Source organism: Luteimonas sp. A534 (assembly GCF_054072805.1).
In genome coordinates this window covers 111,858-168,630 of record NZ_JBSVRR010000006.1, presented here as the reverse complement: position 1 = coordinate 168,630, position 56,773 = coordinate 111,858, and the positions used below count along the sequence as shown (strand labels likewise).

Here is a 56,773-nt window from a genome sequence, read left to right as displayed (position 1 = left end):
TGTGCGCCGATCGCAGCTATAGCTGCTCCCACAAGGACGGCGGCAGCTGCTCCCACAAGAACGGCGGCAAGGCCCCAGGTTCAGGCCCGCAGCGCGGCTTCCAGCAGCGCACGCAGCACCGGTTCCAGCGCGGCAGCCTTCTCCGGCAGCCAATCGAACGTCGCTTCGTTCATGTAGGCACGCTGCGCGATCTCGAGCTGCACGGCCTCCACACCCTGTTCGGGCCGGCCGTAATGGCGCGTGATATGGCCGCCCTTGAAGCGGCCGTTGGCGACCCAGTCGTAGCCGTCCTGCTTCGCCAGCACCAGCGCCAGGCGCTGTGCCAGCTCCGGTGAGCAGCTGGCGCCTCCAGCGGTGCCGAGGTTGAGGTCCGGCAGGCGGCCCGGGAACAGCCAGGGCAGCTCGCCGCGGATCGAGTGCGCTTCCCACAGCACCACGCGGCCGTGCGCCTGCTTCAGGCGATCGATCTCCCCGCGCAGCGCCGCGTGGTAGGGCCGCCAGTACGCGTCGACGCGCTGCAGGACCTCCCCGGGCGCGGGTTCCTGGCCTTCAAGGTAGACCGCGCTGCCATTGAACTGCCGCACCGGGCACAGGCCGGTGGTGTTCTGCCCGGGATAGAGCGAGGTGTCGTCTTCGCCGCGGTTGAGGTCGACCACGTAGCGCGAATGCGTCGGCACCAGGATCGAGGCGCCGAGATCGCGCGCGAAGTCGTACAGCCGCGCCACGTGCCAGTCGGTGTCGGGCACGCCGCGCGCGCTGGCGGTCAGGCGCTGTGCGATCGCATCCGGGACATGGGTGCCGTCGTGCGGCAGGCTGACGAGCAGCGGCGCGCTGCCGCGGTGCAGGGTGAAGGTCTCCATCCCCCGATCCTAACCGCTCAGCGCAGCAGCACGATCTCTTCGGCGCTGGTGGGATGGATGGCGACGGTGGCGTGGAAGTCCGCAAGCGTCGCGCCCATCTTCACCGCCACCGCGAACCCCTGCAGGATCTCGTCGGCGGCCTCGCCCACCAGGTGCAGGCCGACCACGCGCTTCTCTTCGCCCACGCAGACGGCCTTGAACATGCTGTGCTGCTGCACGTCGGCCAGCGCGTGCAGCATCGGGCGGAAAGTGGTGCGGTGGCAGCTCACGGCATCGCCTCCGAAGCGCTCCCGCGCCTCCGCCTCGGTCAGCCCGACCTTGCCCAGCGGCGGATGCGAGAACACCACCGTGGGGACGTTGACATGGTCGACGCGGGCATCGGGGTCGCCACCGAACACGCGGTCCATCAACCGCCGGCCCTCGGCGATCGCCACGGGCGTCAGCGCCAGGCGACCGGTGACGTCGCCGACGGCGTAGATCCGCTCGGCGCTGGTGGACTGGAAGTCGTCGACCTCGACACGGGCATCCGCGGTGACGCGCACGCCGGCGGCATCAAGGCCGAGGCCATCGGTATTCGGGCGGCGCCCGGTGGCGAAGACCACGGCGTCGAAGGGCTCGCCCGCGTCGCCATCCTGTTCGCGCAGGCGCACGCCGTCGTCGCTGCCTGCGGCTTCGAGCGCCGCCAGCGAATAGCCGAAATGCAGCGCGATGCCGGACTGGTGCATGTTGCCCTGCAGGCGTTCGAGCACGTCGGGATCGAAGCCCTTGAGCAGGCCGTCCCCGCGCACGAACAGCTCCACCTGGCTGCCAAGTCCCTGCATCACCCCGGCCAGCTCGACGCCGATGTAGCCGCCGCCGATGATCGCCACCCGCTTTGGGGCCGCCGACAGGGCGAAGAAGCCGTCGGAGTCGATGCCCAGCCCGGCGCCGGGGATGTCGGGCCTGACCGGCCGGCCGCCGGTCGCCAGCAGGATGTGCTCCGCCTGCACCTGGGTGCCGTCATCGCACTCCACCAGGCCGTCGCCGGCCAGGCGGCCGCGCGTGGGCAGCAGCGCGATGCCGGCCTCGTCCAGGCGCTTGCGGTAGCTGGCGTGGATGTTGGCGATGTAGCCTTGGCGGCTTGCGACCAGCGTCTTCCAGTCCGGGCAGGCCGGCTGTACCGGAAACCCCAGCGCCGGCGCCAGCGCGATGCGCGCACCCAGGTCGGCGACCAGCCACATTGCTTTCTTCGGCACGCAGCCGACGTTGACGCAGGTGCCGCCGAGTTCGCCCGGTTCGAGCAGCACCACGCGCGCGCCATGGTTGGCGGCGCGGAAAGCCGCGGCCAGCCCTCCGGAGCCGCCACCCACCACGACCAGGTCGACGTGCAGGCGGCGCGCGGCGCTCACCGGAAGCGCGCCGGGGAGTACGGGGCGGGATCGATCCGCGGTTCGCGACCGCAGATCAGGTCGGAGACGAGTTGTCCGGTGCCGGGGCTCATGCTGACGCCGAGCATGCCGTGCCCTGTCGCTATCCAGGCGTGACGACGCCCCGGCACGCGGCCGATGATCGGCACGTCGTCGATGCTCAGCGGGCGCCAGCCGTACCACTCCTCGTGCTTCACCGCGCCCACGGGCTCGTGCAGGAAGCTGGCGGCGCCGCGCTCGAGCGCATCGAGCCGGCGGCGGTTGAGGCTGGTGCTGTAGCCGGAGAATTCCATCGTGCTGCCCAGCCGGTACCCGCTGCCCCACGCGGTGACGCAGACGCCGGGTTCGTGCAGCGACAGCGCGCGCCGCGGCACCAGCGCCGGCCGGTCGTAGGTGATCGAATAGCCCTTGCCCGGCTGCACCGGCAGCGCGCCCAGGCCCGCCGAACGCATCAGCGTGGGCGACCAGGCACCGGTGGCGAGGACCACGTCGCGCGCGCGCACCGTGCCGCGGCTGCCGTGCACCACCACGCCGTCCGCGTCCTCGTCGATGCGCTGCACTTCCCAACCGTCTTCGATCACGCCGCCTGACGCGCGCAGGGAACTGGCCAGGCCCTCGACATAGCGGTCGGGCCGCAGGCTGGCGTCGCCAGGGAAGCGGATCACGGCATGCAGGCCCGCCTTCAGGGCGGGATCCGAGCGCTCGTATTCGCCGCCGTCGATCACTTCGGCGGCGATGCCGACTTCGGCCAGGTGCGGGAGGTCGCGCGCGCCCGCATCGAACCCGGACGCGGTCTGGTAGAGGTAGTCCACGCCGTCAGATGCGTATTCCGCGTTCGGGGCATGGCGCGCCACCCAGTCGGGATAGGCGGCGATCGAATCGTTGAGGATGGCCGCGCGCGCGACCAGCGCCGTGCGCCAGTCGCGGGCATTGCAGCGGCGGGCAAAGCCGAACAGCCAGCGCCACAGGCCCGGGTCCAGCCGCGGCGCAACGTAGAACGGGGCGTCCGGCGTCAGCATCCAGCGCAGCGCCTGGCTGATCGCGCCGGGCGCGGCCAGCGGCGCGGCGTGGCTGGGCGTCAGCGTGCCGCAGTTGCCGTGCGAACTGCCGCTGCCGACGGTCTTCGCCTCCAGCACGCGCACGCTGCGCCCGGCTTCGACCAGGCACAGCGCCGTGCACAGCCCGATGACGCCGCCACCCACCACCACTACATCGACGCGTTCGTCCATGGCGAAAGTGTAGCGGCGCGCTGGCCGTCAGTCGGCCTTGGCGGCGTCTTCGCCCGCGTCGGCGGCGGGCTCGCCGTGGCCGGCGTCGCCGTGGTCGTGGCCGCCCTCGCCGTGCACGTGGCCGTGCTCGATCTCGACCTGCTGGGCCTCGCGCACGTCGACGATCTCGACGTCGAAGTGCAGGGCCTTCCCGGCCATCGGGTGGTTCAGGTCGACATCGACCACGCTCATGCCGATCTTCTCGATCGTGACCGCACGCGGACCGAAGTTGGTGTTCAGCACCACCTGGTCGCCAACGGACAGCTTCTGGCCGCCGAAGTGCTTCTTCGGCACGCGCTGGGTCAGACCGTCGCGGCGCTCGCCATAGGCCTCGGCGGCCGGCACGTCGGCGCTGAAGCTGTCGCCGGCGACGTGGCCTTCCATCGCCTTCTCCAGGCCCGGGATGATGTTGCCGTGGCCGTGCAGGATGGCCAGCGGCTGGCCGTTGTCCTTGGAGCTTTCCACCGGCTCGCCGCCCTGTTCGGACACGGTGTAGTGGAAGCGGACGACGCGGTCTTTCTCGATCTTCATGGGCTGTGGATCCGATGGCGCGGCACGCGGCCGCTTGTAAGGAAGGCGGGTGGTCGGCCAAGATGCCGGCCGATGGGCAAGACCACGCATTATCCAGACACGGGCCGCCGTGCGCCAATCGCGATCGCGGGGCTTGCGGCCATGCTGTTTGCAGCGGGTTGCGGCCGGGACGATGTCCGCCCCGCCCAGCCCCGGCCCGTTGTCGTCGGCGAGCGTGAGTGGCCGCAGGTCACGCCGGTCGACCCCGCGGCCGCGAACGCGGTGCTGATGCGCGCCATCAGCCTGGTCGGCACGCCCTATCGCTACGGTGGCAACACGCCCGAAGGCGGCTTCGATTGCTCCGGCCTGGTCAATTACGTCTACAGCGACATGCTCGACCTGAAGCTGCCGCGCACTTCCCGCGACCTCGCCGCCTACCAGGGGCCGCGGATCGAGCCGCAGAAGCTGGCGACGGCCGACCTGGTGTTCTTCGGCAGCGGTGGCAACGTGTCCCACGTCGGGATCTACGTCGGCGAGGGCCGCTTCGTCCACGCCCCCAGCACCGGTGGCACCGTGCGACTGGATCACCTGGACGGAAGCTACTGGCGGCGCAACTACAGCGGCGCGAAACGGATCCTGCGCTGAATCGGGGACACCGATCACGGCCGATTCACGTCGAACTTACGAAAAGTTAACAAATCAGGCAACCCGGTCGGTCACCATCCTGCGCTGCTGCTCTGACTTGTGAAGACTGCGTGACTTTTTCCGCACCCATCGAATCTCATCGCCGCCGCACCGCACCACGGGCGCATTCCATCCTTTTCACGATCCTGCTGTCGTTTGCCGCGGCGCCTGTACTGGCGGCCCCGCTGGCAGCGGATTCGGCCGACCAGATGCTGGGCGGCTCCACCAGCCTGGCCCTGGTGGGCAGCCTGCTGGCGCCCGACCGCGACATGCTGAGCGCGGCCGACGTCAACCAGCTGATCGAGGCCGGGGCCCCCGCGTCTGACGCCACCGAGCCCCCCAGCCGCATCCAGGCCCTGCTCCGCCGCGCCAAGGGCTTGCTTGGCACGCCCTACCGCTGGGGCGGCACCTCGCCGGACTCCGGCTTCGACTGCAGTGGCCTGGTGAACTACGTGTTCCGCACCGCCCTGGGCATCGAACTGCCGCGCGTGTCGCGCGAGATGGCGAGCAACGGCGAGAAGGTCGATCGCGCGGCGTTGATCGCAGGCGACCTGGTGTTCTTCGGCCGCCGCGGCAAGCGCGTCGACCACGTCGGCATCTACGTCGGCGACGGCCAGTTCGTGCACGCCCCGCGCACCGGCCGTGACGTCACCGTGTCGCGCCTGGACACCGGCTACTGGGCCGGCAGGTTCCTGCAGGCGCGCCGGGTCGAAGGCCTCGACAGCTGAGGCACGCCCTCGCACGCCGCTGCATCGAAGGCCGCCCCCGGGCGGCCTTTTTCGTGTCCGGCCCGGCCGCGCTGCAGCGCGGCGTGCACGACACGGGGACGGCAGGCGAAGCTCGACCAGATTCGATACCGGGACGGAAGGGATACCGATGCAGGCTTCTTTACTGACCAACCTGCTCCTGCCTCTGGCGCTGGGCGTGATCATGCTCGGGCTTGGCATGGGCCTCACGATCGAGGACTTCAGGCGCGTCGGGCGCTACCCGAAAGCCGTCCTCGTCGGCCTCGGCCTCCAGACCCTGCTGCTGCCCTGGGTGGCGTTCGGCCTGGCGCTGGGCCTGGGCCTGCGAGCGGAACTCGCGGTGGGACTGATGCTGCTGGCGGCCTCGCCGGGCGGTGCCACGGCCAACATCTACAGCCACCTCGCGCGCGGCGACGTCGCGCTCAATATCACGCTCACGGCGATCAACAGCCTGCTCTGCCTGCTGACCCTGCCGGTGATCCTCAACCTCTCGCTGGAATTCTTCATGGGCGCCGGGCAATACGTGCAGCCGCCGGTGTCGAAGGTGCTCGAGGTCGCGGTGATCATCCTGCTGCCGGTGGCCGCGGGCATGACGGTGCGGCATTTCGCGCCGGCGTTCGCGGCGGCCTCGACCAAGCCGCTGCGGCTGCTCTCGGTGCTGGTGCTGGCGCTGCTGGTGGCGGTGGCGGTGGCGCAGTCCTACGAGGTGCTGCTGGCCTCGATCGCCACGGTCGGGTTGGCCTGCCTGCTGTTCAACCTCGCCAGCCTGGGCACCGGCTACGCCGCGCCGCTGGCCCTGCGGCTGCCGCGGCCGCAGGCGATCGCCATCTCGATGGAGATCGGCATCCACAACGGCACCCTGGCGATCTTCATCGGCCTCAACGTACTCGGCAACCCGGCGATGTCGATTCCCGCGGCGGTCTACAGCCTGCTGATGTTCTTTACGGCGGGCGCGTTCGCGTACTGGCTCAACCGGCCCCGCGGAGTGCCGGTGCCCGCGTAAGCCCACCACGACTCCCTTCCCCCGCTTGCGGGGGAAGGTGCCCCGCGGAGCGAGGGAAGAGGGTCGGGTCTATTCGACGTTCTGGAACTCGCCCCACTCGGCCAGCTGCTCCGCAATCGCCCCACCATCGCCCACCACGATGATGCTCTGGCGCTCCGGTGCGAAGTACTTCGCCGCCATCGCCTGCACCTGGTCCGCGCCCACCGCGCGGACCTTGGGCACGAACTCGCCGAGGTATTCCGATGGCAGCCCGACCAGCCAGTTCGACGCCAGCGTGGCCGCCACCGAGGCCTGCATCTGGTTGCCGATCAGATAGCCGCCGGCCACGTAGCGCTTGGTGTCGTCGAGCTCGGTGGCGGGCACCGGTTCGCTGCCGATGCGCGCGTATTCCTTGAAGAACTCGGTCAGCGATGCGCCGGTGACTTCGTTGCGCACGTCGGCGGATCCGCTGACGAGGCCGCCCTCGGCCGAGGTCGCAAGGCCGGCGCGGGCACCGTAGGTGTAGCCCTTTTCTTCGCGCAGGTTCTGCATCACGCGGCTGGAGAAGCTGCCGCCCAGCACGGTGCCCGCCAGCTGCAGCGGGATCGCGTCGGGATCGGTGGCCGCGACCGCGGGGCTCGCCAGGCGCAGCGTCGACTGCACGCTGCCGTCGCGCTGCAGCAGCAGCCGCTGCGCCTTGGCATCGCGCGGCGCGGCCGGCGTGGCGGGGACATCGGCCACGCCGGAGGCATCCCAATCGCCAAAGGCCTGCTCCGCCAGGCGGAAGGCGTCGTCGGCGTCGATCCGGCCGGTCACCACCAACAGGCTGCGGTCGGGATGGAAGCGACGCTGGTGCTCGCTGCGCAGTGCCGCAGGCGTGACCGCCATGATCGAGGCTTCGGTCTGCTGGGTGCGTGCATACGGGTGGTCGCCGTAGACCGCCGACAGCAGCGCGCGATTGGCGCGGAAGCCCGGCTGCGCTTCGGCCGCCTTCAGTGCCTGCAGGGCGTTGGCCTGCGCGAGCTTGACCTCGCTGTCGGGGAAGGCCGGCGTGCGGACCACCTCGGCGAGCAGGGACAGCATCGGGCCGGCGTTGGCGGCCAGGGCATTGCCATAGACCAGCGCGCCGTCGCTGCTGACCGAGGCACCGACGCCGCCGCCCTGGGCTTGGGCGAACTCGGCGATCTCGCGCGAATCGCGCTGAGCGGTGCCTTCGGTCAGCAGCCCCGCCATCAGCGATGCGAAGCCGGGCGCATCGGGCGCATCGGCGACGTAGCCGGCATTGCGCACCGCGAGCACGTAATCCACGCGCGGGATGCCGTCGCGCGGCACCACCCAGACCTCGAGGCCGTTGGCCAGGGTCTTCTTTTCGATCCCGGGCACCGGCAGCGGCTTGTCGGCCGCGTAGGGCGGCAGGTCCTTGGGGAGGTCGGCCGACGGGCCGGCGACGGCGGCACCGCAGGCGAGCGCGGAAACGGCCAGGGCGAGCAGCGTGTGCTTGAAGTGGGTCATGGTCGTCTCCTTCAATCCGTGGTCGCGTCAGTGGTGGCGTCTGTGGCGGCAGCGGCCTGCAGCATGGCCTCCGGCTTGCGGTCGATGACGGTGCGGTTGTCGCGCGTCAGGTAGGTGCGCGCGGCGCGCTGCACGTCGGCCGAGGTCACGGCGTCGATCCAGCCGGGAATACGATTGACCACTTCGGCGTCGTCCCACATCAGCTGCAGCTTGGCCAGGGCGTCGGCGCGGGAGATGAAGGACTCCAGGCCGTTGTACCAGTCGGCGAGCATGCGGGTCTTGACGCGTGCGAGCGTGGCGTCGTCGACGCCTTCGGCGACGACCTGCGCGATCTCCTCGTCGATCGCGGCCAGCATGGCGTCGGCGTCGGTGGTCGGCTTGTACAGCGCGAACACGGTGAACAGCGTCGGGCCATCATATTCCCACTCGCTGGTCAGGCCGTAGAGCGAGTCGACGTTGAGCGCCAGCTCGCGTCCCTTTACCAGACCCTGGTACAGCCGCGAAGCGTCGCCGTTGGCGAGCAGCGCGCCGAGCACCGCCATCGGCGCCTGGTCGGCGCTGCCGCGGTCGGGCATCTTCCAGGCCACGGCGATGGCAGGCACCTGCGCCAGCTTGTCGCCCTGCTGCAGGCGCGTTTCCTTGGTGTTGAGGCCTTCGCTGAAGTCCGGCGCCGGCGGCGTGGGACGCGAGGCGATGTCGCCGAAGTACTTCTCGGCCAGCGCGAAGCCCTCTTCCGGAGAGATGTCGCCGGCCAGCGACAGGATCGCGTTGTTGGGGCCGTAGAAGTCGCGGTGGAACGCCTTGACGTCATCGAGGTCGGCGTTTTCCAGGTCCTCGAAGCTGCCGTAGCCGTCGTGGTTGTTCTCCCACTTCTGGAACGCGTGCTGGCCGATGTCGATCCACATGAAACCGCCGTAGGGCTGGTTCTGCACGTTGTTGCGGATCTCTTCCTTCACCACGTCCTGCTGGTTTTTCAGCGTGCTCTCACTGAAGTCCAGCATGCGCATGCGGTCGGCCTCGAGCCACAGGATGGGCTCGATCGCCGACGAGGGCGCGATCTCGATGTAGTTGGTGAAGTCGGCGCGGGTGGAGCCGTTGTTGCGGCCGCCGCCGCCGGTGATCACGCGGTCGAACACGCCCTCGGGCGCGTTGGCGGAGCCTTCGAACATCAGGTGCTCGAACAGGTGCGCGAAGCCGGTGCGGTCGCGCGGCTCGAGCCGCATGCCGATGCCGTAGACCACGCTCACGCCAACCACCGGCGCGCTGCGGTCTTCGGACACGACCACGGTCAGGCCGTTGTCGAGGACCTTCGTCGCCACCGGGATGTCCCAGCGGTCGGTGTCAGCGGCGAACGACGGCGCCGCGAACAGCAGCGCGCACAGCCCTGCCGTGTGCCAGTACAGCTTCATGAGGCCCTCTCCCGTGTGGACAACGCATCACCTTACCCCGGGCCGTTCCGCGCAGTGCCGGCCAGAAGTCATGTCCGGGAGCGGCCGAACACGCCAGGGATCATCGGCGATACTCGACGCCCCGCCGGAGCATCCAGACACATGTCCCCAAGCAGCCTGTCCGCCCCCACCGTCTCCGCTTTGGCGCTCGCCCTGGGGATCCTGCCCACGATGTGCGCCACGGCCGCCGAGCCACCGCTGCCGCAGCTGAAGGCCTATACCGTCCATGACAGCTGGCGGCAGCCGATCGCGCCGGTGAAGATCGCAGACAACACCTGGCACATCGGTACGGCCAACCTCAGCGCGCTCCTGGTGAAAACCACGGACGGCGCAGTGCTGATCGACGGCGGCATGCCGCAGGCGGCCGACATGCTGCTGCAGCACATGGCCGACCTGGGCGTGGCACCGGCCGACCTGAAGCTGATCCTCCTCAGCCAGGCCCACGCCGACCACGTCGGCCCGCTCGCCGAGCTGCGCCGGCGCACCGGTGCGCGCGTGGCCGCCAACGCGGAGTCCGCGGTGCTGCTGGCGCGCGGTGGCAGCGACGACATCCACTTCGGCGACGCCATCGTCTACCCGCCGGTGCAGGTCGACCGCCTGCTGCTGGACGGCGAAGTCGTCGAACTCGGCGGCATGCGCTTCACCGTGCACTTCATGCCCGGGCATACGCCGGGCAGCATGGCCTGGACCTGGACCGACCGCGAGGGCGCCAGCCCCGTGCGCATCGCCTATGCCGACAGCCTGAGCGCGCCGGATTACCAGCTGGTGGACAACCCGCGATACCCGCGCATCGTCGACGACTATCGCCGCAGCTTCGACGTGGTCCGGGCCCTGCCCTGCGACGTGCTGCTGACGCCGCACCCGGGCTCAAGTGGCCGCGACTACGTGAATCCCGCGGCATCGAAGCCGATGGACTGCGCCGGGTATGCCGACCAGGCCGAACGCAGCTTCGACGCCCAGCTCCAGGCCGAGCGCGAAGCCCTTCGGTAACCCGCCCCTGCAGGATCAGCCATGGCTGCGATCCCGATCGGCGATCGCAGCCATGGCTGCTCCCACACGACAACGCTCCGCTGCCAGGCAGCGGCCCTACCGCTCCGTCTGAGACTCCAGCCCGACGTTGCTTGATGCGGCCGCGTACACCTCTTCGTCGAGGATCCCTGTCTGCTTCGCCACGAGCACCGGCACCAGCACCTGCCCGGTGACGTTGGTCATCGTGCGCATCATGTCGAGGATGCGGTCGATGGCGACCAGGTAGCCGATGCCTTCCAGCGGCAGGCCTGCGGCGCTCAGCACCAGGGTGACCATCACGATCGCGGTGCCGGGTACGCCGGCGGTGCCGAAGCTGCCCAGCACCGAAGCCAGCAGGATGATGAAGTACTGCGACATGTCCAGTTCGATGCCGAAGTACTGCGCCACGAACACCGCGGTCAGCGCCGGATAGATCGCGCCGCAGCCGTCCATCTTCACGCTCGCGCCCAGCGGCACCGCGAAGGCCGCATAGTCCTTGTCGACGCCGAGGTTGTGGGTGGCGCTGCGCAGGCTGGCCGGCAGCGCGGCGAAGCTCGACGAGGCCGCGAACGCCACCTGCATCGCCGGCGCCGCGCCGCGGAAGAACTTCAGCGGGCTGAGCCCGTGCGCCAGCAGCAGGCTGCTGTAGACGAACACGATGTGGATCGCGCAGGCCAGGTACAGCGCGCCGATGTAGCTGCCCAGCGGCAGCAGCTTCTCGAAGCCGTAGGTGCCCACAAGCGCGGCGATCAGGCCGAAGGTACCCAGCGGGGTCATCTCGAGCACGAAGCGGGTGACCTGGATCATCGCCTCGCTGCCTTCGGCCATCAGCGCGCGCAGGCGCTGCGTGCGCTCGCCCAGCTTGACCAGCGCGAAGCCGAGCAGCGCCGCGAAGAAGATCACCTGCAGGATCCTGCCCTCGGTCAGGGCGCGGAACGGGTTGGTCGGCACCACGTCCACCAGCACCTGCACCGGGCCGGGCACGTCGCGGACCACGTAGTCCGGCGCCACCACCAGGCCGCTCACGCCGATGCCGGGCTGCAGCACCAGGCCGACGCCCAGCCCGACGCAGACCGCAAGCACGGCGGTGATCGCGAACCAGGCGAAGGTGCGCCCGCCCAGCGAGGCCATCGACTTCTGCCCGTGCAGGCTCGAAATCGCGCTGGCCACGGCGAAGAACACCAGCGGCGTCGCGATCATCCGGATCAGGTTGACGTAGACGTCGCCCAGGGGCTTGAACCACACGCCGGCGGCGGGCCCGAACGCCCAGCCGGCCAGCGCACCCAGCACGAAGCCCGCGGCGACGCGCTGCCAGAACGGGATCTTCAACCACGCGGAGACGAGCTTCATCGGCGTCCAGGGGAGGGGCAATGACGCACCTTAGCCGATGGCCGCTGTGGCGACGACCGCCGTGGCGGAACGCCGACGTGTCATCTTCGGGACGCTGTGCGCCGGTCATAATGAATACCTCATCCGGCCGCAGGACGCTCGACAGACCCATGACCCGCACGCTCCGCTTGTCCCTTCCCGTCCTGTGCGCCTGCCTTGCCGCAGCCTGTGCCGTCCCCGCCACCCGCGCTCCCGCGCCAGCCGCTTCCACCGCCATGGGCGCGATCCACGTCGAAGTCCCGGCGGTCGCGCACCCCGAGGGAGAGACCCCCGCCTGGTGGTACCGCAGCGGCGCCGCGCGTGCGGCCGGCAACGGCGCCATGGACGGGCGCGCGAAGAACGTGATCGTGTTCCTGGGCGATGGCATGAGCCTGACCACGGTGGCCGCGGCGCGGATCTTCGCCGGCCAGCGCGCCGGCAACCCGGGCGAAGAACACCTGCTGGCCTGGGAGCAGTTCCCGGCCACGGCGTTTTCCAAGACCTACAACACCGATGCCCAGACCCCGGATTCGGCCGGCACCATGACCGCCATCGCCACCGGCGTGAAAACCCACATCGGTGCGATCGGCGTCAGCGCCGGCGGCCACAACGACTGCGCCCAGTCGCGCGGCAACCGCCTGCAGGGCTGGCTGGCGCTGGCCGCCGACGCCGGCATGGGCACCGGCATCGTCACGACCGCGCGCCTGACCCACGCCACGCCCGCCGCGACCTATGCCCACGTGCCCAACCGCAACTGGGAGAGCGACGCCTCGCTGCCCGACGCCGCGCGCGAGGCCGGCTGCAGCGACATCGCCAGCCAGTTCCTCGACTTCGCCCGCGAACGCGGCGGTCCGCAGATCGTGCTCGCCGGCGGCGCCCGCGAGTTCCTGCCCAACGAAGAAGTGATGCCCGGCGTGCGCGGCAAGCGCAAGGACGGCCGCAACCTGGTCGCGGAGTGGCTGGAGCTGCATCCCGGGGGTGCGTTCGTCCACACCAGCGAGCAGTTCGAGGCCGCGCGCGGCACGTCGCCCGTGCTGGGCCTCTTCGAGCTGAGCCACATGCAGTACGAGCACGACCGCGACCGCGGCCCCGAAGGCGAGCCCGATCTCGAAGCCCTGACCCGCTTCGCGATCGAATCGCTGGCGGGGAACGACCAGGGCTACGTGTTGCTGGTGGAAGGCGGCCGCATCGACCACGCCAACCACGAAGGCAACGCCTACCGCGCCCTGGACGAGACCGTGGCGATGTCACGCGCCGTGCAGGCCGCGGTCGACATGACCTCGGCCGACGACACGCTGATCGTGGTCACCGCCGACCACTCGCACGTGCTCAACTTCGTCGGCTATCCGCAGCGCGGCAACCCGATCCTGGGCAAGGTGCACGAGGGCGGCGAAGGCCCCGCGCGCGACGCCCTTGGCCTGCCCTACACCACCCTCAGCTATGCCAACGGCCCCGGCTATCCCGGCGCCAGCGCCAGCCAGCCCCAGGGCCCGAAGCGCCACTTCCACGCCGCCCGTGACACCCGGCCATCCACCGGCCGCCCCGACCTCACCGACGTCGACACCACCGATCCCGACTACATGCAGGAAGCGATGGTGCCGCTGGCGTCGGAAACCCACGGCGGCGAAGACGTCGGCATCTGGGCGCGCGGCCCTGGCAGCGCCGCGTTCCGCGGCACGCTGGAGCAGAACGTGATTTACCACGTGATCGTGCAGGCCACGCCGACGCTGCGCGGGCAGCTGTGCGCGAATGGCGTTTGCGACGCATCAGGCGTGCCGGTGGAACTCCCGAAGGTGCAGCCCCCCGCCCACTGATCCATCTGCGGGAACCCTGTGGGAGCGGCTACAGCCGCGATACCGGGCCGATCGCGGCTGTAGCCGCCCCCACAACCACAATCACATCAAAGTGACTCCACCGACCGAGCGGGTCAGAACGGCTTCGCAAGCACCAGCCACACCACCACCAGCAGGATCAGCACCGGGATCTCGTTGCGGATGCGCAGCATCTTCGTGGACGGCATCGCGCCGCCACGTGCGGCGACCTTGAGCTGGCGACCCTCGACGATGTACATCGCGAACATCACCGCCACCAGCAGCAGCTTGGCGTGCAGCCAGCCGGTGCCGCTGCCGACCATGGTCGGGAAGTCGGGAATCACCCGGTAGCCCATCCACAGCACCAGGCCCGCGACCACCGCGAGCCCGAACATCACATGGCCGAAGCGGTACAGCCGCCGGCCCATCAGCACCAGGCGGTCGCGCACCGCGGCGTTGCCGCCGTCCTCGACGATGTTGATCAGGATGCGCGGCAGGTAGAACGCCGCGGCTACCCAGGCCATCACGAACACGATGTGCAACGACTTGATCCAGATATAGCTCTGCATTGCTTCCCGCCCCTATGTAGTTGTCTACAGGATCGCACGGCGGGCGCCGCAGCCGGTATCGTGCCCGCCCATGGACAAGACCTACGACCAGGACTATTTCGACCGCTGGTACCGCGGCGGCGGCATCGGCGGGCGGCAGCGGCTGGCGCGCAAGGTGGCGCTGGCGGTGGCCACCGCGGAGTACCACCTTGAACGCCCGATCCGGACCGTGCTCGACATCGGCTGTGGCGAAGGCGCCTGGCGCGCTCCGCTGCTGAAACTGCGGCCCAAGGCGCAGTACATCGGGTTCGACAGCAGCCAGTACGCGATCGAGCGCCACGGTGCGCGCCGCAACCTGCACCACGCGCGCTTCGCCGACTTCGCCGAGCTGCGCCCCTGCACGCCGGCCGACCTGGTGGTGTGCAGCGACGTCCTGCACTACCTGCAGGCGCGCGAGATCGATCGCGGCCTGCCGGGCCTGGCGGAGCTGTGCGGCGGCGTCGCCTTCCTCGAGACCTTCGCCCGCGAGGACGCGGCCGAGGGCGACGAGCACGGGTTCATCGGCCGCCCGGGCAGCTTCTATCGCAAGCGCTTCGAGGCCGTGGGCTTCCGGGCCCTCGGGTCCCACTGCTGGCTCTCGCCCGGGCTGGCGGCCGGGGCGACGGCCCTTGAACTGGCCTGACACGGCGGGGCGGGCCCCGCCTGAACGTGGCCGTGAGGCTATGACCAATGGCCACCTGTTGCTCACGGCCCGCTGCGTTATGCTGCAGCGCGTCAGGAACAGGGGCCACCTCCGCCGATGATGTACCAACTGCACGAATTCAATCGCAACCTGCTTGCGCCCTTCACCGAGCTGGCGCAGGCGAACGCGAAGATCTTCGGCATCGAGGGCACCTGGCTGTCCTCGCTTCCGGGCGCGGCCCGCGTGGCCGCCACCAACGAACTCCTGCACCGCATCGGCAAGGATTACGAGAAGCCGCCCTTTGCCATCCACCAGGTGGTCAAGGACGGCCACGACGTGCCGGTGGTGGAGAAGGTGGCGCTCGACAAGCCCTTCTGCCGCCTGCTGCGCTTCAAGCGCTATACCGACGATGCGCAGAACATCCTCGGCATGAAGGACCAGCCCACGGTGCTGGTGGTGGCGCCGCTCTCAGGCCATCACTCCACCCTGCTGCGCGACACCGTGCGCACCCTGCTGCCCGACCACAAGGTCTACATCACCGACTGGATCGACGCGCGCATGGTGCCGAAGGAAGCGGGCGCGTTCACGCTCGACGACTACATCGCCTACATCCAGGAGTTCATCCGCCACATCGGCGCCGAACGCCTGCACGTGATGAGCGTCTGCCAGCCGACCGTGCCGGTGCTGGCGGCGATCTCGCTGATGGCCGCGCGCGGCGAGCCGGTGCCGCGCTCGATGGTGATGATGGGCGGGCCGATCGACACCCGCGAGTCGCCGACCGCGGTCAACAACCTCGCCACCACGAAGCCGCTGTCGTGGTTCGAGAACAACGTCATCCAGGTGGTGCCGCAGAACTATCCCGGCCGCGGCCGCCGCGTGTACCCCGGATTCCTGCAGCACACCGGGTTCATGGCCATGAACCCCGAGCGCCACTTCATGTCGCACTGGGACTTCTACCAGGACCTGGTGAAGGGCGACCTCGAAGACGCCGCGTCGCACCGCCGCTTCTACGACGAATACAACGCCGTGCTCGACATGCCCGCCGACTATTACCTCGACACCATCCGCGTGGTGTTCCAGGAGCAGCTGCTGCCGCGCGGCGCCTGGGACGTGGCCGGCGAGTGCGTCGACCCGGCGGCGATCACGGGCTGCGCGCTGATGACCATCGAGGGCGAGCTCGACGACATCTCCGGCCTCGGCCAGACCCGTGCCGCGCACGTGTTGTGCACCGGCGTTGCCGAACGCGACCGCGAACACCTGACCGTCGATGGCGCCGGCCATTACGGCATCTTCAGCGGCCGCCGCTGGCGCACGCAGGTGTATCCGCAGGTGCGCGACTTCATCGCGAAGCACGATGCAGTGCCGGCAGGAAAGCCCGTCGTGCGCAAGACGGCACGCAAGCAGTCCTCGAAGCACTGACGCATCCCGCCGAGCCACTCGGTCCCCGGGGAGGGCGGCGTTACCCGCCGGGCTGCTCGTGCAACGGCACGCGGACGAGGCTGTCCGGGTGCCATTCGATTGTCAGCGGCTTGCCCGCGTCGGCGATGGATTCGTCACTGACGTCCTTTCCGGTGCCCAGGTTCACCTGGTGCCATGCATCCTTCAACACATCCACGACCACCAGCAGGCGGCTGCCAACCTCCATCCTGCGCCCCGTCATGCGGGTGCGTTCAAACGGAACCGTGGTCCATTCGCCGGGAACCAGCAGTTCGCGGTGCGTCATGTCACGGGCATGGCTCGCCCGACCGACGTAGTAGGACAACTGCATGGTGGCGCCATCGGGTTTCAGCTCATAGAGCGACACGCTGAAATCGAAGTCGCGCTTGTCGATGCGCACCTTGAGCGCGCCCGAGAACGTGCCGACCACCGAGGTCGGCCGTGCGAACGGTGCGCAGGCGAAGGCGAAGCCGCTGCCGAGTTCCAGCTGGTCGCGCACCACGGGATCCGGGTAGTAGCCATGGTTCTGTGTCGTGCGGTCGGAAAAGTCGACGACCTGCGCCAGCGGTAGCGTTGCTCCGGCCGTGCGCGACAGGCACCGGTATGGTCCGCATGCCGCACCGGAAAGGTGAAACACGCTCACCCTTGCCGCAGCCTCCAGCGACGGCGCGCTGTGCCACTCGTCGGCGCCCATCAGCTGGTAGTTGACCCTGTCGCGCAGCAGGGCCGGGCGCGGCCCGCCGCGGAGCACATGGTCCAGCCACTGGAACGTGATTTCGTGCGTGTCGAACTGCGCGACGGGATCGATCCCGTAGCCACCCACGCTGCGTGGCTTCATCGGCGCCTGCGCGCCAAAATGGTCGTAGGGCCCGATCAGCAGGTAGTGCTCTGCGCCCGGACGGTGCCGCAGGTGTTCCTTGAAGTACTGCAGCGCCGAGATCTGGCCGTCATCGTAGTAGCCGGTGATCGACAGCACCGGGATGTCGATGCGCGCGAACTCATCGCCATAGGGCACCATCGCCTGCCAGTAGGCGTCATAGGCCGGATGCGAGAGCCACCGCTGCAGCCACGGGTTCGGCGTGCCGTCCACCCGGTCGATTTCGCGGTATGGCCGCCCGCTCCCGTACCAGGCCAGCGGCAAGCGTTGCCAGCGCTCGCGGTCGAAGTAGGTGTCATCGTCCAGGAGCCGGTTGTTGGCGACATGGAACGGCCATCCATAGTTCGCAAGCAGGAAGACGTTGTTCTCCATCGGCAGGCCGAGGCCCGGTATCGCCGCCGCGTACGGCACGATGGTCTTCAGCGCCCGGGGCATGCGCTTGGCAGCCGCCCACGCGGCAAACCCGGAATAGCTGCCCCCATACATCGCCACGCGGCCGTCGCTCCATGGCTGCCCTGCGATCCATTCGACCGCTGCGGCGGCATCGTCGGCTTCTGTCTCGTATGGACGGATCGCGTCGTCGCTCAACCGCTTTCCACGCGCATCCACCACCACGCCTGCGTAACCGTGCGCGGCCGCCTGCAAGGCCGTCGCACGGTTGGATTCGGGCTCGGTGTAGATCGTGAACACCATTGCGGCCGGCAGTGGCGACGTGGCTTTGCGGCTCCGCACCACCACTGCGGACAGGGTGGCGCCGTCCGGCGCAGGGATCAGCACGTCCTCGTCTACGAGATAGCGCGCCTCTTCATCCGCGGCGATCAAGGCACCGGCCGTCGCAGCCGCGGCAAGTGCGTCCACGAAGGCCTGCCGGCGTGCGAGGCCGAGGGCATCGTCCAGCGTGACCTCCGCCATATCCCCCAGCTGCGACGCGGACTCTCGGAGATCGGCCCTCGCACGCTCGAGGGAGCCACCAAACCAGTACTGGGTGCGCTGCGCTTCAAGATCGTCCAGCTTCCCGAAGTAGCTCTCGAACGCCGTGGAATACGCCTTGTCGAGCCCTTGCCGCCGGTCCGCCCGCGCCTGTGCATGGAGCAGATAGGGCACCCAGCGTCGCGGGCGCTCGTGTTCGCCCTGCGAAACGAGGCCAGCCATCACGTCCCGGATGGCATCTACCGCCTCGTGGTCCTGACCGGCTGCGATGCGCAGGTGCGCGAGACCGGTCGCAGACACCTGCAGCCTTCCTTCCTCGCGGGCCGACAGGACGTCTTTCGACAGCTTGGCAACCGCCCTCCCGATGCCGGCATCGTCGACATCCGGCGGCAGCGTGAACGCGAACCGCGGCCCCGATGCCAGCGCGATGCCACATGCCAGTGCCAAGCCGAGGAATAAACATGCGCGTACCGCCCTGACCATCATGAATATTGCGCCGTCTTCACCAGCAGGTGCTTGGCCAGCAGCCCATGGCCGCGGCCGATGACGCGCGCCAGGTGCAGGGTGGCGAACAGCAGCAGCACGCCGATGACCAGCATCAGCACCAGCCCCCAGCCGTCGATCGGCACGTTGTTGATGCCCACCAGGACGACATCATTGGCTTCCAGCCAGGTTTCGCCCACGCCGGTCCAGGTCGCGATCGGCGCGAGCACGAGGGTGATTCCGGTCACCAGCAGGGTCGTGGCCAGCGTGAAGTAGACGATACCCAGCGGCAGCATCAGCAGGAAGTACAGCATCGTGCTCCAGGTGCGCGGGTCGGTGAACATGTCGCCGATGCGCTGCCAGATGCTGCGCCCGCGCACGGTGTACAGGGGGCGCCGCGGCATGCGTTCGCCGAGCATCACTTCCACGATCCGTCCTTCCACCAGGGACAGCACCCGCACCGAGCCGAAGAACAGGATCAGCAGCGGGATGCCCACGATCGTGATCGACAGGCCGGCCGTCGTTGAAAAGCCGGCCACCACCCAGGTGAAGTAGAAGATGCCGGTGGCCAGCGCCAGCACCATGTAGAACAGCGACGCATACGTGCGCGGATCCGCCACCACGCCGAAGAACCGGCCAAGCGCCGACTTGCGCCGCGGCGGTGCCGGGGATCGCAGCGCGGTCTGCACCGTCACCTCGGTGTCGCGGTAGATGTCGGCCACTTCGTCCGGCGCGCCGTAGCTCGACGCGACCGCGGCGATGACCTCGGCCTCGGACTTGCCGGGGTTCTCCGCAAGCTCGGAGCGCAGGTATTCCTCGGCGTCGTACAGCGCGTCCTGGATCATCGCCGGGTCGGCGCCGGCCAGGGAGCGCCGCAGCTGCTCCAGGTACTCGGGGATGGTGCGCGGCAGTGTGTTCATCACGGGGTTCCCTCCAGAACGGTGTCGACGGAATCGCGGGTGGCGCGCCAGGCGGCGGCCCATTCGCGCAGGGTGGCGTGCCCTGCGTCGGTGATCTCGTAATAGCGCCGCGGCGGGCCGGCATCGGACGGTCCGACGTGGCTGGCCAGCAGCCCCGTGCCCTCCAGGTTGCGCAGCACCGGGTACAGCGCGCTCTGCTTGCCGCTGAGCACACCGTCGCCGAAGCGCTCCAGGGTCTTGGCGATCTGGTAGCCGTACATCGGCTCCTGCGCGCGCGACAGCACCGCAAGCAGTGCCAGCGCCACGGTGCCCGTGCTCAGCTCGCGCTGGAACTTGCGCAGGGCGGCTTCGGTGTCCGGCGGGGGCGGTCGATCGCTCATGGAACGGATGCTATTGCGAACCTGCATATAGTGAATGTGCCGATAGTCAGCCCACCCACCGGATCGGCAACAATCGTGGGAACCCGACCGGAGTTCCGACGTGCGCCCAGACCACCGCTTTCGCCGCCTGTCCCTGTTCATTTCCATGCTCTGCGCCACCGCCACGGCGACCGCGACCCAGGACCACGCCACCACGGCCGAAGCCGAACGCCCGAAGACCACGCAGGAGCTGCTCGACGCCTCGCTCCCCACCGACTGGCGCAGCCCCGACCCGGCCAACACGCTCTACATGGAGCTGGCCGGCGGCCGCGTGGTGATCGAGCTGGCCCCTGCCTTCGCCCCCGAACACGTCGCCAACATCCAGACCCTGGCGAAGGAAGGCTTCTGGGACGGGCTGACGATCTACCGCTCGCAGGACAATTTCGTGGTCCAGTTCGGCGACATCACCGACGAGGGCGGGGCGCCGAAGCCGATCGGCAGTGCGAAAGCAACGCTGCCGGCCGAGTTCGCACGTCCCACGGAAGGTCTCGCCTTCCACGCACTTCCGGATCGCGACGGCTGGGCGCCGGAGACCGGTTTCGCCGAGGGTTTCCCTGCCGCGCGCGACCCGGGCGCGGGCCAGGCCTGGATGGCGCACTGCTACGGCACCCTCGGCGCCGGCCGCGACATGGCCGCCGATTCCAGCAACGGCACCGAGCTCTACGTGGTCATCGGCCAGGCACCGCGCCAGCTCGACCGCAACATCACCCAGGTCGGCCGGGTGCTCCAGGGCATGGAGCTGCTGAGCGTGGTGCCGCGCGGCACCGGCCCGCTGGGCTTCCATGAAGAAGCGGCGCAGCGCGTGCCGATCAAGGCCGTGCGCCTGGCATCCGAAGTGCCGGAAGGCGAACGCAGCGACGTCCGCGTGCTGCGCACCGACACGCCACTGTTCGACGCCGTGGTCGAGTCGCGCCGCAACCGTCGCGACGACTGGTACCTGCAGCCTGCCGGCCACATCGACCTGTGCAACATCAGCGTGCCGGTGCGCATCGCGGAATGAACGCCGGAACCGTCACGCGGTCTTTGCCGGCGGCTTCCTAGCCTGCAAGCGGGGTTCGCCCCTCCCCCGCCGACCCGCCGACCCGCAGACCTTCCAGAGGACCCCACGATGGTCATGCTCCGCATCCGACTCACCGGCAGCGACGACACCGCGCGCGCCGTCATCAACCTGCTGCAGAGCCTGGAAGGGATCGAGCACGTGGAAGAGGTCGACGACCTCATGCCGCAGCTCGACGACGCCGACTCCAGCTCCGCCGGCCTCAGTGACGTGAGCGGCCCGCAGGGCCACACCATCGAGATCGACGCACCGAACGCCTCCACCGCGCGCAAGGTGCGCGAAGCGGTGGAGGCGCTGGCCTTCGACCTGGATGCATTGGTCGAGTTCGACGAGGACGACGAAGGCTGAAGCCGCGTCACCCCGACCACGCGTCGGCTCGACTACTCAGCCGCGGCGGCGCCTGCGCCAGCGGCGGACCAGCGCCACCAGCACGCCCAGCACCACCAGCAGCGGCAGCAGGAACGCGGTGGCCCGGATCATCCAGGCGGTGCCCGTGGCGAGGATGCCGCCGAAGTCACGGAACGCGCGGGTGACCTCGCCCTGCGCCTCCTGGGTCCGGGTGGCGCTGAAGTTGAACGTCAGCAGCTGGGTATCGATGCGGCGGCGGTGCTGGGCGGCGTCGCGTTCGGCGGACTCCAGCTGCGCTTCGGTGGCGGCCATGCGCTCGGACAGCGCGATCATGTCCGCCACTGCAAGGTCGCGCCGCGCCTGGAAGCCGTTCAGGCGTTCCAGCTCCTTGCGCAGGCGCTCCTGCGCGAGCGCGTTGTCGCGGACGACCACGGCCAGGTCCTCGGCACGGGTGGAGCGGCTGCCGGTTTCAGCGCCTTCACTGGCCAGCGCGATCATCGGCTCCACGCCCGCGGGCACGATGCGCATGCCGATGCTGCCGCCGGGATGGTCGCCGCCCTGCTGCCAGACGTTGAGCACCACGCACTGCCCGAAGCGCGCTTCTCCGCACGCAGACTGCAGCGCTGCCACGCGCGGGGAAATGCCGGCCGCCGGCAGCGAGATGCCGACGGTGTGCTCATAGGCCAGGTAGGCTGCCAGGTCGTTGCCACCGGCCTTGCCCGCGTCGGCCGCGGCCACCGCAGCCTCGCGCGCGGACCCGGTGTCCAACTGCACTTTGTCACTGCAGGCCGCGAGCAGGGTCAGGCAGGCTGCAAGCCACAGCGTGCGCGCAGCGCCTCCAAGCGGTCTGGAACATGATTGTCCATTCATGGTTTCGATCCCCCTTCTCCCCAGTCCAGCGAAAGGTAACCCATCGACCCGTGCGCGGCGCGGACGTCCGGCATATGCTGCCGCGTCCCCACCAAGCCGAGATCCGCATGTCCCGTCCGCTGCTCGCCGCATCCCTGCTCACCCTCGCCCTCGCCGCCTGCCAGGGGCAGACGGCCCCCACGTCACCGGCGGCTGCGGCAACGTCGACCGACGCCGTCGCTGCAAGCGAGCAGGACCGCGCATTCGCCGCGCTCTCCGCGCGCTTCCTCGACGAGGGCCTGGCGCTGTCACCGGTATCGGCCACCCAGATCGGCGACCACCGCTTCGACGCCAAGCTCGACGACCTCAGCGCAGCGGGGCGGCAGAAGTCCGCCGACTGGACGCGCGGCATGCTGGCTGAACTTGAGGCCATCGACGCCTCCGTCCTCTCGCGCGAAAACCAGGTCGATGCGCTGATCCTGCGCAACGCCCTGGAAGGCTCGCTGTGGGATCTGGAAACCATGCAGAGCTGGGCCTGGGATCCGCAGGTCTACAGTGGCCTGGCGGGCGGCGCCATCTACAGCCTGATGGCGCGCGAGTTCGCGCCGCTCCCCGAGCGCATGAAGTCCGCCGCCGCGCGCATGGAGAAGATCCCGGCACTGCTCGCGCAGGCCCGCGAGAACCTCGATCCGGCGCGCGTGCCCAAGACCCACGCCGAGACGGTCGCCCGCCAGAACAAGGGCATCTTCACCCTGATCGACACCTTCATCACCCCGAACGCCGACCAGCTCGAAGGAGCCGACCGCGAGCGCCTTGACGCCGCCATCGCCGCGCTGCGCCCCGCAGTGGAGGAGCACCAAGCCTGGCTTGACGGCACGCTGGTGCCGAACGCGAAGGGGGAGTTCCGCATTGGCGCCGAGCGCTACGACCAGAAGCTGCGCTTCTCGCTGAACTCATCCCTGGGTCGCGAAGAGATCCGCCGCCGCGCCGAGGCCGAACTGGCGCGCGTGCGTGACGAGATGTATGACGTCGCGAAGGTCGTGCTGAAGGACCGTGAAGGCGCGCCGGCCACGCCCGACCAGCCCAGCGAGGACCAGCGCCAGGCCGCGATCGAGGCGGCGATGGAGCTGGCCAACGAGGACCGACCCGGCCGCGACGAGGTGGTCGACTTCGCCAAGTACACGCTCGAGGTGGCCACCGACTTCGTGCGCGAGCACGACATCGTCACCGTGCCCGACGACCCGGTGAAGATCATCCTGATGCCCGAGTTCCAGCGCGGCTTCTCGGTCGCCTACTGCGATTCGCCGGGGCCGCTCGACAAGGGCCTGGACACCTACTACGCGATCTCGCCGATTCCCGACGGTTGGGACGAGGCCCAGGTGACTTCGTTCCTGCGCGAGTACAACAAGCGCATGATCCACGTCCTCAGCATCCACGAAGCCATGCCGGGACACTACCTGGAAGGCGCGCATTCGGCACAGCATCCTTCGACGCTGCGTGCGGCGCTGCGCTCGGGCCCGTTCGCTGAAGGCTGGGCGGTCTACACCGAGCGCGTGATCGCCGATGCCGGCTACCTCGACAACGACCCGCTGTTCCGCCTGATGCAGCTGAAGTTCTACGCACGCTCGGTCGGCAACGCGATCCTCGACCAGGGCATCCACGTCGACAACTGGACGAAGGAACAGGCCATGGACCTCATGGTCCGCCAGACCTTCCAGCAGGAGAGCGAAGCCGAGGGCAAGTGGATCCGCGCGCAGCTCTCGTCGACGCAGCTTGCGACCTACTTCGTTGGCGCGCAGGAGCACATGGACATGCGCCGCGCGGTGGAAGAGAAGGAAGGCGCGGACTTCGACATGAAGCGCTACCACGACAGCGTGCTGGCGACGGGCGCGCCGCCGGTCCGCTTCGCCCGCCAGCTGCTCCTCGACGAACCCATCCTGTAGAAGCAGCCCCGTAGGTGCAGCACAGCTACGCCCCTGTGGGAGCAGCTATAGCTGCGATCCAGCCTCGCTGAAGACTGCTGCCACCGCGCGCCCCGGAGGGCGCATCGCAGCTATAGCTGCTCCTACAGGTCCTTTGCGGGGACCGGTGCCAGGCGCAGGTCGTGGAAGTCGAAGCTGAAATCGGTCAGCGGCGACACCGCCTCCATCCTGGCCTCGCGCACCTTGCCGTCGTGGTCGAGGCTGAAGTCGACGAAGGCGTCGGCGTTCAGCGTGCGGTCGCGCCACCGCACGATGAAGCTGTCGTGCTGCCAGTGCTCGAGATCGCCGACCAGCTGCGGGGTGCGCGTGAAGCGCATCTCCAGGCCCTTGCTGCCCTGGGCCACGACCACGTCGCCGTACCACGGGTCGCGGTAGGTGGCCGCGTAGCCACTCAGCGGCAGCGCAGGCTTCGACCGCGTATCCCGCGCCGCGACGTGCTTCTTCCAGTCTTCGTCCGCCCTGTCGCCACCCTTGGCGATGGCCGCGGCATAGGCCGCGACCCAGTCGGTGGCCGGCGCCTCCATGTAGGCGTCGAGCACGTGCATGGTGATGGCGTTGAAGGCCGCGCCGGTTTCCTGGTTGGTCAGAACCACGATGCCCAGGTCGAGCTCTGGCACGAGCGTCAGGCGCGAGACCATGCCCGGCCAGCCGCCGGTGTGCCAGACCAGCCGGCGGCCGCGGTAGTCGCTGAGGCTCCAGGCCTCGCCGTAGCCGGCGAAGTTCGGCTTCGTGGCGGCAAGCTCCGGCACCACGGGCTCGCGGATCGGGATCGGCGTCACCAGCGACCACATCGCCTCGTGCCGCTTCTCGCTGAACAGTCGCTTCGCATCCTCGCCCTCACCCTCCAGCACACCGCTGTCCAGCTGCACGCGCATCCACTTCGCCATGTCGTTGACGCTGGAATAGATGCCGCCGGCCGCGGTGTTGTTCGACCAGGACATCGCCGGCACCGGCTCGGGGTCGCCGGTGAAGCCCGGGCGCGCATGGCCGGTGGCGACGTTGGTGTCGGTGGGACGCAGCGCATTGCTGTCGATGCGGGTATCGGCCATGCCCAGGGGCTGGAACAGGCGCTCGCGCACGAAGTCGGCATACGGCTGCCCCGAGGCATCTTCGATCACCAGCTGGGCCACGGCGTAGAGCACGTTGTCGTAGGCGTAGCGGTCGCGGAAGCCGCCGGCGATGGGCACGCGCGCCAGGCGCTCGACCACGTCGCGCGTGCTGTAGTCGCTCGGCGGCCAGAACAGCAGGTCGCCCGCGCCCAGGCCAAGTCCGCTGCGGTGCACCAGCAGGTCGCGGATGCGCATCTCGCGGGTGACGTAGGCGTCGTCCATGCGGAACCAGGGCAGGTGGTCGATCACCCGGTCATCCATGCCGAGCTTGCCCTCGTCGGTCAGGATCGACAGCGCGGCCGAGGTGAAGGCCTTGGTGATCGAGGCGATCGAGAACAGCGTGTCGGCGTCGACGGGGTCCGGCTTACCGACCTCGCGCTCGCCCCAGCCGCCGGCGAACACCAGCTCGCCATCCTTCACCACCGCCACCGCGATGCCCGGCACCTTGAATGCTTCGCGGACCGACTCGACCTGCGCATCCAGGCCGGCGAGCGGCGCGGGAGACAAGGCATCCGCGGCATGTGAGCCGCGTGCGATCGGGAACAGCAGCAGCGAAACGGCAAGGGCAAGGGTCGGTCTGCGCATGGGCAAGGCACCTGTCTGGACTGCCGCGCAGTATCGGCCACGACGCGACGCATCGGAACACGCAGCTATGATCGGCCTCCAGCCGGCCCGCCGGCGGCAGGCATCGGCACCATGGACAGCCTCTTCGACAACGCAGTGCCGCCGGTCGACGGCATCCGCACCGGCATCGGTGGCTGGACCTTCGCGCCCTGGCGCGACAACTTCTATCCCAAGGGCCTGGTGCAGCGGCGGGAGCTGGAGTTCGCCAGCCGCCACCTGTCCGCGATCGAGGTCAACGGCACCTATTACGGCACCCAGAAACCGGCGACCTACGCCAAGTGGCGCGATGAGACACCGGCCGGCTTCGTGTTCTCCGCGAAGGCGCCGAAGCGGATCATGCAGTCGCGCACGCTGGCGAGGACCGGGCCGCAGGTCGAGGATTTCATCGGCGGCATCGTCGAGCTCGGCGACCGCCTCGGTCCGCTGGTGTGGCAGTTCGACCGCGGCACACGCATCGACCGGGACGACTTCACCGCCTTCCTCGCGCTGCTGCCGCGCGAGTCCGGCGGACGCAGGCTCAGGCACGTGCTGGACGTGCGCGATCCCGCGTTCGTCGATGCCGGCTACATCGCACTTGCGCGTGAATACGGCATGGCCACCGTGTTCACGGACTCCGACGAGCATCCGTCCTTCGCCGATGTCACCGCCGACTTCGTTTATGCGCGCCTGATGCGCTCGCGCGCCGGGATCGCGACCGGCTATCCAGAGCCGGAGCTTGCGCGCTGGGCTGAACGGGCCCGCGCCTGGGCCAGCGGCAGAGAACCCGGCGACCTGCCCCGCATCACGCCGCCCGACGCCTCGCCGGCCGGACCACGCGAGGTGTTCATCTTCTTCATTTCCGCCGCCAAGGAGCGCAATCCGGCCGCCGCCATGGCGCTGCACGCCCTGCTTGTGCGAAGCTGATCCGACCCTCACGCATGCTTCGGCCCATGCTCGCCAAGCGTCCCGTGGCGAGCCCGTTCCAGCAGGAGGATTCGCCATGACGTCACGACGTGAGTTCCTGTCCGTCGCCTCGCTCGCCGCCACCGGGATCGTGCTCTCACCGCTGGCCGCGTGCAGTCGCGACGCGACGCCCACCGGCTCGGCCGCCGGCCCCGCTCCCGCTTCGCCAGCCTCCCACGGCCCGATGCTGACCCGCGCGATCCCGTCCACCGGCGAGCAGCTGCCGGTGATCGGCGCCGGCACCTCGGGCAGCTACGAAGTCGCGATGGACTCGCCCGAGTTCAACGCACTGAAGGACGTGGTGCGCACCTTCTTCGAAGGCGGGGGCAGCGTCATCGACACCTCGCCCAACTACTCCAACGCCGAAGACGTGGTCGGGGCACTGCTCGACGGCGGCGGCTGGCGCGACCGCTGCTTCCTCGCCACCAAGCTCGCCGCCGACAGCCGCGCTGAACTCGAAGCACAGTGGGCGGACTCGCTGCGCCGCCTCCGCACCGACCACGTCGAACTGCTGGCCGTGCACAACCTGCGCAACATGGCCGAGGCCCTGCCCTTCGCCCGCGAACTCAAGGAACAGGGCCTGGTGAAGTACATCGGCCTCACCCACTACCAGGCCAGCGCGCACGGCGAGCTGCTGCAAGCGATGCAGGCGGAACAGCCGGACTTCATCCAGATCAACTATTCGGTGGCATCGCCCTCCGCCGCCTCGCGCCTGTTCCCCGCCGCACGCGACCAGGGCGTCGCGGTGATGGTCAACCGCGCCTTCGAGGACGGCCGGCTGTTCGGCCGCGTGGGCGGGCGCGCGCTTCCCGGCTGGGCGGTGGAAGCCGGCATCGGCTCGTGGTCGCAGATGTTCCTCAAGTTCGCGATCAGCCATCCCGCGGTGACCGTGGTGATCCCGGCCACCGGCAAGCCGGACCGCCAGGCCGACCAGCTGCGCGCGGGGCACGGCGAGTTGCTGACGCCGTCCCAGCAGGACGAACTCATCGCCATGTTCAGCTGATCGATGGCCACCGCCGCCACGCGCTGGCTGCAGCGCGCCTTCAACGTGGAAGACGACGAAGCCGGCGCCGTGATGGCCGGCTTCGCCATGTTCTTCCTGCTGTTCGCGGGCTATTTCATGCTGCGGCCGGTGCGCGAAACGATGGGCATCGCCGGTGGCGTGCGCAACCTGCAGTGGCTGTTCACCGGCACCTTCGTCGCGACGCTGGCGGCGATGCCGCTGTTCGGCTGGATCGCCGGCCGGGTGCGCCGGCGGAACATCCTGTACTGGGTCTACGGATTCTTCGTCAGCAACCTGCTGGCGTTCGCCGCCTGCTTCGTGGCGATGCCGGGCGACCCCTGGATCGCGCGCGCGTTCTACATCTGGCTGTCGGTGTTCAACATGATCGCGATCTCGGTGGCCTGGAGCGTGCTGGTGGACGTGTTCACCACTGCGCAGTCCCGCCGCCTGTTCGCGCTGATGGCGGCCGGCGCCAGCCTCGGCGGCCTGGTGGGGCCGCTGCTTGGCGTGTTCCTGGTCGGACCGCTGGGCTATGCGGGGCTGTCGCTGCTGTCGGCGGCGCTGCTGGCCGCGGCCGCGATGGCGGCCTGGCGCGTGCACCGCTGGCGCGACGCGCGCCCCCTGACCGGCGACGCCGACATGCCGCGCCAGCAGCCGCTCGGCGGCAGTCCGCTGGCCGGCGCCATCGACGTGCTGCGCTCGCCCTACCTGCTCGGTATCGCCACCTTCGTGCTGCTGCTGGCCAGCGTCACCACCTTCCTCTACTTCGAGCAGGCGGCGCTGGTGGAAGCGCGGTTCCCGGACCCGAAGGACCAGACCCGCGTGTTCGGGATCATCGACACCCTCGTGCAGACGCTGGCCATCCTGTCGCAGCTGTTCATCACCGGGCGGGTGGCGAAGTCGCTGGGCGTGGGCGTACTGCTGGTGGCGGTGCCGCTGGTGGTGGCCGCGGGTTTCCTGTGGCTGGCGTTCGCGCCGGTGTTCGCGGTGCTTGCGGTGGTGATGGTGGTGCGCCGCGCCGGCGAGTACGCCTTCGTGCGACCGGGCCGGGAAATGCTCTATACCGTGGTCGCGCCGGAAGCCAAGTACAAGGCCAAGAACTTCAACGACACCGTGGTCTACCGCGGCGCCGACGCGGTCAGCGGCTGGGTCAAGACGGGCATCGACATGGTGGCCCAGCAGCCGGCGGTGGCCATGGTGATCGGGTCCGGCATCGCCCTGGTCTGGGCGGTCAACGGCGCCTGGCTTGCAAGGGCCCAACGCCACCTCGCCGCCGGGCCCGTTCCCCGCCGATAATCGCCTCACCATTCCTGGCGATACCCCATGACCCCGACAACCAGGGCCCAGCTGCAGATCCACCTGTGCGTGGTGCTCTGGGGCTTCACCGCGATCCTCGGCAAGCTGATCACGCTGCAGGCGCTGCCGCTGGTGTGGTGGCGCATGCTGCTGGTGGTCGCAGCGCTGGCGCTGCTGCCGCGGGTCTGGCGCGGGCTGCGCGCCCTGCCGCGGCGATTGCTGCTGTCCTACGCCGGCATCGGCGTGCTGGTGGCCCTGCACTGGCTGACCTTCTACGGCGCGGTGAAGCTCGCCAACGCCTCGGTGGCGGCCACCTGCATGGCGCTGGCCACGGTGTTCGTGGCGATGATCGAACCGCGGCTCGCGAAGCGGCGCTTCTCGCGCGCCGAGCTCGCACTGGGCATTTCGGTACTGCCAGGCGTGGCCCTGGTCGTGGGTGGCATTCCCGACGGCATGCGCATCGGCGTGGCGGTGGGGGCGGTATCGGCGCTGTTCGTGGCCCTGTTCGGTTCGCTCAACAAGCGCCTGGTCGACCATGCCGATCCGCTGGTCGTGACCGCCGTTGAACTCGGCGCCGGCACGCTCGCGTTGACCCTGCTCGCACCGCTGATGCCCTTCGTGTTCCCGGCCCTGGCCGGCCCGCTGTTCACCCTACCGGGCGCGGCGGACGCCAGCTACCTGCTGCTGCTGGCCTTCGCCTGCACGCTGTTCCCGTTTGCGCTCTCGCTGGTGGCGCTGCGCCACATGAGCGCGTTCTCGGCGCAGCTCGCGGTCAACCTGGAGCCGGTCTACGCCATCGTGCTGGCCATCGTGCTGCTGTCCGAGCAGCAGGAGCTGAGCCTGCCGTTCTACCTGGGGGTGGCGATCATCCTCGCCGCCGTGCTCGTGCACCCGGTGCTGGCGCGGCCGCGGCGCATCACCCATCCCGAGGCCCTGGCGGTGGGCGAAGCGCGCGACGTGACAGACTGAGCGCATGTACCTCGAGCACTACGGCCTCACCGAGCCACCGTTCTCGATCACGCCGGATCCGCGCTTCGTCTTCCTTGGCGAGCGCCACCGCGACGCGCTCGCACACCTGCTGTTCGGTATCACCCAGGGCGGCGGCGGCGGCTTCGTGCAGCTCACCGGCGAAGTCGGCACCGGCAAGACCACCCTCAGCCGGCTGCTGCTGGGGCAGCTTCCGGACAACGCCCGCGTGGCGCTGGTGCTCAACCCGCGGCAGGATCCGGTGCAGCTGCTGGAAACGGTGTGCGAGGAGCTGCGCATCGACCTCGACGACCGCCGCGGCAACGCCAAGGCCCTGGTCGACGCGCTCAACGTCCACCTGCTTGAAGCCTATGCACAGGGGCTGCGCGTGGTGCTGCTGGTCGACGAGGCGCAGGCGCTGCCGGTGGAAACGCTGGAACAGGTGCGCCTGCTCACCAACCTCGAAACCGATACCCAGAAGCTGCTGCAGGTGATCCTGATCGGCCAGCCCGAGCTGCGCGACATGCTCGCGCGCCCGGACCTGCGGCAGCTGGCCCAGCGCATCACCGCCCGCTTCCACCTCACCCCGCTCGAAGCCGCCGGCACCGCCGACTACCTGCGCCACCGGTTCCGCATCGCCGGTGGCCAGCACTTCCCCTTCGATGCCGGCGCGGTGCAGCGCATCCACCTGCGCAGCGGCGGCATCCCGCGCCTGGTCAACGTGATCGCCGAGCGCGCGCTGCTTGCCGGCTACGCGCGCGACCGCGCGACGATCGACGCCGTGCTGGTGGAGGAAGCCGCGCGTGAAACGCTGCAGCCGCTGGCATCCACGCACAGCCGGCCGCGGCCCTGGCTGCTGGCGGGCGCCGGCATCGCGGCCACGGCGGTGGTCGTGATCGCAGCGGCGGCGCTCTGGCCGCGTGCGGACAGGCCGGCCGATGCAGTGGCGCTTACGGGCGGGAGCACCACGGATGGCACGGCCGCATCCGGGGCTCACGACAGCGCGACCAGGCTGGGAATCGGCGGCGGCGACGGCGACGGCCACGGCATCGTCGACGATGCGACGACGGCGGACGGAAGCGATGCGCGCCCGTCGCCTGCGATCACGGTGGACGAAGCCGGCCTCGCCGCACGCATCGACGCCGCATCCAGCACGACCGCGCGCGATGCCGCCTGGCAGGCATTGCTGGCCGCCTGGTCGCTGCCGCACACCGCGGAGGACGCACGCGCGGCAAGCGGCTGCGCGCCGATGCTTGCGTCGGGCACCTATTGCGTGGGCGCCACCGCGCACCTCGACCGCCTGGCCGCCATCGGACGGCCGGCGCTGCTCCAGCTCGAAGCCGACGGCGGCCGCACCTGGGCGCTGCTGCTCGGTTCGGACGGCCATCGCGCGCGCCTGCTGCTTGGCGATGCCACGGTCGATGTCGATCGCAGCGCCCTCCAGCGCGCTTGGCCGGGGCGCTATGCAGCCGTGTGGCGCGCGACCGTGGATCTCGTGCCCGCACCCGCACGCGGCGACAGTGGCGCAGCGGTGGACTGGCTGCGCGAACGCCTGGTGCGCGAAGGCGTGGCTGCCGAAGCCGCCGTGGGCGCGCCCTACGACCCCGCGCTGACGGATTCGGTGCGCCGCTTCCAGCGCGCGCGCGGCCTCGCGGTCGACGGCGTGGTCGGCCCGGAAACCCTGTTCGCGCTGGCCGCCGGTGATGCCGGACCACGCCTGGCCCGGACCCTGGACTGAGGCGCGCGCATGTCCCTGATCCTCGAAGCCCTGCGCAAGTCGGAAGCCGAACGCCGCCGCGGCGAAGCGCCCGGGCTGCGCGTGGAGCTGCCGCCCGTGGCGGCGTCCAGGCGCCCCGCCGTGCCCGCGTGGACGTGGATCGCCGGCGTGGTAGTCGTGTTGTCCGCCATGCTGTATGCGCTCTGGCCGCGCGATGGCGGCTCTGATGCCGACGACCGCGCGGACACGACACCAGCCGCCCCCATGCTGGCCGTAGTGCCGCCAGCCGACGGACCTGCGGAGCGTGTGGGCACCGGCACTGACGCAATCGGGGTCAGAGACGCCTTTCCTAGGGTCGAACGTATCGCGCCGACCACGCCGCCTCCTGCCGGAACGGTTGCCATGGACGAACCCGCGCCTTCCGAAGGGTCCGCATCCAACCCGCCCGCTGCACCCGTGGCTGCAGCGGCTGCGGATCCTTTGCCCGCAACCCCCGCGGCTCCGCCTTCCCGGGCCGCTGCCGGATCCGTGACCACGGACGCTTCCACTGCTGCAGCGCCGCGACCCGACACACGCCCCGACGCCGACATCCCGCGCATCACCGAGCTCGCCTCCGCGCAGCGCCAGCGCCTGCCGGCGATGAAGCTCAGCATGCACATGTGGAACGAGGATCCCGCACGCCGCTTCGTGGTCATCGACGGCCAGCGCAAGGTCGAAGGTGACCGCGTCGGCGAGGCCACGATCGCCGCCATCGACCGCGACGGCGTCGTGCTGGATCTCGACGGCCGCCAGGTGCGCGTCCCGCTCCCCTGACTCAGAACAGCGCGAGCAGCACCATCACCACGCCGATCAGCGACACCGCCCAGATCGCGCTGCGCACGTAGGGCACGCCGGAGGCATAGGCCGGGATGTAGGCCAGGCGCGCCCAGAAATAGAGCTGCGCGCCGAGCACCGTCTGCGCATCGCCGCGCCCCGTGGCCACCACCGCCAGCACCGCCGCGGCGAACAGCGGGAACGTTTCGAGGAAGTTCTGGAACCCGCGGTTGACCCGCCCCGCGACCCCGTCCAGCGGTTTCGGCTCGCCGTCCCGGGCGCTGGCGTTCCAGGCCAGGCCCCGCTGCGAGGTCTTGAGAGTGGCGTCGAGCATCAGGTGGAACAGGCCCAGTGCGATCGCCCAGGCCAGCATCTGCAGTTCGGTACTCACGCGGTCGTCTCCCTGCGCGTCCCGGCGGGACGCTCGCGCCGAGGTTAACGCGGTCCGTGGCGCTGGGTTACGCTCCTGTACCGATGGATGACGGAACCCCCATGCAACAGATCGATTTCGAGCTCGAAGGTGAACACGTGGAGCTCAACCAGCTGCTGAAGCTGTCAGGCCTGTGCGACAGTGGCGGCGCCGGCAAGGCACTCGTGGCCTCGGGCGCGGTGCGGGTGGACGGCGCGGTGGAGTCGCGCAAGACCGCCAAGATCCGCGCCGGCCAGGTGGTGACGCTGGGCGACATCGCCGTCCACGTCCGCGCGGAGGCGCCCGCGTGATCGCACCGATCCTCGCCGGAGTGGTCACCGCCGCGTTCGTGGCCTGGGCGGTGATCGCCTACAACCGCCTGGTGCGCCTGCGCAACCAGGCCGCCACCGCCTGGTCGGACATCGACGTGCAGCTGCAGCGCCGCCACGACCTGGTGCCGCAGCTGGTGGCATCGGTACAGGGTTACGCCACGCACGAAGGCGCGGTACTGGAAGCGGTCACCGCGCTGCGCACCCGCGCGCTCGGCCTGCGCGACCCGGCCGAACTGGGCCAGGTGGAAACCGAACTCGAGCAGGCGCTGGGCCGCCTGCTGGCCCTTCGCGAGGCCTATCCGGACCTGAGGGCCAGCGAGAATTTCATGCGCCTGCAGGACGACCTGGTCGACGTCGAAGAACAGCTGCAGTACGCCCGTCGCTACTACAACGGCGCCGTGCGCGACCTCAACGATGCCGTGCAGCGCGTGCCCGACGTGCTGGTCGCACGCACCTTCGGCTTTGGCCAGGCCGCGTTCTTCCAGGCCGCCGCCGACAGCCGCGCGGCGCCCGCGGTGGAATTCGAGGAATGAACCCCCGGCGCGCGGCGCTGCTGGCCTGGCTGCTGGCGGCCGCGCTGCTGCTGCCGGCCTGGGCGGCCGCGTCCGAACGCATCCTGGCCTACGACATCACCGTCGACGTCCAGGCCGATGGCAGCCTCGACGTGACCGAACGCATCCGCGTGCGCGCCGAAGGCCGGAACATCCGCCGCGGCATCTATCGCGATTTCCCGGTCCGCTACAAGAACGCGCAGGGCAACAACATCGTCGTCGGATTCGAGGTTCTTGGCGTCGAACGCGATGGGCGGCCCGAGCCCTGGTTCACCGAGGGCCTGCACAACGCCGTGCGCGTGAACACCGGGAACGACGACATGCTGCCGGTGCCGCTCGACACCACCTACACCCTGCGCTACCGGACCACGCGCCAGCTGCGCTTCTTCGACGACCACGACGAGCTGTACTGGAACGCCATCGGGCAGTTCTGGGATTTCACCATCGATTCGGGCAGCGTCGAGGTCCGCCTCCCCGAGCCCGTGCCCGAGGCCCAGCTCTCCGCCGAAGGCTATTCGGGCCGCTACGGCGTGCGCGGAAGCGACTACCAGGCCACGGTCACGGCCCCCGGCGTGGTGCGCTGGACGCTCACCAACCCGCTGCAGGCGCGCGAAGGGCTGACCATCGTGCTGTCCTTCCCCAAGGGCATCGTCGAAGCGCCTTCGCGCGCCGCAAACGTGCTGTGGCTGCTGCGCGACAACCTGTCGCTGGTGGCGGCGCTGTCGGGCCTGCTGGTGCTCCTGGGCTTCTGCGCAAGGCGCTGGCACCGCGTTGGTCGCGACCCGAAGCCCGGCGTCGTCATCGCCCTGTACGAGCCGCCGCGCGGCGAATCGCCGGCGGCGCTGCGCTACATGCTGCGCCGCGCCTACGACACCACCTGCATGTCCGCCGACCTGCTGGCCTGCGCGGTGAAGGGCGCGCTGTCCATCGAACACGAGGACCGGCTGCTGGGCGATCGATGGACGCTGCGCCGCAGCGGCGTTCCGGCCTCCGCCATTGCCAATGACGACGAACGCCGCCTGCTGGAGGCCCTGCTGCCACCTTCGCTGCCGCGCCTGGAGCTGGACAAGGAGAACGCCGCCCACATCCAGGCCGCGATCGGCAAGCACTCCAAGGCGCTGGCCAAGCGCTTCCAGCCCGCGATGTTCCGACACAACGGCGGCAGCATCGCGATCGCCTTCCTGATCTTCACCGCCACCACCGTGATGACCCTGCTGCTGACCGCCGCCAGCAACGGCGGCGGCATGCCCTGGGCGCTGGTGCCGCTCGCGCTCGGGCTGGCGGTCGCGCTGCTGTTTGCGTTCACCGTGGGCGCGCCGACACCGGACGGACGCCGGCTGCTCGACGAGATCGAAGGCTTCAAGCGCTACCTGGAGGTCGCCGAGCAGGACGACCTCGCGCGCCTCGAGGGTCCCACTGGCGATCGCCCGCCGCCGCTCGACGCGACGCGCTTTGAGGCATTGCTGCCTTACGCCGTCGCCCTTGACGTCGAAGAGGCCTGGACGAAGAAGTTTACCGTCGCCGTGGGCTCGGCCGCAGCGGCCGCGGCCACGGCCGGCATCGCCTGGTACCACGGCAGCGGGAACGTCGGCGACATCGGCAGGTTTGCCGGCTCGATCGGCAGCGCGCTCAGCAGCCAGATCACGACCTCGTCCGCGACGCCGGGCAGCGGCTCGGGTGCCGGCGGCGGCGGCTTCTCCGGCGGTGGTGGCGGTGGTGGAGGTGGCGGTGGGCGCTGAAGATCGGCCGCAGCGCGGCCTGTTCGGCTGGTTCGAATCGCGCCTGGATCCCTTTCCGGAAGCAGCGCCCCGACAGCCCCCGCGCGGCCTGGTCGCCTTCTGCCTGCATTACACGCGCGGCACCGGTGGCTGGCTGGCGCTCATGGCCGTGCTCGGCGCACTGATCGCCGTGGCCGAGCTGGGCATGTATGTCTATCTGGGCGCGCTGGTGGATCGCCTCGGCGAGCACACGCCGGCCACCTTCCTCGCCGCGGAGGGCCCGCGCCTGGTCTGGATGGCGGCGCTGGTGGCGATCGGCCTGCCGCTGCTGGTGTTCCTGGACAACCTGGTCCAGCTGCAGGTGCTGCTCGGCAACTTCCCGATGCGCATCCGCTGGAACGTGCACCGCTACCTGCTGCGGCAGTCGATGGGCTATTTCCAGGACGAGTTCGCCGGGCGCATCGCCACCAAGCTGATGCAGACCTCGTTGGCCGTGCGCGAGACCGTGGTCAAGCTGCTCGACGTCGGCGTATACATCCTCGTGTACGTGTTCGGCGCGATGCTGGCCGCGGCGGCCGCGGACTGGCGGTTGATGCTGCCCTTCGCCGGCTGGCTGATCGGCTACATCCTGCTGATGGCGTACTTCGTACCGCGCATGGAGCGCGTCTCGCGCGAGCAGGCCGACGCCAGGTCGGACATGACCGGGCGCATCGTCGACAGCTACACCAACATCGCCACCGTGAAGCTGTTCTCGCACTCGCGGCGCGAGCAGGCCTATGCGCGCGAAGCGATGGACGGCTTCCTCGGCACCGTGTACCGGCAGATGCGCCTGGCCACGCGCGTGGGCGCCGGCAACTACACGCTCAACATGGGCCTGGTGTTCGCGGTAGCCGCGATCGGGCTGTGGCTGTGGATGGGCGGCGCGATCAGTGCCGGCGCGCTGGCGGTCGGCATCGCGCTCGCGCTGCGCCTGGTCGGCATGAGCCAGTGGGTGATGTGGGAGCTGTCGGCGCTGTTCGAAAATATCGGCACCGTGCAGGACGGCATCAATTCGATCTCGCTGCCGCCGACGGTCGACGATGCGCCCGACGCACCGGAGCTGCCGGCGATCACCGGCGACATCCGCTTCGAGTCCGTCGGCTTCCACTACGGCAAGGGCTCGGGCGTGATCGAGCACCTCGACCTGCACGTACGCCCGGGCGAGCGCATCGGCGTGATCGGCCGCTCGGGCGCCGGCAAGTCGACGCTGGTGAACCTGCTGCTGCGCTTCCACGACGTCGAGTCCGGCCGGATCCGGGTCGACGGCATCGACATCGCCAGCGTGCAGCAGGACAGCCTGCGCGCGCGCGTGGGCGTGGTCACCCAGGACACCTCGCTGCTGCACCGCTCGGTGCGCGACAACATCCTCTACGGTCGTCCGGACGCCACCGAGGCCGAGATGATCGAGGCCGCGCGCCAGGCCGAGGCCCACGACTTCATCCTCGAGCTCTCCGATTCCGCCGGCCGCCGCGGTTACGACGCCCACGTCGGCGAGCGCGGCGTGAAGCTCTCGGGCGGCCAGCGCCAGCGCGTCGCCATCGCGCGCGTGCTGCTCAAGGACGCGCCGATCCTGGTGCTGGACGAGGCGACGTCCGCGCTGGATTCCGAAGTCGAGGCCGCGATCCAGGGCAACCTGTACCGACTCATGGAAGGCAAGACGGTGATCGCGATCGCCCACCGCCTGTCGACGATCGCGGCGATGGACCGGCTGGTGGTGATGGATCGCGGCGCGATCGTCGAGGAAGGCACGCACGAGGAACTCGTGGCCCGCGGTGGCATCTACGCGCAGCTTTGGCGGCGGCAGTCCGGCGGCTTCCTCGCCGAATCCGGGGGCTGAGTTCGCCGGGCCTGAGTTGGCGGGGTGGAGGGAGAGCGTCGCGCTTTTGCTGTTTCCGGCGGCCCGCGGGGAGGCGTTGCGAGGCGGGTTGGGGGGTACGTAGTGGGCATAAAGACCACCACGTGGTCAGCCCACGGAGTACCCACCAACACGCCGTCCCGCACGCCGCCCCACAGCCCCGCGGTCTTCCTAGGGAGAACCACTCGCGCCATTGGCGGGCGTGGACTCGACCCGTGCAGCAGCCGAATCGCCACCGCGGCTGTCCTCGTCCTCGCGCGGTTCACGCGCCGGCGCGCGGCGCTGGAAGAACGCACTGCGCACCACGTCGAACTCGCTCATCGGACTGTCGTCCGGACAGGTCTGGTCCGGGAAACCGTACTGCTCGCGCATCGCCAGACCGCAGTCGGTAAGCTCCTCGAGCTCCCGGTCGGGCATCTTGCACTGGTGGTCGAAGTTGCGCTGGAACGCATCGCGGCGGCGCACGAAGTCTTCGCCGCACTTGCGCATCAGCTGCAGCCGGTCGAGATCGTCCTGGGCCGGATTGGTGCCGTCCAGGCCGTATTCCAGCAGCTCGTCGGCGGTCAGCAGGCGGAGGTTGCGGTTGGGCACCGCCATCATCATGTCGGCCACGGCCACCGCCACGCCGTTGCGCGCCAGGAATTCCTTGACGCGTCCGTAGACCGCCTGCAGTTCTTCGTTGAGCTGCGCACGGGAGGTGGCGGTGGAGCTCATGCGGATGATGCGGTGGATGCCGACGGGGCCCGAGATCATGCGCACGTCGCCGGCGCCGAGGATCAGCACGCAGGCGCTGTGACAGCTCGCGCCCTCGCGCACCCAGATCGTCCAGCCGGAGGCGCCGATGGCGTCGCCGGCCTTGATCGCGTCTTCCACCTGGCCACCGCTGGAGTCGATGTCGAGCACGCGCTTGCCGATCTCCATGCGATCGGCGATCGCGGCCACGCGCTCGACCAGGGCGTGGAAGCCGGCGTTGATCTTGCCCTGGTAGCGCAGGCGCACCAGGCCGACGTCCTTGCAGGGGGTCAGTGCATCGACCACACCGAGGAATGAGAGGTTGGCCAGCGGCGTGCCGTCGCCCAGGTTGGCGTAGTCGAGTTCGCAGCTGACCGAGGCGGTGCCGTCGGCCAGTGCCGCGTCGGGCCAGTCGGTGCCCTTGCGCACGTCATAGGGCTTGGGCGGCGCTTCGACGGGCGTACTGATGAATTCGCCCGTGCCGTTGGCCTCGGCGATCGCCGCGGGCTCTGGCTCGGGTGGCGCCGCGGGTGACTGCGCGCCGCAGCCGGCGAGCAGGACACACAGGGCGAGCGCACGGAGCAGGGTCGGCATGGACGCGGGTTGCATGGGCATGGCTCCACAGTCTATGGCCTGGCCGGCCCCGCGAAAGGAACGCCGGGTGAACTTCAATGAAAATCGCGGGATTCGGTGCGCAGGCCGCCGAGCAGCGGCGACAGGTCCTCGAGGTCGCCGGCCACCAGGTGCTCCACGCCATCCACCCGCTCCCAGCGGCCCCGCACCACCAGCAGCGTCGCGCCCAGCAGCGCCTTGCGCCGGCGCTCGGCCACCCGCGGCCAGACGATCACGTTGACCATGCCCCCCTCGTCTTCCAGGGTCACGAAGATGGTGCCGCTGGCGGTCTGCGGACGCTGGCGCTGGGTGACGATGCCGGCCACGGCCACGTGGCTGCCGTGGCGGCGGTCGCGCAGCTCGTGCGAGGCCAGCAGCCGGCGCGCGCGCAGCTGGTCGCGCAGCAGTGCGAGCGGGTGCTGGCGCAGGCTCAGGCCCAGCGCGCGGTAGTCCGACAGCACGTCCTCGCCTGCGCCGGGTGCCGGCAAGGCCACCGCGTCTTCGTCGGGACTGCCCGGCAGCAATGGCCGCTGGCGTTCGATGCCGGCCACCACCCAGCGCGCGTCGTGGCGATGGCCGGCGAGCGACTGCAAGGCGCCGGCTTCGGCGAGCGCAGTGCGGGCTTTTTCCTCGAGCCTAGCGCGGCGGCAGAGGTCGGCGATGTCGCGGTAGGGACGCTGCGCGCGCGCCGCCACGATGGCGTCCGCGACGGCTTCGGAGAGGCCGTGGATCATGCGCAGCCCCAGCCGGATAGCCAACTGCTTTTGTGGGAGCAGCCATGGCTGCGAATGGGCTTGCAGAGACGGTCGCCCGTGCGGGTCGCAGCCATGGCTGCTCCTGCAGGGTTCCAGCGTGCAGTCCCACTCGCTGATCGCCACGTCCACGGGCAGCACCTCCACGCCCACCCGCGCCGCCTTCCCCCGCCGAGCGTCCTGCACGATCTGGCTCGGCGAATAGAAGCCCATCGGCTGCGAGTTCAGCAGCGCGCAGGCGAACGCCGCCGGCTCGTGGCGCTTCAGCCAGCAGCTCGCGTACACCAGCTTGGCGAACGAGGCCGCGTGGCTTTGCGGGAAACCATAGGAACCGAAACCCTTGATCTGTTCGAAGATCTGGTCGATGAACTCCGACGCGTAGTGCTTCGCCTCCATCAGCGCGCGGATGCGCTGGCGGTGCGGCTCCATGTCGCCGCCGTGGCGCCAGGCGGCCATCGAGCGGCGCAGGTGGTCGGCCTCTTCGGGCGTATAGCCCGCATGGATCACCAGCTCCATCACCTGCTCCTGGAACAGCGGCACGCCCAGCGTGGGGCCGAGGATCTCCTCGATCCCGGGGGATGGATACGTCACCGCCTCCTTCTGCATGCGCCGGCGGAGGTAGGGATGCACCATGTCGCCCTGGATCGGCCCGGGCCGCACGATCGCGACCTCGACCACCAGGTCGTAGAACGTCTTCGGCTTCAGCCGCGGCAGCATCGCCATCTGCGCGCGCGACTCGATCTGGAATACGCCGACGGTGTCGGCGAGCTGGATCATGTCGTACGTGGGCTTGTCTTCGACCGGGATGGTCGCAAGCTCCAGTTCGCGGCCGCGGTGCGCCTTCACCAGGTCCAGCGCCTTGCGGATGCAGGTAAGCATGCCCAGCGCCAGGCAGTCGACCTTGAGCAGGCCCAGCGATTCGAGGTCGTCCTTCTCCCACTGGATGATGGTGCGATCGTCCATCGCCGCGTTCTCCACCGGCACCATCTGCCACAGCGGCGCGTCGGAGATCACGAAGCCGCCGACGTGCTGCGACAGGTGCCGCGGCTTGCCGCGCAGCATCGTGGTGACGGCAAGGATGCGCGAGACCAGCGGGTTGTCGATGTCGAAGCCGGCATCGGCCAAGCGCTGCTCCATCGGCGTTTCGCCGTTGCCCCAGCCGAAGCACTCCGCGAGCAGGGTGACCTGGTCCGGCGGCAGGCCGAAGGCCTTGGCCACGTCGCGCACCGCGCTTTTTCCCCGGTAGCGGATCACGGTGGCGGCCAGCGCGGCGCGTTCTCGGCCGTACTTGGCGTAGACGTATTGCATGACCTCTTCGCGCCGCTCGTGCTCGAAGTCGACGTCGATGTCGGGCGGCTCCTTGCGTTCCTTCGACAGGAAGCGCGCCATCAGCAGCCGGCTTTCCGTCGGATTGACCGCGGTGATGCCCAGCGCATAGCAGACCGCGGAGTTGGCCGAGGAGCCGCGGCCCTGGCAGAGGATGTCGCGGCTGCGGGCGAAGCGGACGATGTCCTCGACGGTGAGGAAGAACGCCTCGTACTTGAGCTCTGCGATCAGCGCCAGCTCGCCTTCGATCTGCTTGACGACCTGAGGCGGCGTTCCGTCCGGCCAGCGCTTGCGCATGCCGGTTTCGGTCAGCTTGCGCAACTGGCTGGCCGGAGTCTCGCCTTCGGGCACCAGCTCCACCGGGTAGGTGTATTTCACCTCCGACATCGAGAAGTTGCAGCGCCTGGCGAGCTCCACCGCATTGGCCAGCAGCCCGTGTGGATGGATGTTGCCCAGCGCGCGCCGCGTGCGCAGGTGGCGTTCGCCGTTTCGGAAAAGATGCGCGCCGGCTTCGGCCAGCGGCAGGCCGTGGCGGATCGCGGTGACGGTGTCCTGCAGCACGCGCTGGCGCCGGGTGGCCATGTGCACGTCGCCGCTGGCCAAGGGCGTGAGCCCGAGTTTCGCGGCCAGCGCCAGCAGGTGGTGGAGGCGCGCATCGTCGTCCTGTTCGCGCTGCAGTTCGACCGCGAGGTATGCGCGATCATCGAACACGTTGCGCAGCCAGGCGCCCTCCTCCACGTCCGGCTCGCGGCCGGGCAGCCAGAGCGCAAACAGTCCGCACCCCGCGACTTCCGTGGGAGCGGCTACAGCCGCGATGGCCGTGGCTTTTGTGGGAGCGGCTACAGCCGCGATTGGCGAGCCATCCAGGGTGGTGGTGCTTTTATCGCGGCTATAGCCGCTCCCACAGAGGGTTTCCACATCGGTGCGGGACAGACGGTAGTCGCCCTTGGGCGCCGCGCGGCGTGCGGTGGTGATCAGCCGGCACAGCTGCGTGTAACCCATGGCGTTTTCCACCAGCAGCACCAGGCGCAGGCCGTCCTCGAGCCGGAACTCGGCACCCACGATCAGCTTCACCCCGGTGATCTTCGCCGCCTCGTGCGCGCGCACGATGCCCGACAGCGAGCACTCGTCGGTGATCGCCAGGGCTTCGTAACCGCACTGGGCGGCGCGGGTGAACAGTTCCTCGGCACTGGCGGCACCGCGCAGGAAGCTGAAGTCGGAGAGGCAGTGGAGTTCGGCGTAGGCCGGCAATCCCGCTCCCACAGGGAGGCATCGGGGCGGGGGCGGGATCGTTGGCCGCCCCGGGCGGCATCTGCAGCTGCATCCGCCGTTGCATGCGCACGATGCGTGGCTCGCGCGCGCCGGGGGTATCGGGCGCGACGCCGGGCGGCAGGCCATGGTCGTCGTCGTGGCTCATGCGAACCAGCCGTGCAGCATCCAGTCGCCCTGCACGCCCGGTGGCGCGAAGGCCCAGGCGCGCTGCCCGCGCGAGGTCTCCAGCACGTAGTAGTCGCGGCGCGCGTCGTCGCCGTCCCACCAGCCGCTTTCCAGGCGTTCGGGGCCGGACACGATGCGCAGCCGCGGATCGCGCAGGGGCACCGGGCGCGGCAGCAGCCAGGCCGGACGTGGCGGGCGCGGCGGCGCCGGAGCGGCACACGCCGCATCGTCATCGACGCCGGCACGGCGCCAGGCACGCTCCGGCCGCGGATCGCCCGACGGTGCCACGCGATGCACCGCTTCGTCGCCCAGTCGCGCACGCAGGCGCTCGCGCAGCTGCGGCCACGGCACCGCCTGCGCCGGGCGGGTATCGAACAGGTCGCGCGCGGCGGGTACGAAGGGCGGCAGCTCGCGCGCCAGCAGGCGCACGGCGATCACCGGTGCCGGCAACGCCGCCTGCTCCAGGCGATTGCGGGTGAGGTCGAACAGCACGGTCGCGTCGCGCTCGGCGGCCAGCAGGCCGACCGGGACGTCGGTATGCAAAGCCCCCGCCACCTGCATCTGGTCGGCTTCGTGCGAAGGCAGCGCATGCCGCGCCTCGTGCTCCAGGCGCAGGGTGAAGCGCTGCACGCCACCATCGCGCGCCGACAGATACGTGGCGAGGTCGGCGATCAGCCGCCGCAGCGGAAACAGCAGCGCCTGGTGGCTTTCGACCTCGAAGCCGAGTTCGATGCGGCCATCGAAGTGGTCCGGCGGCGCATAGCAATCCAGCGGATCATCGGCGTCGCCGTGGAGGCGGTCGATGTGGTCGAGCAGCGCGACGCCAAAGCGTCGACGCAAACCATCGCGCGGCATCGCCCGAAGCGCAGCGAGCGTGCGCACGCCCATGCGGTGCAGGCGTTCGCCGGCGTCGTCGGGCAGCGCCGCGCGGCGCACCGGCACCCGCGCCAGCGTCTCGCGCATCGCCTCAGCATTGGTGACCGCGAAGCCATCGCGCAGGCCTGCGAACACCCACGCCGCGCGCGGCGTCGGTGCCAGCGCGATGCGGTGGCTGAAGCCGAGGCCGTCCAATTCCTCGCGCAGCCGCGCCTCGAAACGCGGCCACGGCCCGAACAGGCGGAAGCTGGCGCGCACTTCCAGCACGATCGCACCCGGCCACTGCGCGCTGACCTGCGAGCTGTGGCGATACGCCCAGGCGGCGAGGAAGCGCTGCCAGCGCACTTCAGACGCCGGGTCGTGCTCGACCATGGCGACGTCGGACAGCAGCGCATGCGCGGCCGACAGCCGCATGCCCGATTTCAGGCCGGCGGCTGCCGCCGATGCGTTGACCGCGTGCAGATGGCGCAGCTGCGCCGGGCCCGACACCAGCGCCAGCGGGCGGGATGGATCCGGCGCACGGCGGAGGACAGCGTCCAGCGCCAGCCGCGGCAGCGCAATGCAGGCCCAGAGCATGGCGGCCTCAGGGGCACACTGTGGGAGCGGCTACAGCCGCGATGGAGCGTCTGTCTGCACGGTCAGGGATGGAGGCGACTGCCTTGCATGTTGGAATCGGGGCTATAGCCGCTCCCACAAAAGCCGCCGACCCCACAAAGCTTGCTCCCCCGGAGGCTGCTCCCACAGAAGCTGCTTCCACAGGCAAGGGGATGGCGAACGGGCGGGTGGGCGGATTGGCGCCTCGGCACTTGCGCACGTGCCAGGCGCCTTTGCCTTCGCGGCCGCAGGCGTACTCCAGCCGCAGCGCCGCCGGCGAGGGATTGACCGCGTGCTTGGCATCGCGGAACGCGAACCCCAGGCAGTCGCCGCTGTCCGCAGCCACCTGCAGCCGGCGCAGCGCCTGCGCATCGGCCTGCAGCGGCCAGCCCATTACCGCGGCGCAGGCCGCGCTGCGCAGGCACTGTTCGAAGGCCCACAGCGCACCACGCGCGTCGGCCTCGATGATCTCGAGATGGCGCAGGTCCACGCCCGCCGCCTGCCAGGCTGGCGCGTAGGGCAGGTACGGCGGCGCCACCACCGCGACCACATCGCCCGCCTGCGTCAGCCGCGCCAGCGTGGGCAGCAGCAGCGCCAGCTCGCCGACGCCGTCGGCCGGCAGCAGCAGCTCGGTCAGCGCGGCGCGCGGCCAGCCGCCCTGCGGCAGCAGCGCGTCAAGCCCGGCATGACCGGTGGGCTCGCCATCGGCTTCCAGCACCGGCGTACGGCCTGCGCGCCACACGGTGCGCGCCGACAGCATGGCGTCGAGGCTGGGCAGCGAAGCAAGCGCGGGCGCCAAAGTCATCGCCATGCCCTCACGCCGTGCGCACCAGGCCGCAGTACAGGCCTTCGATCGCGAAGTCCGCGCCCGCCGGCACCTCGATCGGCGCGTAGTCGGGATTGCGCGGCAGCAGGCGGATCCGGCTGTGCGTGCGCTCCAGGCGCTTGATGGTGATCTCGCCCTCCACGCGCGCCACCACCACCTGCCCGTTGCGCGCGTCGCTGGCGCGCTGCACCGCCACCAGGTCGCCGTCGAAGATGCCGTCATCGCGCATCGAGTCGCCCTTCACCCGCAGCAGGTAATCGGGCTTGCTGGAAAACAGCGCGCGGTCGAGCAGCAGCATGCGCTCCACGCCCGCATCGGCGCCGACCGGCGCGCCCGCGGCCACGCGGCCGAGCACCGGCAGTTCGAGGCGGTCGTCGCGGACCTTCAACCGCGTGCCGGGCACGTGGCGCGCGCGCCCTGCCCGTCCCGCCGCACCGGCCTGCGCCATGCCGCCGACCACGCGGATGCCGCGCGCCTCGTTCGGCCGCACTTCCAGGTAACCGGCGGCCTCGAGCCGGCGCACGTGCTTGTGCGCCGCGCAGGCCTGGCGGAAGCCGAAGGCGTCGGCGATCTGCTGCAGCGTGGGCGGCGCGCCCTCGGCCTCGGCATGGGTCTGGATGAAGGCGAGCACGTCGCGCTGTCGGGGGGTGAGGTCGTCGGTCATGGGTAAAAATCTATTTACCTTGTCGGACATAAGCAAGCCCGGCGGTCGGAAGATTCCAGCGCCGGGCGGTCTCAGACAGTGAGAGCGGTTTCAGATCAACGGCTTAGGCCGACCACCGCGAACCCGAGACTTGCGACGCCACCGCCGCCAGAGCATCCACACCGCCAGCGGCAATCCCATCACGGTCGCGAGCGCCGCCAACGCCTCCCCCCGGCCGATACCGAGCGCGAGCAGCAGCAGCTCGAACTTGCTTGTGGCAAACGCTGGCGGCGGCACCTCCAGCACGGCGTCGTGTACCGGGCGGCCGGCGAGAAAGTCGGCGATGCGTCCGGCAATCTCCGACTGACCCAGCCAGAGTTCATCGTCATGGCTGGCACCGCGCACCAGCAGGTGCCTGCCGTCACTGAAGCCGGGCAGTAGCGCCTGCGCATTTGCCGGCGGCGTGCGCCCGTCCAGCGTGCCGCTGACGAACAGCACCGGCACGGCGCTTCGCAACGGTGCACGGAATGCCTCGCCGAGGTCGACGAGTCCGAGGCCGTCACCGAGCATCGGGAAGGGAAAGTTGATCGCGTCGCCGAACAGGCTGTCGCGCGCCTGCGCCTCGACCAAGGCCCTGCGGTGCGGGCTCTGGCCGGACGCCACTTCCATCGCCAGCGGCATGGCGCGGAACTCGCCGAGCTGCTCGCGCACTGCCAGCACGATGTCCGCCATCAGGCCGTAGTCGCCGCGCTCGGCGTCGCGTAGCGCCAACGGCAACAACTGCTGGGTAGAGCGTCGCCCGAGCGTGGCCGCGATTGCCATCTGCGCGTCGTACTCGCCGATCGTCACCATCCTGCCGCCATGCATGAGGCTGCGGCCCTGGCCTGGCTGGTGGCGCAACGCCTCAAGCACGCGCCGTGCCGATCCGGCCAGGTCATCGAATCCGTCACCTTCGGCGACGACGGCCAGCTCGGCCAGCAAGGCATCGGCCGCCAGCGGCAGCTTGAGCGTATCGTCGGGCCCCTCGGCGCCGATCAACACGATGCGGTCAATGCCCGCCCCGTGCAGGCGGACACTGGCCAGGGCCAGGTGGGTGCCGTAACTCATGCCCCACAGACTGATCCGCTGCACACCCAGCGCGCGTCTCAGGTGCTCGATGTCGCCGGCACTCTCGGCGGTGGTGTAGGCAGCCAGATCGATGCCCTCCTGTTGCCAGTAAGCGATGCAGCGCGCGGCCGTGGAGCGCAGCGCCGCCAGCGCGGCGTCCCGCACCACTGGCTGGGCGTCGTCGAAACGATGCACATGCGGGCATGGCGGCGGCGGTTCCGAGAGGCCCGTGCCACGCTGGTCGAGCAGCAATACATCGGTCTCGCGCCGGACCCGGTCGAACACCGGCCAGCGCGGACCGCGCGCCGTCCCGACACCGGATCCCCCAGGGCCGCCGGCCAGATAGACCACGGGCGCAGCGCGGCCATCGCCGCCCGTGGCCGGCAGGCGCACCACCCGCAAGCGCATGCGCGGTCCCTCTGGCTCACCATGCCGACGCGGCACATCCAGGAAAGCGACCTCGGCCGCGATGGTGCCGTGTTGTGCGGTTTCGAACGCATAGGGCGTGAACGCCAGCGGTGCGTGCACATCGCCCGCCAGTACGGGCATCGCACCGGCAAGCCACAGGCACATCGCCGCCAGCAGCCTGGCCGCTGCCCGAGAGTGAAGGCAGCGACCACGAAGGCGGGAAACGGAAAGCGATACGGCGGACATGACGGACTCCACGGCACAGGTCACAGCCGCCAGCATCTCCTCCGGCGTTGTGGTCCAGGCCGCCCCGTCCGCCCAACAGCTCCAGCCGGGGGACCAGCGTCTCCGCGCAGCAGATACGATGAACGCATGCAGCTTCCGCGCACCCTGATCGCACTCGCCATGTTGCTGGCCGCCATCGCGGCCTGGCTGTCAGTTTCGGCGCGCCACCCGGCAACGTTGCATGTGCTGGCCGCGGAAATGGCTCCCGCCTTCGACGTTTCGGGGACCGTGCCGCAGACGCCGCCGGACGACCTCGACTGGCGCCCGCTCGACCAGCGCGAACTGGCCGGCTGGCGCGATCCCTACTGGCTGCGCTGGCGATTGCCTGCGCCCAGGGAGCAGCACAGTGCCGACCGTGCACTGCGCCTGTCGCTACGCGCCGCCAGCCAGCCTTTCTGGAATGGAGAACCATTGGCAGGCAACGGCATCGTGGGGCGTACAGCAGAGGAGGAACGAGCCGGCCGCATCGACATCGTCCGCGTGCTGCCGCCATCCTCTCCCAGCGGCACGGACGAGTTGGTCGTGCTCGCTTCCAGTCACCACCAGTGGTTTCGCCCACATAGTGCGGACGCCGCCGTCGAGGTGGCGCCGGTCGAAGCGATCTACAGCCATCGCCTCCAGCCGTGGCTGATCGCGGCGTTCGCCACGGGTGCGCTCGCGGCGGCATTCCTGTATTTCCTGGCAGTGCAACGCGGCCGGCTGCGCGTGCCCGGTGCTCGCCTGCTGCTCGCGCTTGGCGCGGTCGGCCTTGCATTGCCGGTCATCGAGGCCTGGCGCCCGTTGCTGGGCTATGCCTATCCCTGGCACGGTCCACGCCTGCTCACACTGCAGGTGCTGCACCTGGCGGCCGCGGTCCTGCTGCCGGCCTACATCGCGCGTCGCTTCGACGCTGCGGTGCCACTTCACACACGCATCGGCTACCTCGCAGCGCTCGCGGGGGTGACCGCATTCGTGCCGAGCTTCGATGGCCGCGGCGCGGCCGTACTGCTGCTGAGCCTGTTCGCTTCGGCCTGGCTGTTGCTGCGCGCCCGGCGTGAGCAAGAGGAGCGCTGGCCCATCCTGACGCTGGTACTGGCTGGCGCGTTGACGATGCCCTTCGCTGGCAGCGCCTTCCTCGACGGCCCGTACTTCCTGTTCCTGGCGGTGTTGATGGGTTTCCTGCTTCTGCGCCACGCGGCGCAGCTGCGTGCACTGGACCGGCATAACGCCTTGTTGCGCGAAGAGCGCGCTCGCCTTTCGCTGCAGTTGCTGCAGCGGGGCATCCAGCCGCACTGGCTCATGAACACCTTGACCTGCCTGCAGGAACTGATCGAACAGGCCCCGCCGCGCGCCAGCCGTCTGGTCGAGTCGCTGGCGGAGCAGTTCGATCGCCTGCGCGAGAGCAGCAGCCGCCAAAGCGTTCCGCTGGAGGACGAACTGGCCCTGTGCCGCAGCCATCTCGACATCGTTGGCCTGGCCCAGAATCGCCCCATCAGCTTCGAGATCGACGCCGACGACACCGGACTGTCGCTGCCACCCGGCGTTCTCCACGCCCAGGTCGAAAACGCGCTGACCCATGCCGGAGCCGCCGCCTGCGCGCAGCATCCGTTCCGCCTGCGCGTGCGTCGCGAGAACGACCACTGGGTCCTGGAACTCCGTAGCGCACGCGGGTCCGCACCACACCGCGGCCATGGAACCGGCACGCGCTACATCGAGGCCAGCCTGGCGGCCAGCTGTCCCGGCGGCTGGCGCTTCGTCCAGGGCGTGGATGGCGCGGACTGGTGCGGCCGGATCGAGCTGGCATGCGCATCCTGATCGTCGAGGACGAGCCGCTGGTACGCCAGCGTCTGTTGCGTCTATGCACCGAGCTGGCCGGCGCACGTGCACGCTTCGACGCCGTCGCCGACCTGGAATCAGCGGGCGACCGCCTCCAGCGCAGCGTGTACGACGGGCTGCTGCTGGACCTGAACCTGGGTGGCGAGGACGGCTTCGAACTGCTGCGGAGCGCGGTGGCGGGCCGCTACCACTGCGTCGTGGTCTCGGCCCATCGCGAGCGTGCGCTGCAGGCCTTCGAGCACGGCGTACTGGATTTCGTCCCCAAGCCGTTTTCCCGCGAGCGCCTCGGCCAGGCACTCGAGCGCCTGCTCGATGTCGGCCGCTACCGTTCCGGCCGCGCCCGCTACCTCGGCGTCTGGCGTGCGCAAGGCACGGCACTCGTCGAACTGGCGGATGTGCTGTGGATCCGCGCCGACGGCGACTACAGCCAGTTGCGCATGCGCGACGGCCGCAGCGAACTGCACGACAAATCCCTGGCCAGCCTGGGCGCCGTATTGCCGCCAGATTTCGTGCGCTGCCACCGGTCCTACCTGGTCAACCTGCGCCATATCCGCACCCTGCATGCCGGATCTGGCAGCCGTTACTGGCTGGTACTGAGCGACGGTGCGGAACTGCCCGTGGGCCGCGCCCACGTCGCGGCGCTGCGCTGCGAACTTGCTCCTGGATCCCCAAGCCCCGGCAATCAGGAAGTTTGAAATCCGCTTGATATGGCGGCGCGATCCTGTCCTCCCCTGGATGCCACTGGAACCGCCATGCGCCGCCTGCCCCTTACCTGCCTGCTCGCCGCCGTCGTGCTGCTGTATCTCCCGTCCGCGTTCGCACGCGACACCGTCCTGGTCGTGCTCAGCGGCGAAGGCCGCGACGCCGGCAAGACCCGCCCCGGCTACGAGTTCGACGAACTGTCCCAGGCCTGGCTGATCTTCAAGGCCAACGGCCTGTCCGTGGAAGTCGCAAGCCCGCAGGGCGGTGCGATCGAGGCCGACAAGTACAACCCCGACGAGCCCTTCAACGCTGCGCTGCTGGCCGACGCCGGGGCGATGCGCCAGCTGGCCGACACGCGCCGTATCGACGCGCTGCGCGCCGAGGACTACGCCGCCGTCTACGTGGTCGGCGGCAAGGGCGCGATGTTCGACCTGCCGCGGAATGCCGCACTGCAAGGCCTGCTCGCCCGGGCATGGGACAACGGAGCGGTCGTTGCCGCGGTCTGCCATGGCCCGGCCGCCCTCGCCGACGTCCGCCTGGCCGACGGCAACGCGCTGGTGGCCGGCCGCCGCATGACCGGCTTCAGCAACGAGGAGGAGGCGGTGTTCGGAAAGAAGTGGGCGTCGCAGTTCCCGTGGCTGCTGGAGGATGCGCTGCTGGCGCGCGGTGCGATGTGGGACGAAGCGCCGCTGATGATGTCCAAGGTGGTGGTGGATGGACGCCTGGTCACCGGCCAGAACCCCTACTCCACCACCGCGGTGGCCGAAGCGATCGTGCGTGCCCTGGGCCGCACCCCGGTCGCGCGCACGCCGTGGCGCGACGAGCTGAGCATGGCCCTGGTGGAACGCCTGCGCAGCGGCGACATCGCCGGCGCGACCGCGGCGCTGGAACAGGACCCCACGCGCTATCACGTCGAACTGATCGGTCTGCTCGGCTATTACCAGGCGCAGGTCGCCGGCGACGATGCCGCCCAGCTTCGGCCCGCGCTGCAGACGATGGAACTGGCCCTGCCGCACATGGGCGAGCCGCAGCTGAAGCTCGGTGCCGCCGAAGCCCACCTTCGCCTGGGCCAGCGCGTGCAGGCGCGCGCCCTGGTCCTCCAGGTACTGGAAGCGGCGCCGCAGATGGAAGAGGCTGTCACCCTCCTGAAGCGGATCGACGGCTGAGCCATGCACCTGCCCGCGCTGCGCATCCTGGTGATCGAGGACAACCCGGTGCTGCGCGACAACCTGGCGGCGATGTTCGCCGGCCACGGCATCGCCGCCAGCTTCGCCGCCGATGGCCTGAGCGGGCTGCAGGCGGCGCTGGCGGATCCGCCCGACGTGCTGGTGCTCGATCTGGGCCTGCCCGGGCTCGACGGCCTGCGCGTCTGCGAGCGCCTGCGCGCGCAGGCCGATCGCCACATCCCGGTGCTGATGCTCACCGCGCGCGACGCGCTGGACGACAGGCTGCTGGGCTTTGCCAGCGGCGCCGATGACTACCTGGTCAAACCGTTCGCCGGCGCCGAGCTGCTGGCGCGCTGCCTGGCGCTGTCGCAGCGCCACCGCGCCGGCACGCCGCACCTGCTGCGCATCGGCAGCCTGAGCATCGACCGGCGCAGCGGCGTGGTGCAGCGTGAGGGCCATACCCTGCAGCTGCAGCACACCGCGCAGCTGCTGCTGCTCGCGCTCGCCGAAGCCTGGCCGCGCACCCTCACCCGCAGCGAACTGGTCGAACACATCTGGGGCGATGCCCCACCCGACTCGGATCCGCTGCGCACGCACCTGTACATGCTGCGGCAGGCGCTGGATCGCCCGTTCGCAGTGCCGATGCTGAAGACCGTGCATGGCGTCGGCTTCCGGCTGGAGGCCGACGCGTGAGCACCACGACGCGTCCACGCCGCCGCCTGCAGCACCGGCTGATGCTGGCCTTTGGCGGCTTCGCCCTGTTGGTGGCCGCGCTGTACGGCTTCTACGTGGTGCTGTTCGTCTACCTGGTCGAAGACCGCTTCTTCCATGGCCTGCTGCAGCAGGAAGCACAGGCGCAGCTGGCACACCACGCCGCGCACGGCGACTGGACGCGTCCGCAGCTGCACTTCGTCGCCGTGCATGCCGATCCAGCCACCCTGCCCGACGGGCTCGGCGCCTGGCTGGCCGAAGAGCCCTTGCGCCGCGAGTTCCCCGGCCACGACGGCCGCCACTACCACCTGCAGGCGCTGCAGCCACCGGCGCCGGCCGCACCGGCGTGGCTGGTGGCCGAGGTCAGCCAGCAGCTGGCGGTGCGCCCGATGCGCAGCGGCATCCTGCAGTGGCTGGCCTGGTCCAGCCTGGCGGTGCTGGCGCTGGCGCTGCTGCTCGGCGCCTGGCTGGCCCGGCGGATGACCGCGCCGCTGTCGCGCCTGGCGGCGCTGGTGGACGAGGCCACGCCGTCACGGCTGCCCGCGGGATTCTCGGATGCGTTTCCGGACGACGAGGTCGGAACGTTGGCGCGCGGGCTGGAGCGCCTGATCGCGCGCATCGACGACTTCGTTGCACGCGAACGGGAGTTCAGCCGTGACGCCAGCCACGAGCTGCGCACGCCGCTGGCGGTGATCCGCAGTGCCTGCGAACGCCTGGCCGCGCGCGATGACCTCGATGTCGAATCGCGGCTGCAGCTCGATCATGTCCGCCAGTCAGCGCATCAGCTCGAGCAGACCGTCGCCACGCTGCTGGCCCTGGCGCGCGAGGAGCACAGCGCCGAGGCCGCCAGCGAGGTCGCCGTGCTGCCGCTGCTGGAGCGCGTGATCGTCGACCAGGCACCGTTGCTGGACGGGCGTGCGGTCGAGGTCCGGCTCGACGTGGCCCCCGGCACGCGGGCGCACCTGCCGGCGACCGTGCTGCACATCGTGCTGTCGAACCTGGTGGGCAACGCCTTCGCCCACACCCCTGCCGGCGAGGTCGCGATCGACGTGGACGGCGACTGGCTGCGCATCGCCAACCCGGGCGGCGGCATCGCGGCAGGTGCATTCCAGCCCTTCGTCAAAGGCGAGGCCAGCGCCGGCTTCGGGCTGGGGCTGGCCATCGTGCGCCGCCTGGGCGAGCGCCACGGCATCGCCCTGCGCTTCGACACCGATGGCGCGGGCACGGTCGCCCGGCTTGGACTGACTGCTCAGCCTTCCCCGCGATCGAACGAGAACAGCGCCGCCAACGGATGCTTGCGCCGCTCGATCAGCGCCCGCACCAGTCCGGCACCGATCATCGAATAAGTGATGCCGTTGCCACCGTAGGCCATCGCGAAATGCACGCGCGGTCCGTGCTGCGCGTGCGGGCCGAAGAACGGCAGGCCGTCGCGGGTCTCGGCGAAGGTGCCCGCCCATGAGAACGCTGGCCGCAGCGGCAGGTGCGGGAACAGGGCCGCGGCCTTGTCCAGCAGCTTGCGCGACTTCTTCTCCACGCGGGCGTCGCGTCGCGCAGGCACGTCGACGTTGTCGTCCTCGCCGCCAACCAGCAGGCGCCCGTCACCGGTCGTGCGCATGTACAGATAGGGACGCGCCGTCTCCCAGACCATGGTGTCGACCAGCGGGCCCAGGGCGTCCTTGCCGATCGGGTCGGTGATCATGGCGTAGCTGCTGCGATCGGCGGCGACGCGCTTGCGCAGCCACTTCTGGCTGGCGTAGCCCGCGGCGATCACGACGTGGCCGGCGCGCACCGCGTGGCCGTCGGCGGTGGTGAGGAGCACATCGCGCGAACGCGGCTGGATGGTGTCGATGGTCGTGCGGTCGAACACCGCACCGCCGCGCTTGCGCAGCCGCGCGAACAGTCGGTAGGCCATGCGATACGGGTCCACGCGCGCGGCCAGCCGGCTGAGGATCGCCGCCGGCGAATCGAAGCCGAACTGCTCGCGCACCGCCTCCGCCTCCAGCCACGCCATGTCGAAGCCGTGGCGCTGGCGCAGCGCGAACTCCGCGCGCAGCGCGCGGACGTCGCGGCGCCGGCTGGCGTAATAGAGGCTCCCGGCGCGTGCGAAGTCCACGTCGCGCACGTCCGCCGCCTTCGCCTGCAGCAGCGGAATGGCCTCGGCGCAGGCGCGGTAGGCGAGCACCGCATTGTCCTCGCCGTAACGCTTGGCCAGGTCGACCATATGCGTGTCGATCTCGTACTGCAGCAGCGCCGTGCTGGCGGCGCTGCTGCCCCATCCCACGTCGCGCTGCTCGAACACCGCGACGTCGTGCCCATGCGTGGCCAGCTCGTCGGCGATCAGCGCCCCGGTGATGCCGCCACCGATCACCGCCACGTCGCAGCGATGGTCCGCCTGCAGCGGCGGGAAGGCGTGCATCAGGCCGTTCTTGACCGCCCACCAGGGGTAGCCGCTTTTCAGGTCCATCGAGGTGTCGATTCCAGTCGGGATACGGTGGCGCATATGACTGCACGGCCGGGCGAGAAGAACCGGTGAATTCGATCTCCAGACCAGGCCCGCGACCCATCGTCGTTGCGGGCTACCATCCACCGATGAAGGACGACCTCACTACGACGCTTCGCGAGCGCCTTGGCCTGGCGGACCCTGTCCCGATGGAATTCCAGCGAGGCAAGGCCGAAGAGACCGATGGATTCGCCCGTGAAAGGATCGGGTACCGCGGACTCGAAGGTGATCTCATTCCCGCCTTCCTGTTCACGCCCAGAGGGCGCGACACGCTCGGCGGAGTGGTTGTCTTCCATCAGCACAACGGCGAGTTCCACTTCGGCAAGAGCGAGGTCGCGGGCGATGTGGGCGACGCCTTCCAGGCCTTTGGGCCGGCGCTCGCCCGCAGGGGCGTCGCGGTCCTGGCCCCGGACTCCATCACGTTCGAGGATCGACGGGGAGCGGTCCAGGGGGTGGAGCCGGACTACTACGATTGGCTCCAACACTACAGCGCCATGAGCTACCGGCTGCTGGATGGCGACCTGCTGATGAGGAAGTGCCTGGATGACGCCCAGCGCGCCCTGAGCGTCCTGCTCCAGGCCGCTGACCTGGACGAGCGGCTCGTGGGCGTGGCGGGACACTCGTACGGTGGCTACACGGCGCTCTACCACGCGGCAGTCGATTCGCGATGCCGGTTCGCATGCGTCAGCGGTGCGGTGTGCAGCTTCGAGACGCGACGTCGGGAGAACACCGGGATCACTCTGTTCGAGGCCGTGCCCGGGCTCGCTCGCCAGATGGACACGCACGATGTTCTTTCAGCCATCGGACCTCGACCAACGCTGGTCGTATCGGGTACCGGGGACAAGTACTCGCGGGATGCGGACCAGGTCGTGGCCAAGGTCGCCGGCGACTTCGTCACCGAGCTCCGCGTCGACCGAGGACATGCGCTCGATCAGGAGAGGTTCGACGCGATCGTCGAATGGATCGTCGGCCGCGTATCCAATCCGTGAGAATGGACACCTGGCGGCCAGCAGCGGACATCAGGTTTCGGTACACGCAAAGAGACGCGTTGCCACGCCGCTCCGGAAGTCTGCGGTTGAATGGCGGCGACTGCCCGACCTGCCGCCCCTTATCCGTAGTCGGCTACCGCGTCATGGAAATCGAACTCGTGCACGATGACGACCCGGGATCCTGCCTTGCGAAGCTGGACCGCCTTCTCCACCTTTCGGCCGTAGCACGCGAATGCCCAGCACGGATTTCCCTCGGCTCCAATCACGAGGTAGTGCACCTTCTTCGAGGGGCTCCCATGGGCTGTTCCGCCAAGTCTCTCGACAATCCCTGCGAACTCCGTGCGCACGAATCGAGACGACGCACCCGTGAAGCAGAATCCCCTGTCAGTGAAAGTGATCTCGGGGTCGACTGCACAGAGACCCACCACTGACCCAGCCTCGGCTAGAGGTGCGCTGGTGATCGTCCGTCCACCTAGCAAGGCGGTGAACTCAGAAAAGTACGCGTGGAGCATCTCGTGCTCTTGCTCGTCAATCTTCTTGTCGAGAAGCACAGATGTGATGAGACTGCCGATCTCGTCGTAAGGCCAGCAAGTTTTCAGGTGATCGTGCTCGCCCAGCCAGTCGGATAGACCACGGAGCTCCGTCTCCGAAATGCGCGTGTCAGCAACGATTCCGCCAAGGATTGCGTGCAGGCGCTGCAGGTCAGCGGTGGTGCGATCGTAGAACTCTTCCGATCGGAGGCGTTCGCACAGCCACACGATGTCGTCCCGCTCATCTTGGCTGAGGACGTGATCTGCGACAGCAGCCGTGACGACTGGGACGAACTCGTTGTACGGGTGGAGATCTCGGAGCTCCTCGTGCTCGGAAAGCCAGAGCTCTAGATACCCCACCTCCAGTTCATTGATCTCCCCGTCGATCGAGATGCCTTCAATGATCCCCAACAGGGAGTTCACTGATTTATCCAGGCGAGCCCGCGTCGTGAACTTCGCGTACTTGCGATGATCCTCATGCATGTCGTCCCCCTTGTCTGTCCCTGCAAGGCCAGACTAGCCATCGCTGGGCTCGCCAACAACAGCAGCGGGCGACGCCCCCAAGAAAAGCCTCTGCCGTGCCCGGAGAAAGAAATGGCCCCGCCTCCGCGGGACCACCCCTCATCCCTTGACGCACACCACCTGCCGCAAGGTATGCATCACCTCCACCAGGTCCTGCTGCGCCGCCATCACCGCCTCGATGTCCTTGTAGGCCGCAGGCGACTCGTCGATCACGCCCTGGTCCTTCCGGCATTCAACATGTGCCGTGGCCTCACGGTGCTGCTTCAGCGTGATGCTGTTGCGCGCCGCAGTCCGGCTCATCACCCGCCCGGCCCCGTGGCTGCAGCTGTGGAAGCTGTCGTCATTACCCAGACCGCGGACGATGAAGCTCTTCGCGCCCATGCTGCCGGGAATGATGCCGAGCTCGTCCCTGCCCGCCCGCACCGCGCCCTTGCGGGTCACGAACATCTCCTGTCCGCCGTGCACTTCCTTCTGCACGTAGTTGTGGTGGCAGTTGACGGCCATGGCCTGCAGCTTGAACTTCGGCAGCTCCGCGCGCATGGCGTGCAGCACGCGCTGCATCATCGCCTCGCGGTTGGCGCGTGCGTAGTCCTGCGCCCAGCCCACGGCCTCGACGTAGTCGTCGAACAGCGCCTCGCCTTCCATGAAGAAGGCGAGGTCCCTGTCGGGCACGTGGTAGCCGAGCACGCGCTTGCCCAGCTCATCGCGGGCCAGTTGGATGAAGTACGTGC

Annotated in this window: 46 protein-coding genes and 3 pseudogenes (1 of these 49 running past the window's edge); 26 read left to right on the top strand and 23 right to left on the bottom strand. The window is 69.7% G+C overall.

Going from position 1 to position 56,773, the window contains the following annotated elements; all coding sequences use genetic code 11:
- Window positions 1–80 precede the first annotated feature (80 nt).
- From hutG to ACW5F0_RS13530, 4 genes and pseudogenes are all read right to left on the bottom strand, one after another.
- On the bottom strand, window positions 81–860 hold the full coding sequence (hutG, locus tag ACW5F0_RS13545; RefSeq protein WP_456999934.1) for an N-formylglutamate deformylase: 780 nt from the start codon (window positions 858–860) through the stop codon (window positions 81–83).
- 17 nt (window positions 861–877) lie between these two features.
- Complete coding sequence (gorA, locus tag ACW5F0_RS13540; RefSeq protein WP_456999933.1) at window positions 878–2,248, bottom strand: glutathione-disulfide reductase; 1,371 nt, start codon at window positions 2,246–2,248, stop codon at window positions 878–880.
- Window positions 2,245–3,495 (bottom strand): NAD(P)/FAD-dependent oxidoreductase, encoded by a 1,251-nt coding sequence (locus ACW5F0_RS13535; RefSeq protein ID WP_456999932.1) that lies wholly within the window; start codon window positions 3,493–3,495, stop codon window positions 2,245–2,247. Before ACW5F0_RS13535 ends, gorA begins: the two co-directional genes overlap by 4 nt.
- A gap of 90 nt (window positions 3,496–3,585) precedes the next feature.
- Window positions 3,586–4,065, bottom strand: a pseudogene (locus tag ACW5F0_RS13530) (FKBP-type peptidyl-prolyl cis-trans isomerase); the annotation flags it as partial.
- Between the two features lie 141 nt (window positions 4,066–4,206).
- Between ACW5F0_RS13530 and ACW5F0_RS13525 the strand changes: the two are divergent.
- The 3 genes from ACW5F0_RS13525 (at window position 4,207) to ACW5F0_RS13515 (ending at window position 6,477) form a co-directional block, all read left to right on the top strand.
- Entirely contained in the window at window positions 4,207–4,689 is a 483-nt protein-coding gene (locus ACW5F0_RS13525) for a C40 family peptidase (RefSeq protein ID WP_456963995.1), read from the top strand.
- A 110-nt stretch (window positions 4,690–4,799) separates the two neighbouring features.
- Entirely contained in the window at window positions 4,800–5,456 is a 657-nt protein-coding gene (locus tag ACW5F0_RS13520; protein WP_456963994.1) for a C40 family peptidase, read from the top strand.
- A 148-nt stretch (window positions 5,457–5,604) separates the two neighbouring features.
- Entirely contained in the window at window positions 5,605–6,477 is an 873-nt protein-coding gene (locus tag ACW5F0_RS13515) for a bile acid:sodium symporter family protein (protein ID WP_456963993.1), read from the top strand.
- Between the two features lie 69 nt (window positions 6,478–6,546).
- Here the strand turns inward: ACW5F0_RS13515 and ACW5F0_RS13510 are convergent, their stop codons facing one another.
- Window positions 6,547–7,968 carry a M16 family metallopeptidase gene (locus ACW5F0_RS13510; protein WP_456999931.1) on the bottom strand — a complete coding sequence of 474 codons (1,422 nt, stop codon included), beginning with the start codon at window positions 7,966–7,968 and terminating at the stop codon, window positions 6,547–6,549.
- A gap of 11 nt (window positions 7,969–7,979) precedes the next feature.
- Window positions 7,980–9,377 carry a M16 family metallopeptidase gene (locus ACW5F0_RS13505; RefSeq protein ID WP_456963991.1) on the bottom strand — a complete coding sequence of 466 codons (1,398 nt, stop codon included), beginning with the start codon at window positions 9,375–9,377 and terminating at the stop codon, window positions 7,980–7,982.
- A gap of 141 nt (window positions 9,378–9,518) precedes the next feature.
- Here ACW5F0_RS13505 and bla point away from each other — a divergent pair, with 141 nt between their 5' ends.
- On the top strand, window positions 9,519–10,406 hold the full coding sequence (gene bla / locus ACW5F0_RS13500; RefSeq protein ID WP_456963990.1) for a subclass B3 metallo-beta-lactamase: 888 nt from the start codon (window positions 9,519–9,521) through the stop codon (window positions 10,404–10,406).
- A gap of 96 nt (window positions 10,407–10,502) precedes the next feature.
- Here bla and ACW5F0_RS13495 read toward each other — a convergent pair whose 3' ends face one another.
- A complete protein-coding gene (locus tag ACW5F0_RS13495) occupies window positions 10,503–11,774 on the bottom strand; it encodes a dicarboxylate/amino acid:cation symporter (protein ID WP_456963989.1) in 1,272 nt (423 codons plus the stop codon).
- 149 nt (window positions 11,775–11,923) lie between these two features.
- Here ACW5F0_RS13495 and ACW5F0_RS13490 point away from each other — a divergent pair, with 149 nt between their 5' ends.
- Entirely contained in the window at window positions 11,924–13,606 is a 1,683-nt protein-coding gene (locus ACW5F0_RS13490) for an alkaline phosphatase (RefSeq protein WP_456963988.1), read from the top strand.
- A 113-nt stretch (window positions 13,607–13,719) separates the two neighbouring features.
- Here ACW5F0_RS13490 and ACW5F0_RS13485 read toward each other — a convergent pair whose 3' ends face one another.
- Window positions 13,720–14,172 (bottom strand): CopD family protein, encoded by a 453-nt coding sequence (locus ACW5F0_RS13485; protein WP_456963987.1) that lies wholly within the window; start codon window positions 14,170–14,172, stop codon window positions 13,720–13,722.
- A gap of 70 nt (window positions 14,173–14,242) precedes the next feature.
- On the opposite strand from ACW5F0_RS13485, the gene ACW5F0_RS13480 reads away from it, so the two are divergent.
- Together ACW5F0_RS13480 and ACW5F0_RS13475 are read left to right on the top strand one after the other, a co-directional pair.
- Window positions 14,243–14,833: a class I SAM-dependent methyltransferase gene (locus ACW5F0_RS13480; protein WP_456999930.1), complete on the top strand. Its 591-nt coding sequence runs from the start codon at window positions 14,243–14,245 to the stop codon at window positions 14,831–14,833.
- A gap of 117 nt (window positions 14,834–14,950) precedes the next feature.
- Window positions 14,951–16,252, top strand: coding sequence for a polyhydroxyalkanoate depolymerase (locus tag ACW5F0_RS13475; RefSeq protein WP_456999929.1), 1,302 nt, complete (start codon window positions 14,951–14,953; stop codon window positions 16,250–16,252).
- Window positions 16,253–16,292: 40 nt separating this feature from the next.
- Here ACW5F0_RS13475 and ACW5F0_RS13470 read toward each other — a convergent pair whose 3' ends face one another.
- The 3 genes from ACW5F0_RS13470 to ACW5F0_RS13460 are packed head-to-tail and all read right to left on the bottom strand — an operon-like array spanning window position 16,293 to window position 19,860.
- Window positions 16,293–18,563 (bottom strand): CocE/NonD family hydrolase, encoded by a 2,271-nt coding sequence (locus tag ACW5F0_RS13470; protein ID WP_456999928.1) that lies wholly within the window; start codon window positions 18,561–18,563, stop codon window positions 16,293–16,295.
- Entirely contained in the window at window positions 18,560–19,480 is a 921-nt protein-coding gene (locus ACW5F0_RS13465) for a sensor domain-containing protein (protein ID WP_456963983.1), read from the bottom strand. The genes ACW5F0_RS13470 and ACW5F0_RS13465 overlap by 4 nt, the downstream gene beginning before the upstream one ends.
- Window positions 19,480–19,860 (bottom strand): PadR family transcriptional regulator, encoded by a 381-nt coding sequence (locus tag ACW5F0_RS13460; RefSeq protein WP_456999927.1) that lies wholly within the window; start codon window positions 19,858–19,860, stop codon window positions 19,480–19,482. Before ACW5F0_RS13460 ends, ACW5F0_RS13465 begins: the two co-directional genes overlap by 1 nt.
- 145 nt (window positions 19,861–20,005) lie before the next feature.
- Between ACW5F0_RS13460 and ACW5F0_RS13455 the strand changes: the two genes are divergently transcribed.
- Window positions 20,006–20,899: a peptidylprolyl isomerase gene (locus tag ACW5F0_RS13455; RefSeq protein ID WP_456965223.1), complete on the top strand. Its 894-nt coding sequence runs from the start codon at window positions 20,006–20,008 to the stop codon at window positions 20,897–20,899.
- A gap of 108 nt (window positions 20,900–21,007) precedes the next feature.
- A complete protein-coding gene (locus tag ACW5F0_RS13450; protein ID WP_456963981.1) occupies window positions 21,008–21,304 on the top strand; it encodes a hypothetical protein in 297 nt (98 codons plus the stop codon).
- A gap of 36 nt (window positions 21,305–21,340) precedes the next feature.
- Here the strand turns inward: ACW5F0_RS13450 and ACW5F0_RS13445 are convergent, their stop codons facing one another.
- A complete protein-coding gene (locus ACW5F0_RS13445; protein ID WP_456963980.1) occupies window positions 21,341–22,072 on the bottom strand; it encodes a DUF4349 domain-containing protein in 732 nt (243 codons plus the stop codon).
- A gap of 209 nt (window positions 22,073–22,281) precedes the next feature.
- On the opposite strand from ACW5F0_RS13445, the gene ACW5F0_RS13440 reads away from it, so the two are divergent.
- Window positions 22,282–24,096, top strand: coding sequence for a DUF885 domain-containing protein (locus ACW5F0_RS13440; protein ID WP_456963979.1), 1,815 nt, complete (start codon window positions 22,282–22,284; stop codon window positions 24,094–24,096).
- 122 nt (window positions 24,097–24,218) lie between these two features.
- Here ACW5F0_RS13440 and ACW5F0_RS13435 read toward each other — a convergent pair whose 3' ends face one another.
- Window positions 24,219–25,829, bottom strand: a complete 1,611-nt coding sequence (locus tag ACW5F0_RS13435; protein ID WP_456999926.1) for a serine hydrolase — start codon at window positions 25,827–25,829, stop codon at window positions 24,219–24,221.
- Window positions 25,830–25,940: 111 nt separating this feature from the next.
- On the opposite strand from ACW5F0_RS13435, the gene ACW5F0_RS13430 reads away from it, so the two are divergent.
- The 6 genes from ACW5F0_RS13430 to ACW5F0_RS13405 all read left to right on the top strand — a co-directional run bounded on the left by ACW5F0_RS13430 (window position 25,941) and on the right by ACW5F0_RS13405 (window position 32,605).
- A complete protein-coding gene (locus ACW5F0_RS13430; RefSeq protein ID WP_456999925.1) occupies window positions 25,941–26,771 on the top strand; it encodes a DUF72 domain-containing protein in 831 nt (276 codons plus the stop codon).
- Between the two features lie 76 nt (window positions 26,772–26,847).
- A complete protein-coding gene (locus ACW5F0_RS13425) occupies window positions 26,848–27,813 on the top strand; it encodes an aldo/keto reductase (RefSeq protein ID WP_456963976.1) in 966 nt (321 codons plus the stop codon).
- Between the two features lie 3 nt (window positions 27,814–27,816).
- Entirely contained in the window at window positions 27,817–29,109 is a 1,293-nt protein-coding gene (locus ACW5F0_RS13420) for an NTP/NDP exchange transporter (RefSeq protein WP_456963975.1), read from the top strand.
- Between the two features lie 27 nt (window positions 29,110–29,136).
- Window positions 29,137–30,078, top strand: a complete 942-nt coding sequence (locus ACW5F0_RS13415; RefSeq protein WP_456963974.1) for an EamA family transporter — start codon at window positions 29,137–29,139, stop codon at window positions 30,076–30,078.
- Between the two features lie 4 nt (window positions 30,079–30,082).
- Complete coding sequence (locus ACW5F0_RS13410; RefSeq protein ID WP_456999924.1) at window positions 30,083–31,813, top strand: AAA family ATPase; 1,731 nt, start codon at window positions 30,083–30,085, stop codon at window positions 31,811–31,813.
- Window positions 31,814–31,822: 9 nt separating this feature from the next.
- Entirely contained in the window at window positions 31,823–32,605 is a 783-nt protein-coding gene (locus ACW5F0_RS13405) for a general secretion pathway protein GspB (protein WP_456963972.1), read from the top strand.
- A 1-nt stretch (window position 32,606) separates the two neighbouring features.
- On the opposite strand, the gene ACW5F0_RS13400 is transcribed toward ACW5F0_RS13405, so the two are convergent.
- Window positions 32,607–32,978 carry an MAPEG family protein gene (locus ACW5F0_RS13400; protein WP_456965222.1) on the bottom strand — a complete coding sequence of 124 codons (372 nt, stop codon included), beginning with the start codon at window positions 32,976–32,978 and terminating at the stop codon, window positions 32,607–32,609.
- Between the two features lie 119 nt (window positions 32,979–33,097).
- Here ACW5F0_RS13400 and ACW5F0_RS13395 point away from each other — a divergent pair, with 119 nt between their 5' ends.
- From ACW5F0_RS13395 to ACW5F0_RS13380, 4 genes are read left to right on the top strand one after another with little or no spacing between them, the layout of a single operon-like run.
- Window positions 33,098–33,325 (top strand): RNA-binding S4 domain-containing protein, encoded by a 228-nt coding sequence (locus tag ACW5F0_RS13395; RefSeq protein WP_456963971.1) that lies wholly within the window; start codon window positions 33,098–33,100, stop codon window positions 33,323–33,325.
- Window positions 33,322–33,879: a LemA family protein gene (locus ACW5F0_RS13390; protein WP_456963970.1), complete on the top strand. Its 558-nt coding sequence runs from the start codon at window positions 33,322–33,324 to the stop codon at window positions 33,877–33,879. The genes ACW5F0_RS13395 and ACW5F0_RS13390 overlap by 4 nt, the downstream gene beginning before the upstream one ends.
- Window positions 33,876–35,636, top strand: coding sequence for a DUF2207 domain-containing protein (locus ACW5F0_RS13385; RefSeq protein ID WP_456963969.1), 1,761 nt, complete (start codon window positions 33,876–33,878; stop codon window positions 35,634–35,636). Before ACW5F0_RS13390 ends, ACW5F0_RS13385 begins: the two co-directional genes overlap by 4 nt.
- 19 nt (window positions 35,637–35,655) lie before the next feature.
- Complete coding sequence (locus ACW5F0_RS13380) at window positions 35,656–37,491, top strand: ABC transporter ATP-binding protein (RefSeq protein WP_456965221.1); 1,836 nt, start codon at window positions 35,656–35,658, stop codon at window positions 37,489–37,491.
- Window positions 37,492–37,680: 189 nt separating this feature from the next.
- Here the strand turns inward: ACW5F0_RS13380 and ACW5F0_RS13375 are convergent, their stop codons facing one another.
- The 6 genes and pseudogenes from ACW5F0_RS13375 to ACW5F0_RS13350 form a co-directional block, all read right to left on the bottom strand.
- On the bottom strand, window positions 37,681–38,850 hold the full coding sequence (locus tag ACW5F0_RS13375; RefSeq protein ID WP_456963968.1) for a hypothetical protein: 1,170 nt from the start codon (window positions 38,848–38,850) through the stop codon (window positions 37,681–37,683).
- A gap of 59 nt (window positions 38,851–38,909) precedes the next feature.
- A complete protein-coding gene (locus ACW5F0_RS13370; RefSeq protein ID WP_456999923.1) occupies window positions 38,910–42,182 on the bottom strand; it encodes an error-prone DNA polymerase in 3,273 nt (1,090 codons plus the stop codon).
- A 162-nt stretch (window positions 42,183–42,344) separates the two neighbouring features.
- Complete coding sequence (locus ACW5F0_RS13365; protein WP_456999922.1) at window positions 42,345–43,820, bottom strand: Y-family DNA polymerase; 1,476 nt, start codon at window positions 43,818–43,820, stop codon at window positions 42,345–42,347.
- Between the two features lie 199 nt (window positions 43,821–44,019).
- Window positions 44,020–44,649, bottom strand: a pseudogene (imuA, locus tag ACW5F0_RS13360) (translesion DNA synthesis-associated protein ImuA); the annotation flags it as partial.
- 4 nt (window positions 44,650–44,653) lie between these two features.
- Window positions 44,654–45,328, bottom strand: a complete 675-nt coding sequence (gene lexA / locus ACW5F0_RS13355) for a transcriptional repressor LexA (protein ID WP_456963965.1) — start codon at window positions 45,326–45,328, stop codon at window positions 44,654–44,656.
- Between the two features lie 90 nt (window positions 45,329–45,418).
- Window positions 45,419–47,068: an alpha/beta hydrolase gene (locus ACW5F0_RS13350; RefSeq protein WP_456999921.1), complete on the bottom strand. Its 1,650-nt coding sequence runs from the start codon at window positions 47,066–47,068 to the stop codon at window positions 45,419–45,421.
- Window positions 47,069–47,194: 126 nt separating this feature from the next.
- On the opposite strand from ACW5F0_RS13350, the gene ACW5F0_RS13345 reads away from it, so the two are divergent.
- The 5 genes from ACW5F0_RS13345 to ACW5F0_RS13325 are packed head-to-tail and all read left to right on the top strand — an operon-like array spanning window position 47,195 to window position 52,847.
- Window positions 47,195–48,901, top strand: a complete 1,707-nt coding sequence (locus ACW5F0_RS13345) for a histidine kinase (protein ID WP_456963963.1) — start codon at window positions 47,195–47,197, stop codon at window positions 48,899–48,901.
- Entirely contained in the window at window positions 48,889–49,617 is a 729-nt protein-coding gene (locus tag ACW5F0_RS13340; RefSeq protein WP_456999920.1) for a LytR/AlgR family response regulator transcription factor, read from the top strand. Before ACW5F0_RS13345 ends, ACW5F0_RS13340 begins: the two co-directional genes overlap by 13 nt.
- Before the next feature lie 57 nt (window positions 49,618–49,674).
- Window positions 49,675–50,790, top strand: coding sequence for a type 1 glutamine amidotransferase domain-containing protein (locus tag ACW5F0_RS13335; RefSeq protein WP_456999919.1), 1,116 nt, complete (start codon window positions 49,675–49,677; stop codon window positions 50,788–50,790).
- A 3-nt stretch (window positions 50,791–50,793) separates the two neighbouring features.
- Complete coding sequence (locus ACW5F0_RS13330) at window positions 50,794–51,483, top strand: response regulator transcription factor (protein WP_456963960.1); 690 nt, start codon at window positions 50,794–50,796, stop codon at window positions 51,481–51,483.
- A complete protein-coding gene (locus ACW5F0_RS13325) occupies window positions 51,480–52,847 on the top strand; it encodes a sensor histidine kinase (RefSeq protein ID WP_456999918.1) in 1,368 nt (455 codons plus the stop codon). The genes ACW5F0_RS13330 and ACW5F0_RS13325 overlap by 4 nt, the downstream gene beginning before the upstream one ends.
- On the opposite strand, the gene ACW5F0_RS13320 is transcribed toward ACW5F0_RS13325, so the two are convergent.
- The gene (locus tag ACW5F0_RS13320; RefSeq protein WP_456999917.1) at window positions 52,751–53,965 is read right to left on the bottom strand and encodes an NAD(P)/FAD-dependent oxidoreductase; all 1,215 of its coding nucleotides are present in this window, start codon (window positions 53,963–53,965) and stop codon (window positions 52,751–52,753) included. The genes ACW5F0_RS13325 and ACW5F0_RS13320 overlap by 97 nt on opposite strands.
- Before the next feature lie 125 nt (window positions 53,966–54,090).
- On the opposite strand from ACW5F0_RS13320, the pseudogene ACW5F0_RS13315 reads away from it, so the two are divergent.
- Window positions 54,091–54,663, top strand: a pseudogene (locus ACW5F0_RS13315) (dienelactone hydrolase family protein); the annotation flags it as partial.
- 446 nt (window positions 54,664–55,109) lie between these two features.
- Here the strand turns inward: ACW5F0_RS13315 and ACW5F0_RS13310 are convergent.
- Together ACW5F0_RS13310 and ACW5F0_RS13305 are read right to left on the bottom strand one after the other, a co-directional pair.
- Entirely contained in the window at window positions 55,110–56,003 is an 894-nt protein-coding gene (locus tag ACW5F0_RS13310; protein ID WP_456999916.1) for a BRCT domain-containing protein, read from the bottom strand.
- 138 nt (window positions 56,004–56,141) lie between these two features.
- Window positions 56,142–56,773, bottom strand: the 3' portion of a protein-coding gene (locus ACW5F0_RS13305) for an RtcB family protein (RefSeq protein ID WP_456999915.1). Its footprint extends 595 nt past the window's final position; only the last 632 of its 1,227 coding nucleotides appear in the window; the start codon falls outside the window, past its right edge — the gene reads right to left on this strand; the stop codon is at window positions 56,142–56,144.

Coding starts and splice junctions, on each gene's coding strand:
- bla (WP_456963990.1), top strand. CDS start 9,519: ATGTCCCCAAGCAGCCTGTCCGCCCCCACCGTCTCCGCTTTGGCGCTC.
- ACW5F0_RS13485 (WP_456963987.1), bottom strand. CDS start 14,172: ATGCAGAGCTATATCTGGATCAAGTCGTTGCACATCGTGTTCGTGATG.
- ACW5F0_RS13455 (WP_456965223.1), top strand. CDS start 20,006: ATGCTCTGCGCCACCGCCACGGCGACCGCGACCCAGGACCACGCCACC.
- ACW5F0_RS13375 (WP_456963968.1), bottom strand. CDS start 38,850: ATGCAACCCGCGTCCATGCCGACCCTGCTCCGTGCGCTCGCCCTGTGT.
- ACW5F0_RS13395 (WP_456963971.1), top strand. CDS start 33,098: ATGCAACAGATCGATTTCGAGCTCGAAGGTGAACACGTGGAGCTCAAC.
- ACW5F0_RS13465 (WP_456963983.1), bottom strand. CDS start 19,480: ATGAACACACTGCCGCGCACCATCCCCGAGTACCTGGAGCAGCTGCGG.
- ACW5F0_RS13515 (WP_456963993.1), top strand. CDS start 5,605: ATGCAGGCTTCTTTACTGACCAACCTGCTCCTGCCTCTGGCGCTGGGC.
- ACW5F0_RS13435 (WP_456999926.1), bottom strand. CDS start 25,829: ATGCGCAGACCGACCCTTGCCCTTGCCGTTTCGCTGCTGCTGTTCCCG.
- ACW5F0_RS13320 (WP_456999917.1), bottom strand. CDS start 53,965: ATGGACCTGAAAAGCGGCTACCCCTGGTGGGCGGTCAAGAACGGCCTG.
- ACW5F0_RS13525 (WP_456963995.1), top strand. CDS start 4,207: ATGCTGTTTGCAGCGGGTTGCGGCCGGGACGATGTCCGCCCCGCCCAG.
- ACW5F0_RS13480 (WP_456999930.1), top strand. CDS start 14,243: ATGGACAAGACCTACGACCAGGACTATTTCGACCGCTGGTACCGCGGC.
- ACW5F0_RS13340 (WP_456999920.1), top strand. CDS start 48,889: ATGCGCATCCTGATCGTCGAGGACGAGCCGCTGGTACGCCAGCGTCTG.
- ACW5F0_RS13450 (WP_456963981.1), top strand. CDS start 21,008: ATGGTCATGCTCCGCATCCGACTCACCGGCAGCGACGACACCGCGCGC.
- ACW5F0_RS13460 (WP_456999927.1), bottom strand. CDS start 19,860: ATGAGCGATCGACCGCCCCCGCCGGACACCGAAGCCGCCCTGCGCAAG.
- ACW5F0_RS13475 (WP_456999929.1), top strand. CDS start 14,951: ATGATGTACCAACTGCACGAATTCAATCGCAACCTGCTTGCGCCCTTC.
- ACW5F0_RS13345 (WP_456963963.1), top strand. CDS start 47,195: ATGCAGCTTCCGCGCACCCTGATCGCACTCGCCATGTTGCTGGCCGCC.
- ACW5F0_RS13385 (WP_456963969.1), top strand. CDS start 33,876: ATGAACCCCCGGCGCGCGGCGCTGCTGGCCTGGCTGCTGGCGGCCGCG.
- ACW5F0_RS13470 (WP_456999928.1), bottom strand. CDS start 18,563: ATGATGGTCAGGGCGGTACGCGCATGTTTATTCCTCGGCTTGGCACTG.
- ACW5F0_RS13430 (WP_456999925.1), top strand. CDS start 25,941: ATGGACAGCCTCTTCGACAACGCAGTGCCGCCGGTCGACGGCATCCGC.
- ACW5F0_RS13365 (WP_456999922.1), bottom strand. CDS start 43,820: ATGCTCTGGGCCTGCATTGCGCTGCCGCGGCTGGCGCTGGACGCTGTC.
- ACW5F0_RS13490 (WP_456963988.1), top strand. CDS start 11,924: ATGACCCGCACGCTCCGCTTGTCCCTTCCCGTCCTGTGCGCCTGCCTT.
- ACW5F0_RS13330 (WP_456963960.1), top strand. CDS start 50,794: ATGCACCTGCCCGCGCTGCGCATCCTGGTGATCGAGGACAACCCGGTG.
- ACW5F0_RS13495 (WP_456963989.1), bottom strand. CDS start 11,774: ATGAAGCTCGTCTCCGCGTGGTTGAAGATCCCGTTCTGGCAGCGCGTC.
- ACW5F0_RS13535 (WP_456999932.1), bottom strand. CDS start 3,495: ATGGACGAACGCGTCGATGTAGTGGTGGTGGGTGGCGGCGTCATCGGG.
- lexA (WP_456963965.1), bottom strand. CDS start 45,328: ATGACCGACGACCTCACCCCCCGACAGCGCGACGTGCTCGCCTTCATC.
- ACW5F0_RS13505 (WP_456963991.1), bottom strand. CDS start 9,377: ATGAAGCTGTACTGGCACACGGCAGGGCTGTGCGCGCTGCTGTTCGCG.
- ACW5F0_RS13405 (WP_456963972.1), top strand. CDS start 31,823: ATGTCCCTGATCCTCGAAGCCCTGCGCAAGTCGGAAGCCGAACGCCGC.
- ACW5F0_RS13335 (WP_456999919.1), top strand. CDS start 49,675: ATGCGCCGCCTGCCCCTTACCTGCCTGCTCGCCGCCGTCGTGCTGCTG.
- ACW5F0_RS13350 (WP_456999921.1), bottom strand. CDS start 47,068: ATGTCCGCCGTATCGCTTTCCGTTTCCCGCCTTCGTGGTCGCTGCCTT.
- ACW5F0_RS13400 (WP_456965222.1), bottom strand. CDS start 32,978: ATGCTGGCCTGGGCGATCGCACTGGGCCTGTTCCACCTGATGCTCGAC.
- ACW5F0_RS13510 (WP_456999931.1), bottom strand. CDS start 7,968: ATGACCCACTTCAAGCACACGCTGCTCGCCCTGGCCGTTTCCGCGCTC.
- ACW5F0_RS13410 (WP_456999924.1), top strand. CDS start 30,083: ATGTACCTCGAGCACTACGGCCTCACCGAGCCACCGTTCTCGATCACG.
- ACW5F0_RS13415 (WP_456963974.1), top strand. CDS start 29,137: ATGACCCCGACAACCAGGGCCCAGCTGCAGATCCACCTGTGCGTGGTG.
- hutG (WP_456999934.1), bottom strand. CDS start 860: ATGGAGACCTTCACCCTGCACCGCGGCAGCGCGCCGCTGCTCGTCAGC.
- ACW5F0_RS13310 (WP_456999916.1), bottom strand. CDS start 56,003: ATGCATGAGGATCATCGCAAGTACGCGAAGTTCACGACGCGGGCTCGC.
- ACW5F0_RS13420 (WP_456963975.1), top strand. CDS start 27,817: ATGGCCACCGCCGCCACGCGCTGGCTGCAGCGCGCCTTCAACGTGGAA.
- ACW5F0_RS13440 (WP_456963979.1), top strand. CDS start 22,282: ATGTCCCGTCCGCTGCTCGCCGCATCCCTGCTCACCCTCGCCCTCGCC.
- ACW5F0_RS13425 (WP_456963976.1), top strand. CDS start 26,848: ATGACGTCACGACGTGAGTTCCTGTCCGTCGCCTCGCTCGCCGCCACC.